Genomic DNA, 57,671 nt, shown 5'->3' on the forward strand with positions numbered 1-57,671 from the left:
CCGCGTGGCGCGTGCCGCCCAGCTCCTCGCTGTGCACCGCCACCCGCGTGATTTTGCCGTTGAGGTGCCGCGTGCCCGCCAGAAAGCGCCCGGTGGGGATGTCCAGCGTCAGCGGCTGGCCCAGCAGCGCGTGGCGGTCGGCGCGGGCGTCGGGGCCCAGCAGCGTGACGGTGAGTTCGAAGGGATGCGACAGCGCCTCGCGTCCCTCCAGCTTCCAGAAAAGCAGCCCCTCCTGCGGGAGCCGTGCGGTGATACGTTCAGACATAGGTGAGTTCCGTGCTCAGCGGGCCCGCGGATGCGGGCGGTGATAATAAGGAAATGGGTTAGCGTTAACTTTATTAACTCTGTTATAAATCAGCTCAAAGTGGTTATTAGAGCCATGATACGAATAGCTGCCGCAGCTTAAAAAGCGGCTGTGATAATTTATTAACGGTTCATCATGATCCTGACGCACGCATTTTATCTGGCTTTGAAAAAAGATGATAAAATCAGGTTTACGCTAACAGGCAACGTTGTTGAAAAAAAAGCAGGGAAGTTATTTTTTTAAGTAAAATTAAAAATCTATTGATGCAGGTTAAACTTTATCAACTGTCGATTTTAGTTGATAAATATAATCATAATAGTATTTGAATAATTAACCAAGCATTAATTATAACGCTATATCTCGCCGCTATATAACGGTCAGTCCATTAGCCATTTCTTATTAAAAAAACATTTTAAATAAAATCTATCTTTGTGCCCTTGATATTATCCGGCAACAGTGGAAAAAGTTGACGATTTATATCGTCTTAAAGCTCTTTAATCCAGAAGGTTCTCACTGCTAATCATTATTAAAATGATCACTCCTCCTCCAGCTCTATCACCTCATCCAGATAATGATCTTCCAGCTCGCGTAGCAGACGATAAACCTGAGCGACCGCTTTTAAGGTTTCGCGCGGGATCCACTCACCTTCCGCCGTGGTGCGATAAAGCGTACGCGCCAGCCAGATATAACGGATCACCGGAATTTTTGCGCGCTGCGCCTGCTCAATCAAATGGTGAGCATCATCATCGCTGGCCTTGAACAGCAGACGCGGCAGTGGGGTTTCGCCGGGGCGATAGTACAGCCCTACGGCAAAGTGGGTCGGGTTGACCAGCAGCACGTCAGCCTCCTCTACCGCAACCCGAGGCGGCGCTTTCGGTGCTTCGTTTAAGATCTCATGCGCCACCTGTCGGCGGTGCCCTTTCATATGCGGATCGCCTTCGCTCTGCTTGAATTCGTTACGGATATCTTCATGGCTCATGCGCTGCTGTTTCAGGTAAAAATACTTTTGCAGGCCGAAGTCCAGCACGCTCAGCGCCAGAAGCGCCAGCAGCACCTGGCGTGCCGCCTTAACAAACAGCATCAACACGCCATGCCAGAAGGTGTTGAGATCGGTTTGTGCCAGCCGCGCCAGATTACCGATTTCCGGTTCTAACGCCAGCCACAGCACCATGCCAATCGCCCCCGCTTTGATAATGCTGGTCAGCAACTGGGTAAACTGGCGCGCCGAGAACATATTTTTGAAGTGATTGACCGGATTCAGGCTCTCCAGCTTCGGCATCATCGCCTCCACCGCAAACAGCGGCCCGAACTGCAGCCAGCCGCCCACGATACGCAGCACAATTGCAATCGCGCCGATAATGGCGGAAAAGAGCAGCAGCACCAGCAGCGAATCGGTTACTACCTCCTCCATGGCGTGGCCAAAGGGCTGACCGATGCGCGTCAACGGCAGCATAATCATCGCTTCCATTCGCTGCATGCCGCTGTCCACCAGTGCAAAAATCGCCTCCAGGATGCCAATGGAAATCAGCAGCTTGGGAATATCCTGACTCTGGCTTACCTGCCCTTTTTTACGTGATTCCTGGAGCTTTTGCGGGGTTGCGTCTTCGGTTTTTTCACTCATGTCCCGCTCCCTTAGCCGCAAACAAATGGGGGAATATCGCGCTCAGATCGCGCAACTCAAACAGGCGCTCCCCGGCCAGATGGTTGAGCAGCGGCAGATACAAAACAAAAAACAGCAGCCCCAGCAAACATTTCAGCGGGATCGCCAGCACCGTGGCCTGAATCTGCGGGCTGTAAATACTGATAATCCCTACCGCGAAATCCAGCAGCAGCAGCAGCCCCACCAGCGGCCCGGCATACAGCACCATGGCGACAAACGTCTCTTTCAACAGATCCAGCCAGACTTGCCAGCCCTGCTCGCTCAACGGCGGCAGCCACGCCAGCGGTGGCCAGATACGATAACTGTCCCACAGCAGCTGCGTAATCGCGCCCAGCCCCGGCCCCACTATCAGCAACAGAATCATCACCTGCTTCATCAGATAGCCCAGCGGCGTGGCGTCTGGTCCCAGCTGCGGGTTAATTTGCCCGCCCATCAGCGCACCGCGCTGGTTATCGAACAGCGCGCCGACCGACTCATACATCCAGAACGGTAGCCCAAGGATCAGACCAATCAGCGCGCCGAGGATCAGCTCTTTAATGGCGATGGCCGCCAGCCCCATCAGCGACAGGGAAGCGCTAAGCATATCGCCATATAACACCGGCGCGATAAACAACGCCAGCGCGACCACAATAGCGGTGCGCAGCGTGCCTTTAATCACGGAAAAAGAGAATACAGGCGTCAGCAGCAGACAGGGAAAAATGCGCGCCATGCCCAGCAACAGCGCCAGCAGCGCGTTAAACAGCTGATCCAGCGCGTCGCTCCACAGCATCAGCTGCCTACCCGCGACATCATGGCGAAAGCGTTCTGCGTCAGTTGAATAAGCTCAACGCCTACCCAGCGCCCGGTCATCGCCAGGGTGATGCCTACCGCCACCAGTTTCAGGCAAAACGGCAGCGTCTGATCCTGTAGCTGCATCGCCGCCTGCACCAGCGAAATCACGATGCCCACCAGCACCGCCACAATCAGCGGCGGCGCAGAAAGCAGCACCACCAGCAGCATCGCCTGGCGGAAAAAAGTCAGTATCTCCATTGCCGCCTCACAGATAGCTGTAGAACAGGCCGTCCAGCAGCCGCGTCCAGCCGCTGACCAGCACAAACAGCAGGATTTTTAGCGGCAGCGAGACCGTCATCGGCGAAACCATCTGCATCCCCAGCGCCAGCAGCACGTTCGAGACAATCAGGTCCACCACCAGAAAAGGGATAAAAATCAGAAAGCCGATCTTGAAGCCGTTTTGCAGCTCCGACAGCACAAAGGCGGGGATAACCAGCAGCGGGCTTTGCGGCGTAATGCTCTGCGCCATCTCTTTGGGCCACATGCGCGCGCCGTTCTCCTGCAGATGCACCAGAATATCCGGGTCGGTATTACGCGACATGAATTTTCTTAGCGGCTCCGCGCCGTTGCCGAAGGTGTACTCCAGCCGCTCCATGCTGCTGAAATCGAGCGGCATCGCTTTGATACGCTGGCTTGAATCATTAAAGACCGGTGCCATCACAAACAGCGTGGCGGCCAGCGCGATGCCGTACAGCGCCATATTAGGCGGCACCTGCTGCACCCCCATGGCGTTACGCGTCAGCATCAACACCATGGAAATTTTCAGGAAGCAGGTACAGATAATCATCAACATCGGCACCAGCGACAGCACGCCGAGGAACAGCGCCAGCATCATCGGGTTAAGCGACTGCATCTCCATTCGCGTTTTACCCGCCGTGTCCCAGAGGATTAATACTGCCCGGCAGCATATGGGTGATCTGTAACCCCAGCCGCCCTTCCACATCCACCAGTTCGCCTTTCGCCAGCGGAAAATCGCCGTGACACAGCAGCGCCTCGCCTGGCCGCACGTTATCCACCATAACCGTGGTTCCGGCGCTCAGGTGTTGTAGCTCTCCCAGCGTCAAACGCAGCTGGCCGCAGCGCACCGTTAACGCCAGCGGCAATCCATCCAGCGCGGGCGCAGGCTCGCTCTGCCACGCCTCGTCGGGCTGCGTAGCGGGGGCCATATCATCGTTATCGTAGGGAAATGTCACAGGCGCGATCTCCAAATCAGAAAGAGTAAAAAAGGCGCGATCCGCCTGACCGGTCAGCTCTCCGGTCAGGCGCAGGCCAGCCAGCTGCAGTGAGCCTTCTCCATACGGAGAAAAAGCGGCGTGCGTCGGCAACAGCACATCTTCCGGTCGCAGCTGACGCAGCTGTCCGACGCTCAACGTGAGCGCGCCAACGGTCAGCGGAAAGCTCAGCGGCAAATCGGACGGCAGCCCCGCCGCCTCCGGCTGCCAGCCCGCCTGATCCAGCAGGCGGTTCAGCGTGGCAATGGATGCCATCAACATACTTTCTGAGTGGAGTTCACCGAGCCTGAGTTCCAGGCAAAGCGAAAATGGTGCATCTTCTGTTTTATTTACCGGCGAGAGATTGCCAAACAGCGGCTGTAATTCACTACTCAGGCTTTGATTAAACAGCGGCCAGTACCAGGGCGTGCTCTCTGCCTCGGCATACGGCAGCGCGGGGCAATCGGAGATCAGCGCCAGTACCCCTTCCGCATCGCTTAATTGCAAGACGCCGCTGTTGCAGCCCAGCGTCAGCCCGGGTGCCGCCGTTGACTGATCCTTCGGAAGAAAAAGCGCCAGCTGGCCCGCCTCGCCCGCCAGCGTATAGTGAAAGCGCAGCCCGGCACCGATACGCTGACGCAGCAGTGCCTCATCCGTCTCCCGGCGTGGCAGAGAGAGTTTCATGCGGCCCCCCGCTGTTCAAAACGCAGACGCACCCGGCTGGCCATTCGACGCCGCAGCGCCTGGCGACAGCGCTCCTGATGCGCCTCCAGCGCGTTTAACGCTGCCGGTGAAAAGCGCAGCGCAATATCCCAACCGCCGGCGGGCAGATGCTGTAAACGCGCATCCACCGCACCGAGACGCGGCAGTAGCAGCGTCATCGCGACCGGCCCGTCAGGCTGACGGTCGGTAATGCGTCCCAGCTCCGCCTCCAGCGGCTGCCAGAGCGCCATTGGCGCGGCGGCGGGCGCGCTGTGTGCGGTCTCATGAGTAAAACGCGGCTGCGTATGCAGCTCCACGCCGCAGCCATTGAAAGCGGGCGGCGTCGGGACACTATCCAGCAGCGCGCTGAACAGCAGGCCGTCCGGGCTGGCCGAAGACGGCTCGTCGCTGCGTTTCGTCGCGCTGCCTGGCGTATTGCCCTGGCTGCGTTCGTGACGCGTTTTATCCGCCCCGCGTAAGGGCGGTTTTGCCTGCGGCGCTGGCTCTGGTTGCGGTTTCAGGGGCTTCGACGTTGCGCTGGCGCGTGTCGTCTCGCGCTCCGGCGGGCGCGGTTCACGTGGCTCGCGCGGTTGCGGTTCAGGCCGCGGCTTTGCGGCGAGGGTTCGATCCGCAAAAGGGTTCATGATGGCACCTCATTTTCCTGCATCAGCATCTCCAGCTTTTCCAGCTCCCGTTGTCGCAGCTGAGTTTCTGTACGCACCGCCGCCAGCTTCTCGCTTTGCGCGGCACACTGCGCAGCGCTTTCGCAGACCGCCTGGCGCTGGCGCTGTACTGCCCCGGCGGCCCTCTCCTCCTGCTGCAGGCCACACTGCAACCGGGAAAATGGTTGATGCCCCAGATAAGCGGTATCAAACCCGGCGCGCAGCCTCTGATAATCGCTTTGCCGCTGCGTAAGCTGTTCATCTGCCCTTCTCGCCTCCGCACGCAGCTGTTCCAGCTGTTGCTCGTGTTGACGCTGCTCACGCTCGCTGCGACGCAGGCGCTGACGGCGGATCGGCAACAGCAGGGCAAACGCGTCGCGCAAACTGGCAGCGGGATCTTCCGGGGCCGGTTCTTCAATGGGGTTAATCCTCTGGCGCATGTTGGCTTACCTCTGAAAGATGATGCAGCGTCTTCTCCCAGTCGCTGGGCGCGCGCGTGGCCTGGCGCAAATAGCCGTTAATCACCGGCTGCGCCTCCACTGCCGCATCGGTCATCGCATCGTGGCCGGGCTGGTATTCGCCCAGGCGAATCAACATCTCTACCTGCTGCCACGCCGCCATCATGCGGCGCAGCTGTGCGGCATCGCGCATCTGCTCGCGGGTTACCACGTTGCTCATGGTGCGGCTCAGGCTGGTCAGCACATCGATCGCCGGATAGTGGCCGCGCTCCGCCAGACGGCGTGACAGCACGATATGGCCGTCGATCAGCGAGCGCACCTCGTCAGCCACCGGATCGTTCATGGAGTCTGCTTCGATCAGCACCGAGTAGAGCGCGGTGATCGCCCCCTTTTCGGTTTGTCCGGCGCGCTCCAGCAGCCCCGGCAACAGGGTATAGACCGACGGCGGCAGGCCACCGCGTCCGGGCGGTTCGCCCAGCGCCAGGCCGATTTCACGCTGGGCGCGGGCGAAACGGGTCAGGGAATCGAGGATCAGCAGCACGCTTTTGCCCTGCTCGCGAAAGGCTTCGGCAATGGCGGTCGCGGTAAAGGCGGCGCGGGCGCGCTCCATGCTGCTGCGATCGGAGGTAGAACAGATCAGCACCGTGCGGCTGCGCAGCTCTTCATCCAGCTCATGATCGAGAAACTCACGCAGTTCGCGGCCACGCTCGCCAATCAGTCCAAAAACAATCGCATCGCAGGGCGCATTACGCGCCAGCTCTGCCAGCAGCGTGGTTTTGCCGCAGCCCGCCCCGGCAAATACGCCAACGCGCTGGCCGACGCCAATGGTCAGCATGCCGTCAATGGCGCGTACACCGGTTGGCAGCGGTGCTGAGATACGCGGGCGGGCTGTGGGCGGCGGCGCGTCGCCCAGCACCGGGATGGTGCGTTCCGCCTCGCCCGGCAGCGCAAACGCACCGACGCCCTGGCCGTCAATCGGACGACCAAAACCATCCAGCACGCAGCCCAGCAGCGCATCGGAAACAGCGATACTGTGCGGCAGATAAAGCGGCGTCACCCTTGCCCCCTGCGCGATGCCGTCCAGCGGACCCAGCGCTGACAGCAGCGTATGCTGCGGGTTAAAGCCCACCACTTCCGCCATCACGCTCTCTTCCGCGTCGCGTTCGATACGGCAAAGATCGCCGATGCGCGCGCGCGGCAGGCTGCACTCCAGCAGAATGCCGCTGATGCCGGTAATACGGCCATACACGCTGACCGCATCGGGCTGACGCAGCCGCTGCTGCTGCTGGCTGAACCAGCTATCAAGATCGATGCGCATTACCATTTCACCGTAATAGGATCGTGACCGCTGAACTCGATCCGATCGTCGGTAATCGCTACCAGACGCAGATCGCCAATCTGATCGCCGATAAACAGCCGTTCGCCCTCGTCGGTAACAATATTGGCGCGCGATCCGGTTGCAATTTGCACGATGCGGAACGGCAGCTTTTTCTCCAGCGGACGCACTGCGCTGGTGACCGGCGCAGCAGCGCTGTAGCGCGCATAGAAGCGCGTCATCATGCGGTTAAAAACGGTGATTTGCGGTTTAGTCAGGCTACCGCTCAGCAGCAGGCGATCGCCCTGACGACTGATTTTTACGCTGTTCGCCAGGTCGCGTTCGCGCAACATGATTTGCAGCGGCGCACGCAGATCCTCCACCGTTCCCCAGGCGGGGCGTGAATTTTCACCGGCGTTGGGCTGGGCGACCGTGGGCTGTAAGATCCAGCTCACCACGGTGAAGCTGAACAGCAGCAGCAGGCCGAATATCACCCCGCGCATCCAGCGTGGCGTGCCGGTACGCGCTGCCACCTCTTCCGCTACGGCGGCAGCAGGCGCGGAAGCCAAGGCGCTGGCGGGCAGCGCGGCGGCCTCATGCCACGGCGTGCTGGCCTGCGCCACGCAGAGCCAGACGCCCGCCAGTTCAAAGGGTTCTTCCAGCGTAACCGGCTGCCGGTCGCTGGCCTCTTCCTGTTCCGTCAGCCACCAGCTCCCTTCCTGACAATGCAGCCAGCGCTCGCAGCCCGTTACGCTTTCATCGCTGAGCAGCAAATCAGCCTGCGTCGACGCGCCAATCTGCCAGCGATCGCCGCTGAGCGGCAGCGCGGCACCGCAGTGCAGCCCCGACAGTACGCGCAGTTCAAACATTATTCTCCCTCCCAGTTGGTGAGTGAATAAAAGAGAGCATCCGCCTCCAGACGTCCCAGCACATGCACCGCCAGCGTCGGCTCCAGTTCAGCAAAAGAGAGCACCGGCACCTGATGGAAGGATTCGGCGATTAGCGCGCGCAGCGGCCCACGCAGATCCTGCGCTGCCAGCAGCACCGCCTGCTGTTCGTTGCCGGTGGTGAAGGCCTGGCCTATTTGCTGATGCACCGCCTGAATCTGTTCCTGGCTCAGCGCGAAGAAAATATCGTTCTGCGTCTGACGCAGGCTGTCACGCAGCGCCTCTTCCAGCTCCGGCGACAGCAGCCAGGCATGGATGCCGTCCGCCTGGCTGTATTGATGGCAAAGATGGGTTTTCAGCGTAATGCGCACCTGCTCGGTCAGCAGAAACACATCGCGCTCATGCTGACCATGCTCGATTAACGCTTCGGCGATGGCGCGTACCGAACGCAGCGGAATACGCTCCGCCACCAGCTTTTGTAATACGCTGGAGAAGCGCGCCAGCGGCATTACCCGCTGCAGTTCCTGCGCCAGCTCCGGCTGCTCGCTCTCCAGCCAGCCCATCAGCGCACGGGTCTCCTGCAGGCCGATAAAATGCGGGCTGCTGGCGTGAATGGCATTTTCCATGCGTTTCAGCAGCAGCTCGGCGGCAGTCCAGCGCACCACCTCCTGATTTTCCAGTAGCGGATGATCGGGCGGCAGCCAGAGATAGTGCGCCTCCTGACGCGCGGCCTGGCCCAGCGCGGGTTTCGGCGCGACGATCGACGGCGCTTGCTCCCCGCCCGTTTCCGGCAGCGCAGGCTGATTGTCAGCCTGTAGCTGGCGCTGCTCTTCTTCGCTCAGGCTCTCCAGCCAGCGCGCCTCCACGGCAAGGCAGGCGGTGTTAAAGGTGCCGGCCACTTTCGGGATTTCATACACCGAGAAACGGAATTCATCCGCGCTCAGCTTGTCGCTGAATTCAATGTCAAACGCCGGTAGGGTAAAGCCGAAGTTATAGACGATACGGTTACGCAGGCGGCGGATCTCCTGCACTAAATCGAGGGTTTCCGCCTTGCCGCGACAGTCAGTGGGAAACTGGATCAGATAAGGCCGCGTCGGGTTGAACTGGCGCAGATCCTCGCGACCATTCAGCTCCGGCGGGATCACTTCGTTTTCAATTTGCGGCTGAGCGAGACGCAGCGTATGCCGGGCGCGCCACACCTGAAATCCGCCGCTGCTGAGGGTGATCAACGCCAGCAGAGTAAAAACCAACCCTGGCATTCCCGGCACCAGCGCAAAACCCAGCATGCCCATTGAGGCGAGGATCCATGCCTTCGGCTGGCTGGTAAGCTGTTCGGCGATCTCACGGCCAATATTCGGCGCTTCCACGCTGTCGTTGTCCGATGAAACGCGCGTGATGATCATCCCGGCTGTAAGCGAGATCAGCAGCGCCGGGATCTGGGCAATCAGCCCGTCGCCAATGGTAAGGATCGAGAATACATGCAGCGCCTCGCCCGCCGTCATGCCCACCTGCAGCACGCCGATGCTGATGCCGCCGATCAGGTTGATAAACAGGATCACCAGCGCGGCGATGGCGTCGCCCTTCACGAATTTCATCGCGCCATCCATTGCGCCAAATAGCTGGCTCTCTTTGGCCAGATCGCTACGCCGCGCTTTGGCCTGATGCACATCGATCAATCCGGCGCGCAGATCGCTGTCGATCGACATCTGCTTTCCAGGCATCGCGTCGAGGGTAAAGCGCGCCGCGACTTCCGCCACGCGCTCCGATCCTTTGGTAATCACCAGAAAGTTCACCACCGTCAGGATCAAAAACATCACCATCCCCACTGCCAGATTGCCGCCGACCACAAAGCTGCCAAAGGCTTCAACGATATGGCCCGCGTCCTGCTGGATCAGGATCTGGCGCGTCACCGAGATCGACAGCGCCAGACGAAACATTGTGGTCAGCAGCAGCACCGCCGGAAAGGTGGAAAAGGCCAGCGGCTTTGGCAGGTACATCGCCAGTACGATCAGCAGCGAAGAGAGGCAGATATTCAGCGCAATCAGCGTATCAATCAGCGCCAGCGGCAACGGGATAATCAGCATAAACACCAGCGCCATGGCAAAGGCGGCGCCGACAATCTCAGAGCGCTGCATGGCGCTGATGGCAATTTTATTGAGAATTAAAAATAAGCCGTTCATCTTACGTCTCTCTGGCCTTGCGCTCAGGGGTTACGCGCCTGTTTACGTTCATTCTTTAACAGCGCGGCGCTGTGTCTTGCCAGCAGCGCCAGCGCGGTTTTTCGCCCATCTTTTACTTTCCATAACGCCAGCGGCAGGCTGCGCACCAGCGGCAGGATCGCGTTAAAGAACATCGACAGCTGGCGGGCGCTGGGGTGCGCCACCACATCTTCGCCTAACTGCTGGAGATCCTGCTGCCAGGCGCCGTGGTGGCTGAGATGCAGCAGGCGGCGCGTCAGATCCACCGCGCTGACGGTATGCAGCGTCATTTTTCCCGCCATGCGCTCCAGCAGCTTCTGGCTCTCTTCCAGCGTATGACTTACCTGGCGCGCTTCCGCGAGGCCGGTCTGGATATGGCGCAGCGCGCCGGTGCTGATGGAAGAAGCCAGCGCGGCGATATCGTCTGCCAGCGCCCGCTGTAAGGTGCGCAGGCCAGAGACAAACTGCTGCGGTTCGGTATGCGCCAGCAGCAGATCGACCATCGCAATTGCCGACTGCTGATGAACAATGCTGTCGTAATAGAGGTTGCGCAGCGTCTGGCGCTGTTGCGGATGCACGGTAAATTCCGCGAAGGCGGCGGCGGTGTTCAGACCGGCGCGCAGGCGTTCGCCATGCTGGGTTTGCAGCGTCTGTAGATGGTTGTTAATGGTGTGACAAAGCTCATCATCGCCCTGATCGCGCGCTTCACGCTCCATCACGCGCAGCAGCAGATCGCAGCGAGCCGGATCGTTATCCAGCTGCGCCAGCAGCTCATCGGTATCTGCTGGCGGCTTGCGCTTCAGCGCATCGCGCAGCTGGCCGAGGTGGGTTTCCCGCCGCGCCCGATCGTCGGAGTCGAGCATGGCGTAAAGCTTATGCAGTTCAACCTTGCCTGCGTTTTGTCGGTGACGCAGGTGCTGCTGCTGCACACGGCGCTGCTCGGTCTTTTTCTGGCTTTCGGCACGCTCGGAGAACATCAGCCCCACTTCTTCTTTCATATCGTTGGCACTGACGGCAGCCGACTGTTCAGGAACCCGGCTGGCATTTTTCTCTGTGCCGCCGTCGGCGGCTTTCATCAGGGCTTTAAAAGGGTGCGGCATTAGCGGCAGCGTTGGGGTCTTCAGCATCGCCCGTTCCTCATCAGGTTGACCCCGGTTATGTGGCGCTTTTGCGGTTCGGGTTCCCTGAATTCACAAATAAAAAAATTTTATCGCTTTGAAATAATTAACCTGCGAAATTTGTGTAAAAAATGGCACAGCGAATAAAATGCTTTTTGCCAGTTTTTTCTCAGAAATATCCTGGTAAATTAAACAGCGAATAATAAAAACAAGCTGTTAGTTGTTTTATTTCTCCTGGCACAGCGCTTGCTATAGCCAATGGGAAATCACACCCGATTCCTGTGGAGAAAATAAAATGATCGACATCAATACCGACCAGCCAATAACTGTCTCTGCTGTTGCTATCGACTGGACGGACGTTTTTAAAAAAAATAATAAGAAATTACTGAATTTCATTCGCAAGCGTGTGGCGAATCATGAGGATGTGGAAGATATTGCGCAGATGACCTGCCTGGAGGTACTGCGTAACGGCCATAAATTTATCGGCGCTTCACGCCCGGAAACCTGGATGTTTGGTATCGCGATTAATCTGATTCGTAATTATTATAAATCCCAGCAGGGTCGCTTTTTATTTGATACGCTGAATGATGATATTCTCACCGATATGCATTACGACTGCGATCCGAGCGATATCACGGAAAATGAACGGGTTTTAGGCGCAACCCTGGCCTCAATCGAAACCCTGCCGGACGATCTGAAAACCATGCTATCAATTTTAGTCGGGCATGACGGCAGCTATCAGGATGTGGCGCAGCAGCTTAATATTCCGGTGGGCACCGTTCGTTCACGACTTTCCCGCGCCAGGGAAACGTTAAAAAATCGTGTTTATGCCTGAGATTATTCTGACATTACGCGAATAAGATAAATCCGGCGGGAAAGTTTATTCTGTTGGCTCGGCGCTGAAATTTCAGAGGGCTGATAAATGATGCCAGAAAATGGAGATGCGTTATTGCAGAATTATTCTCACTGCCTTAATCCTACGCTGACGCCGCCCGATAGTCTTTCTTCTATCGCGCTGGATCGCATTCATGATGCGATTTATTTAGTGGATCGTACTCTGCGGATAAAATATGTTAACGAGAAGGCGTGCAAATTAATGGGCTATTCCCCGCATGCCTTAATGCAGCTTAGTTTCGCCGTTATCGATCATGAATTGCAGGATGATGATGTTACCGCGTTATGGTGGAAACTGACCATGCGCCCGGAAGGGATCACTTTTACCTCACAGCACACGCCCAGCCGGGGAGAACTGATCTCCGTTCAGGTGAGCTCCAGCCACTATCTGCACGGCGGCGAACCGCATGCGCTGTGCGTGGTGCGCGACGTGCGCGAGGTAAAACAGAAAGAGGCGGTTCAGCAGCTGCGCGAGAAGCAGTTCCGCGCGCTGGTAGAGAACTCGCCGGATATGATCGCCCGTTTCAATCTGGCGCTGCGCTGTGTGTATGTTAACCCGCCGGTGCTGAAGTGGTTTGAAGGGCGCGAACAGGAGATCTATCACCGACAGCTGACCGAAGCGGTGCCGCACAATGAGACCGGCATGGCGCTGCTGCGGCTGGTGTCACAAAGTATGGCAAGCGGCAACGAAGCGGAAGGCGAGCTGACGCTTACCCAGGGCAGCCGCCGATGCATTTTGCACGTACGCAGCGTGCCGGAGTTCAATCTGCACGGCGAGTTAGAGAGCGTGCTGACCGTCGGACGTGATATCACCGCTATCCGCCTGGCGGAAGAGGAGCTGCGTGAAGCACATCAGCAGCTGCGCCTGCTGGCACGCAATCAGGAAACCCAGCGCGAGGCGGAGCGCAAGCATCTTGCCCATGAGATTCATGATGAGCTGGGGCAGCATTTGACCTCGCTGCGCGTTGGTCTGTCGCTGATCCGTATGCAGTCGCCAGAGGCGGGCGAAGCGCTGCATCAGCAGGTGGATCATCTGATGCAACTGGTGGACAGTACTATTCAGGTGGTGCGCGACGTCTCTACCCGCCTGCGCCCGAATATGCTGAATTTGGGTCTGGTGCCGGCGCTGGAGTGGCTGCGCGACGAGTTTAACAAGCACAATACCACCCGCTGCATTTTTATCCCGCCGCAGGGAAAAGAGCTGCGCCTGAGCGATGAATGCGTTACCGCCGCCTTTCGCGTGGTGCAGGAGTCGCTGACCAATGTGCAACGACATGCCAAAGCCAGCAGCGTGTATATCTTTGTGAAACAGGATGGCGATAAGCTGCGGATCGATGTGGTGGATAACGGCAAAGGCTTTGATATGCAGAATGTGCGCCCTAACGCCTGGGGGCTGCCGGGCATGGTGGAGCGGGCCGCGATGCTGAACGGCGAGGTCAGCATCGATAGCCGTCCCGGCGAAGGCACCCGCGTACAGCTGAGCTTTCCGCATCGCCCGCGCAGCCTTTCCCGCGCCCTGTTTAACAAGATTGATAAGTGAGCACCTCATGACGCAAGCAATACGCCTGATGATTGCTGACGATCACGCCATTATGCGTGAGGGATTAAAGCAAATTTTTCTGCTGGATGACGGCATTGATGTCGTCGGAGAAGCGGCTGACGGCGGTCAGGTGCTGGAGCGCCTGCGCGAAGGCGGTATCGATCTGCTGCTGCTGGATATTTCCATGCCTGGCATCAGCGGCGAAGATCTCATTAACCGTATTACCCTACAGTATCCAGCGCTGCGTATTCTGGTATTGAGCATGTATAACGAACCGCAGATTGCCCGTCGGGTGCTGTACTGCGGCGCGTTGGGCTATATCACCAAGGATAAAAACCCGGAGGCGCTTTTGAGCGCGATTCGGCAGGTAGCACGCGGCGCGCGCTATATCGATCATGAGCTGGCGCAGGAGATTATTTTCTCTCAGTATCAGAGCGGCGACCGACCGCCACATGAGAACCTGACGATGCGCGAGCGTCAGATCATGATTATGCTGGCGCATGGTGAATCGATAAATGCCATTGCCGATGCGCTGGTGATCAGCAATAAAACCGTGAGTACCTATAAGTCACGCCTGATGAAGAAAATGAAGTTCACCACCAACGCCGATATTGTGAAATATGCGCTTAGCCATCATCTGGTGCAGTAACACGGGGCATAGATATCAACGAGCGTACGCGCCCACCATGCTACTGATAGCTGGTGGTATACCCGTTGCAAAGAGAAAGCACCTTGCCAGCGACGGGCTAAAACTTTAGCGTTATGATAAGCGAAACTGATTAAAGACCAGCCAGGGTCAAAAAAGCATAAGGCAAGGATGAAAAGTATGAGTGCAGCAAAAGCCGGGCAATGGCTACGCTACTGGCGCAATTCACTGGCAGACGCTGAAAGCGGCAGTGGCGCAATGACCCATAAGGCACTGAGCGAATACCAAAAAGTACCGGCAGAAATCATCGGGCAAGGTTGCCTGGACAAAGAAAGTGATGTCCTGAACCTGCTGTTTAAAGACGTTCCTGATGAGACAAAATTTATCAAGCTTACGCTGCGCCCTGCGGCTTATCGGGTTAAGCAGGAACATGAGCACAGCAAAAGTAGTTCTTCCGGTTTCCCTGAGACAATAACGCCAGTCATCTGCCCAGTCTGGCTTAGCCGCGAGGGACATTTTCTGCCTGCCGGCAAGCCACAAATCCCGCGCGATCTTCTCTCTCCTCAGTATGACGATAAGTTTACTTTGGCCTCCGTTCAGGATCTTGACCGTTTTCTGGATCAGCAAACGATACAAATTTATAGCGAGCAGGAAGCCAGTGCGCTCTTCAGCAAGCAGCCCGACTTCGATAAAGAAATGTCTCCCTGGAGTCTTTATATTGCTTCGGCCCGTGAGCTGTTCAAGCTCTGCGACAGAGAACGGCTTAAAGCGCGCTATACCAACCAGAACGGTGGCTATCTTAAAAAAATCGAGGATGCTATCAGCGGAAGCTACCAGATTTTAAAACTTTACGACTGGCTGGCTGAGTGCAAAGAGTCGCTGCCGCTGGCGGAAAGCTACGCGCTTGAAAACAACACGCAGCATTCTCCTTGCGCCAATGCGCTGACGCAGCTGGTGACCCGCGCAGGGCATTCCAATTCACGTTTTCCTCTTGCCGCTGCCCAGCGCGATGCGTTGGCCCAGGTTATGACCATGCAGCCCGGCGAGATCCTGGCCGTTAACGGCCCACCCGGCACGGGTAAAACTACCTTTGTCCTCTCTGTTGTTGCCTCGCTATGGGTAGAGGCCGCATGGAAAGAAACCCAACCGCCATTGATTATCGCCGCCTCAACTAATAATCAGGCCGTAACCAATATTATCGAGGCCTTTGGCAAAGACTTTGAAGAGAATAATGATCCCTTAAGTGGCCGTTGGCTGCCGGAAATGAAAAGCTACGGGGGATATTTCCCTGCCCCCAGCCTGGAAGGCGAAGCAGCAAAGCATTATCACACTCCCTCCTTTTATAAGCTGCTGGAAAATGAAGACTACGTAGACCGCGCGGAAAGTGCCTTTTTGACCCGTGCGCAAGCGGTTTGGCAAGGCACGGACCTGACAACGGTAAAACAAGTTAAGCAAAAGATTTGGAAGGAAATTAATGCCTGCTATCAATTGATGGCCGAGCTTGAAGTGGGCTGGCAAAATTTTGATACGCTGCAACTCAAGCGTCAGCAGATGGAGCCTGAAAAGAGGCGGGCCGCTTTACAAGCTGAGCTATTAACTCATAAGCAAGATCTTATCGGCGTTGAAGATAGCCTTACTGGCTGGCTGAAATTCTGTGCAGATGAATCCCTGCTGTTGAGCTTACTGGATGTCGTCCCTGCCGTAGCGAACAAACGCAGGGCTAAGCGTAAGCAATTTATCAAAAATAACTTTTCCCCCCTGGCCTGTACGCTGGCTGATGATTACTCCGCTGAAAGACTGGAATCCAGACTGGAAGATTGGCTTAAAAAGCAACGGAAGAATATCGAATATCTGGAGCAACAGCTGGGTCAAATAGCGACTTTACAGAAGCAGTATCAGCTGGCGGAAGAGGAATGGCTACAGCTAAGCGCGCCTTTTAGAAATAAGAAAACAGCAACGGCTTCTTGGGATGAAATTGACCGCGCGCTGGATGTTTCTTTACGCTTTCGCCTGTTTCAACTGGCGGTACATTATTGGGAGGCACGCTGGCTCCTGGACTATCAAGAGCACGACCGCGAGATGCTGATTAAAAACCGCAACGGCAATGATGCGCAGGGTCTCAAGGCGGTGCGTGCCCGCTGGGCGCGTCGCATGTGCCTGACGCCCTGTATTGTTTCAACGCTTTATTCTCTGCCTGGGTATATGACCTATAAGGTCTTTGAGAGCGAAGGCGTTTTTAATAATGAATATCTGATCAATGAGATCGATCTGCTGATCATTGATGAAGCGGGACAGGTAGCGCCAGACGTTGCTGCTGCCTCTTTTGCGTTGGCCAGGCGTGCGCTGGTGATCGGTGATGTGCATCAAATTCAGCCCGTTAGCAGCCAGTCGCCGGTGATTGATATCGGCAATCTGATGCAGCATCAGCTATTAGCTAACGCCGCTGACTACAATGAGCTTTGCCAACAGGGACGTTCCGTTGTTGAAGGTTCAGTAATGCAGATTGCTCAGCAAGCCAGCCGTTATCACTATCTGCCGGAAGCAGAAGCAGGTATGTTTTTGAGAGAGCATCGACGCTGTTATGACGAACTCATCTCCTTCTGTAATGAGCTGTGCTATCACGGCTTGCTGGAGCCTAAACGTGGAAGCGTCGATGCCGCAGAAAAGCGGCCGCCTTTTCCGGCGTTAGGCTATTTGCATATAGACGGTCTGGCCGAATCTCCTCCTGCCGGCAGTCGCATTAACCGTCTTGAAGCCAATACCATTGCCGACTGGCTGGCAGATAAGCGCGCTGAGCTGGAAGCGTTTTACGGCGCTAAGCTGGAAAATATTGTCGGAGTTGTCACGCCGTTTAAAGCGCAGGAGCGACTCATCGCTGAAGCCTGTAAAAGCCGTGGTATTGATGTCGGACGCACCGAGGGGAAAATGACTGTTGGAACAGTGCATGCACTTCAAGGGGCTGAACGCAAAATCGTTCTTTTCTCTGCGGTTTATTCACGCCACAGTAATGGTAGATTTATCGATAAAGACAGTTCAATGTTAAATGTCGCCGTTTCACGCGCCAAAGATAGCTTTCTTGTTTTTGGCGATATGGAGGCTATTGATGCCTCTCCGCGCGGAACGCCCCGACATTTACTTGGCGAATATTTAGCCAGGCGCACCGACAGCGAGCTAATTTTTTCCGTAGGCGCACGTCCTGACTTGCTATTAAGCTGCCGCGAGCCGCGGGTGATTAATAATGCGGAAGCGCATGATGCATGCCTGACCGAAATCCTACAGCTGGCGCAGCAACGGGTAGTCATTGTCTCGCCTTGGGTCTCGCTTTTCAGGCTCAGGGAAAGTGGGATATTGAGCACCATGCAACAGGCCGTGGGGCGCGACATTAGCGTCGAACTCTACACGGACTATCGCTTTAATACGTTTACAAACAATCGTTTTGATGAAGAGAAAAATACCCAGTTTAGCGCTTGCTGTACGGAGCTGACAGCACATGGCATCGCCGTGCGCGTGGTTAACAAAGTGCATAGTAAGCTGCTGATGGCGGATAATAATTTTATCTGTATCGGTTCTTATAACTGGGCTAGCGCACAGCGTCAGGGAGAGTATAAAAATTTCGAAACATCAGTGCTGTATAGCGGCGAGCTGAAAGATGAGATTCATATTCAACTGGCTTCTTTACAGGAGCGTATTCGCAGCGATTTTTCTGCTGAAACGACTTAGGGAAATAAACCACGGGCTGTAGCGGTTTAATAAAGCAACCGGTAACGCCTTCCGAAGCGGGAGGCGTTACCAGGAAGGATAAAGCGCTTACTTAATCTCTACCGTTAATTCGGGTGCACCGAAGCTAACCAGCTTCGCATGAGACGTCTCGAAATAACGCTGCCAGAATGTTTCAAGCTGCTGCATCACCTTACCGGAACGGTAATTATTTTTAGCGGCGGTATCGATAAGGCCTGCGCCAGCTATATAAACCTTCGCCCCGTTAAAATCAGCAATAAGGTTCTGTTCAGACACTTTTGCCATCTCCTTTTCAGCCACTATCGAACGGATGTGGTTATTACTGTAAAAACTGACAAAATCACTGTTTTCCAGCATATCTGATACCAGCAAAACAGATTTTTCTCTGGCTGGATCGCTTTTCAAATCTTCAGCAATTCGCTTCAGGCTGCCAAAGATTTCGCTTTTAGCTACGCTGTCGCTGTCAGCGGCAAAGCTTGCGGCCATCAACTTACCGATGCCCTGGCTAAAAAAATGTTTTTGCTGAAGCAAACAGGCATCCAGCTTTTTCAAGCTCTCCATGCCCATATTGTTACGCGCCTTTTGATCGGTAAACAGCGCTTCCAGTTTGCCGTCATAAACCCGCTTCAGATAGTTATCCTGTAATAGTGCAGAGAATTGATACAGTACAACGCGATCGCCCGGCTGCACGTAGCGAAGCACGTGCTGCCAGACTGATTCTTTCAGGGGCAGCGGTACCTTAACGGTTTGATCAATAATAATAATCAGCTCACGCCCGCTATCATCCGGGCGTACGGTATCCTGTTTCAGAAAGTGATAACAGCTGGGAATATCATTACGATCGGCCGCCTGCGTTACGCATGCCATACCCAGCAAAATTAGCGCAAGCCATCCTTTCATGCCTCCCCCTTCGCCCTTGTCTTGTTGAGCAATTGTTGAACGCGCTGGCGTTTCACTAATGCTTCCAGAGAGAGCCCCTGATCTTCGGCAATTAGCGCCAGGTCTTCTTCATCCAAGCCGAGCAACTCTCCCAGCGCATCAAGACGCTCTTTTTCGCTCTGCTGCGCGGCCTGTGGCTGTGCGTTGTGATTAGTCGACGGCTCCACTCTCTGCGCCGATTCGGCAGGCGTCTGCTGAATAACCGGCTCGGGAGCCGTGCTGGATTGCGTCTGAGCGTTATCTCTGTTGCGATTTTCATTTAACGCGTGCTCAGCACGGGCCTTACTCCGCATTTTCCCGCTGATATAATCATCGAATGTCAGCAGTTCGTTAAGCTGTTGGCTCTGGCTACTTGTACGCTTCATCAGCATACGGTTTTGGAGCGCACTCAGCTTCTCTTGTGCATCGCGCTCGACTCGCTCGCGGCGAGCGCTGTGCCAGGCGGTAAACTCTTCCGATCCACTGAAGTTACCCACATATTTCGCCGCCATCTTAGATTCGATACCGGCAAAAGAGCGGTAAAGGCCGATAAGAATACCAATCAACTGAACGCCGACGAAAATCACCGAAAGAATAATAAACGTCAGCTTAGAGGCGAAAACGCGGTTGTGGTTGATCTCGTCTGCCGCCTGGCTGTCAGCTTTAGCATTATCCGCTATAGCCGCGTCAGGCAGCTCAAACGGCGAACTTTGCGTATCGCTTAGCTGACTAAAAGGCGAGCCGTTTACCACCTGCGTATCAATCGCATCAATAGTGGCTGCGCGAACAAAATAGGCGCCTACCGCAAAGAAAATAATCAGCGCCAGCGCAATGGCCGTCGCCCAGTATTGCGGTTTGGCCTCAACGTTAGTATTAACACGGTTACGCATCTGGATGTAATTAGGCTGCTCGTCATCAACATCGCTGGTTTCAAGCGAGACGTTGTTGGCTTTGGATAATCCTTTAGCATTGCCATCATGACGCGCATCGTTATACCAATAGCGTATCTTTTTCAGCAGCGTATTTTTATGCAGCTCTGCGCCCATTAAATGGGTCGCTGGCACCAGCACCACGCCGATTAAGACAGAAATCACAATGGCGGAAAATTCAGCCTGATTAGCAGAGATGTTATTGGCGATAAAGGGCGACAGTACCAACGCGAAAATAAAAGCTTCAAGCAAGACTAACGCCACGCTACAGAACCACAGCAAAGGCCCGGTCGGTTTGCGCCCCCGTTCGTCCACTTTGTTCAAATAATTGACGCACTGATGATAAAAATTGGCGCTGTGATTAAAGGACTCATAATAACGCCAGTACTTAGCACAGAGCATTTTCTCAGCAGGATACCAGGCCTTCCCATCCGACTCTGTGCGGCGAGGCTCATTGCTACGTGAAAGACGGGCAATAAGACCGATAACAGGGAAACTGCTGAGGAAATTAAGAAAGAAATAGCTAACCTGGTTCCACCAGCGAATAAAAACGACTGTTAAGATCGCCAAAGCCAGTAAAGGCCAGAAAATATAGCGATAGAGGGAGATCGCCTCGGCGATGCTTTGGAAAAGTTCCATTCTTTGTTTCCTTGATTAACTACGGGTCGGACTGTAATTCGCCACCCAGGCATTGCTGTGATTGGTATAAAAAAGCTGGCCCTGCTGCGCTTTAGTCGCATTTTTAGGCACCAGCAGATCGATACATGAAAGCGGCTGTTTTTTCTCTGACGGCAGATAAACCCGATAAAGGATACTGTCTTCGCCTTCCCATGCATTAGCAACGGCGCTTATTGGCGCATCAGCTTTACGATTACCGCTGTTTTGGTAATTGCGGGTGATATAAACTTTCGGATCGGCCACCACAGCGGCATTATCTTTAAGCACTTTAACCGGAGACAGCGTGACCAGATGGTTATTAACCAGTCCGGCCCATGCACGGCCATTCATACCGTTGAAGTATTCCCGGGTTTGATGAGCATCGATCGCTTTTCCGCTGGCCAGGTTTTTTGCTACTCCCGCGACGCGCGCGCTATCAGTCAGGCAACTTCCCATTACGCCACTGGCATTTGCCTGCGAAATCAAGGAAAACCCGCTGCTGCGCGGCTTGAGGTTCACTGCCAAAGGAAGCGTTGACGTGTTGACCGCCTGCCCGCCGAAATCTACCCAATTTTTGTTATTTTCCGTCCCGGTTGATGCAACGGTCCCTCTGCTCTGCGCGACCGGCGCAACTGAAGGTTCTTTTTTGGCACTGTGGGAGTTTACAGTACGGCGTTTTGCGGGCGCTGATGCGCGTTTAGACTGCTGAGTACTGGCGGACTGAGTGCCATAGCGTAAATAGGCCAGGTTGTTGCCTTCCTGTTCTACCCGCTGTCGAAGCAAAGCTTCGTTTGCCAGACCAACGATTTCTACCCTGCGGTTCGCCGCTCGTCCGTCGTACGTTGTGTTATCTGCCAGCGGACGAGACGATCCTGCGCCCTGGAAATAAAGCTTTTGCGGATTGATCCCTGCCTGCTGCAGTATACGACCAACGCTTTGTGCTCGCTGTTCCGACAGCTTTTGGTTCCAGCTGGCGCTTCCGGTGGCATCAGTATGGCCGACAATCAACACAACGCCATTTTGGTCATCCTGTTTCATAACGGAGGCAATCTTCCTGATCTGTCGCAGCCCGTTAGCAGAAAGCTGAGCGCTGTTCGTATCAAACATACCGCTGTCTTCTACCTGGGCCACCAGTCCCACGGTTTCTGTACTGCTTTTCTCCTTAGTTTGAAGTGGCTGGCTTTTAATAACGATATGCTCTTCAGCCGCAATTTGGGCCAGCGCTTTCTCGCGGTTTTGCCAGGCGTTGCCAGCCATACAACCGGCAATGCCGCCGACCAGACCGCCAGCGACAGCTTTAGTCGCATCCTTAGTAACGAGATAAGTTATCCCCCCGCCTAATGCCGCTCCGCCAATACAGCCAATAGCCGTACCATAATTTTGTCCAGCCTGATGCAGATTGGCGCAGCTTGAAGTCAGCATAGCGACGGCAGTCAGCGACCCCACTTTCCTTAGGTGACGGCGTTTCACTTTCTCTCCTTAATCCTTATCCATACCTGAAATAAATTTGTTAATTTCTTCAAAATCGGTCCCGATATTTTTTATATAACGTGTAAAAACCTTGGTTAATATCAGCCTATTTTTTGTACACAGACGCACAGGGCGAAACCCTAACCCAACAGCACAATAAAACAGACTGCGATACAATTATTTAAAACAAACCAAATTATCAGGATATTATTATGCTTATTAAGCGCAAGTAGACGATAAACTCTGCCAGACTGCGGGCTCTTTATTAAAAACATTCTTTCTTATCCAGCAGCTTACTTGCAAAAAACACTTATCTATTTTTAAGCGCGCCTATTATTATTGGCCACCTAATCATTGTCCAGAATTTATGCCTGTTGATTAAACAGGCCCTGCCGTTAAATATTTTCGAAGGCATTCAGATAACACAGAGAAGTATCAACATTGGCGGATTTATCATACAACTGACCATAAAAAAGGCCGCTATTGCGGCCCTCGCTAACAGGATTATTCGATCAGAAGTTCCAGCTAAAGCCCGCGTTGACGCTGTTATCCTGATGGTTTTCCGATAACAGGCCGCTGTAGCCCAGCGACAGATGCGAGTTGCTGTTTAACGCCACCTCAGCGCTGGCTTTGATCACAGCACCATCGCGCGAAGCAGAGACGCTGTTCACCACAAACGGTGCGCTACTGCCGTTGAACTTCAGCCCGGTCCCCCGATCCAGCTCGCCGTACTGATGCTGCCAGCCCAGCTCACCGCGCAGCGCGATTGATGTTCCACCGTTAACATCCCATTGCAGCTCGGAACGCAGACCCAGCGTTGAGAAGGTGGCATCCGTGTGCTGCTTGTCGCCATGCAGCGCCGCCGCGCCGCCCTGTTCGGCAATGCGGTTGTTCTGGAAGTTAACGTAAGAGAGATTGGCGAACGGTTCGAGGTTAACCAGCCCTGCCGGGATGCTGTAACCCGCTTCGGCAAAGAACTGCTCGGTGCGTGCGCTGTACTGTGCGTTGGCACGATCGTACTGGCTGCCGTAGCTCACGGAACGCGAGGTATCGAAACGATGCCAGGTGTAGCCTGCACCAGCACGCAGCGCCAGCGCGCCATACGCTTTGCCGCCATAGACGCCCAGGTGGTAGTTATCGCTATCCGCACTGGCGCCGTAGCCGCCATCCAGTGAGGTGCGGGTGTAACCCGTTGCCACGCCCATGCGCGCATCGTCCGCCCAGGCGGAATCCAGCCCCAACAGTACGCCGTAGGTGGATGCCTGATAGCCGGTGGCGTTGGCATCACCGGAGGCGTGATCCCACGCGCCCAGCAGTTTCGCCCATGCGCCGCCCTCATCCGCTTTGATTTGTGACGAATTCGCCAGGCCTTCCGCCTGACGCAGGCGATCGTTGAGCGTGTCGCGCAGATAGCGACTGTCATTGATCTGCGCCGAGGCGATATCAGCATGCACCTGACCCGAGAGCTGACGGAACGCCTGACGCGCTTCGCCAGCCGATCCGCTCAGCAGCAGACTTTCATAGACTGGGTTGCCTGCGCCCAGCGCTTCCGCCGCCTGCGCAACCGAACGCTCATTCGCCGTTTCCGCCACGCTGGCGAAGGTGGCATCGTTACGTCCGACCGCCAGCGTGAGCTGGTTCGCCTGATAGCTGAGGGAGGTGCCGAGGAAGGTAAAGGCATAGTTGGGCAGCAGGCTGTCAAACTGACCGCTGATGCCCTGCTCTGCGGTCAGGATGTTATACCGCCCCGTCAGCGTTTGTAGTTCGCTCTGGCTAAGCAGGTTGCTGCTGTTTTCCAGCGAGACCCTGACTTCACCGCCGTTAATGGCGATTGCGCCGGTGCTGGCGATGCGATCGCTGCGTCCTTCCGGCGCGACTTCTACCGCGTAGCGCGACCCCTGTTCAAAGGTAACATCACCGTTGACGGTAAGCGTGCCGATAGAGTTACCTGGCGCAACGGTACCGCCGTTGGCGACGGTTAATGCGCCAGTGCTGCCCGATCCCCCCAGCACGCCCTGTTGCTGCACCGTGACATCAGAAGTGACCGATCCGTTAATCGCCAGCAGGCCGGCGTTAATCAGCGTCGGGCCGGAGTAAGTGTTGCTGCCGGTGAGCCAGAGCGATCCTGCGCCCTCTTTGGTCAAACCGCCGTGGCCGGAGATGTCGTTAGACCAGACGTCAAAATCACACTGCGCCTCGTTACAGATGCGCTGATAAGGGGTGCCGGCATCTACCGTCGCGCCGATGCCGGGAATGTTAGCGACAAATTGCGTTGGGCCATAGGCCACGCCATCCGGATCCGGCACGCGCAGCGCTTCAGGGATATCTTCTACGGTGTAGAACATGCCCGGCCCGTTAATTGCTTTACCGAGGTCGATCATGCCCCAACCATAGAGTTCATCAATGCCCGCTTCACCCATATCAACGGCGGTGGTTTTCAGTACCTGTGCAATCTGCGCGCCGGTCATATAAGGGAAGCGTTCCATCAGTACTGCCGCACTGCCTGATACATGCGGTGAAGCCATGGAGGTGCCGCTGTAGTTGGCGTAGTCGGTGGTGAGGTTATCAATGCTGTCGCCCTCAATTATCGAGCTGTAAATACGCGAGCCAGGCGCGGAGACGCAGAAGCTGGCGGTGTAGCCGCAGCGGGAGGAGAAGCCGCTTAGGGTGTAAGGCACGCTGTTGGCGGATGCGGGATCGCGCGCGACGCTGGCGACGGTGAGCCAGGTGGGGGTAATTTCTGGTACAAAGTAAGCCAGGCCCGCGATAGCGTCGGGGTTGTTGAGGTTGTCATCGTTGCCGGCGGAGAAGATGGTGATGATGCCGCTGCGAGCAACTTCAATAGCGCCCTGATAAGCGCCGCCGGGCACGGTGCCGAGGATCTGTTTGATCTGGTCGAACTGTTTTTGCGCATCATTGACGGTGAAGTGCGGATAAGCGGGATCGCTGCCGCCCTGGGCGAATTTGTCGGTGATGCCGATGCCCCAGCTGTTGTTGATAATGCGCACGCCGCTTTCTCTGAGCGCATCCCAGCCTGCTTTATAAACTGCGCCATCGTTACCGAGAATGATGCCATCTTCCGGGCCGGGATCGCCGTTTTCCGCACTGACAATTTGCGCGCCATAAGCGACGCCGTGCATGGCCCCGCCGTCACGGCTGCCGGCGGCGATACCGGCAACGTGGGTGCCGTGCGATCCCAGTTCACCATCTGAATCAACGCTTGGCGTGCCGTCATAGCGGAAGGCATCGCCGGCTTTTACCGGAATGTAAGGGTCGGTGTAGGCGCGTATGCCTTCAGTGACAAGGTTGATGACTTTGTCGGTACCGACAAATTCGGGGTGTTTGGCATAGACCGACTGATCGAAGATGCCGACTTTGACGCCTTTGCCACTGTAGCCAGCGGCGTAGGCTTTATCAGCGTTGATCGCGCCCAGTCCCCACTCGGCGTTATATTCGCTGCTGCGCCAGCTGGCTGGATCGCCCGCTACGCCCTGTTCGATATAGTTGTTCGCTGCTGCCTGTCCTACCGCTCCCAGGCAAACCGCCACTGCCAGCGCGCTTAACCGTACGCGTTTTGCTTTTGTCTCAGGCCGTGTAACGCGCTGAGGCACAGTCAACCTTCTGCTTTTATTTGCCATTGCAGATACCGTCCGTTATTGGTTTTGAGATAAGGATTTTTAAAAGTTTCAATTTGAAAAAGATGAAGCACCGCGCTGATGGAGTGCGGTGTGAATATCAGGTTTGGCAGAAAAGTTTTATTTCTGCCAGTAACAGGAGGAAATATATAGATGTAAAAAGGTGACTTTCTTCATATTATTTTCATATATTTTACGATTGTGATTGTTGCAAAAATTCAAAATTAATAATCAAGAGTTTATTAATTGGGTTAAGGTGAGATTTCTCTTAAAGGATTGTTTTTGAGATTTGAACCGAGATTAATTACTTAACGTGCGTTATTTATTTGATGCCGACTAATTAATAACGAATTTAATGTGTGGAAATAAGTAGAGGGTAAGAAGTTGGTTATAAGCCACGTGGTTGCGTGGGCTGTGGTTTACGGGGCGTTAGCGGCGCGGGTGCGTGGGCTGACGGGGCGGAGGCGTCAGCGGCGCGGGTGCGTGGGCTGACGGGGCGGGGGCGTCAGCGGCGGGAGGCCCGTTCCGTAAAGACGCAAAAAACGTCATCCATGACAGCTCGGCCCGCGCCTTCCCTGGCGCGGGACGCTTTACTCCACGATCCGCCCGCCGCTTCCCTGACTCCTGTGTCGCCTGATGCCGCTGATTTAAATACCGCGCCGTCTGTTGCCGCTTCCCGTACTAGTGAGTCGCCTGCTCGCCGCTGATTTAACGATTGTGTCGCCTGCCGCCGCTGATTTAAATACCGCGCTGCCTGTTGCCGCTTCCCGTACTAGTAAGTCGCCTGTTCGCCGCTGATTTAACGATTGTGTCGCCTGCCGCCGCTGATTTAACTGCCGCGCTGCCTGTTGCCGCTTCCCTGACTCCTGAGTCGTCTGTTCGCCGCTGATTTAACGATTGTGTCGCCTGTTCACCGCTGATTTAACTGCCGCGCCGTCTGTTGCTGCTGTGAGCTGCCTGCTCATTACTGATTTGTGGGGTTTTCAATGGTTAAGTCCCGAAGCGCGGGCCAGAGGGTGTGGGAGGGCCGGGGCCGGGAGGCGGACCTCCCGCGGCCTAAGAAGGCGCGGGCGGAGGCCCCAGGGATGGGTGCATGCCGTGCCGCCGATGGCCCCGGCCCTCCCGCGACCGGCACAGAACCGGTCTCAGAAAACCACTCAGCCCCCTCGACCGGCACCGGATCTGTTCCACTCAGCTCCTGCGACCGGCACAGAACCGGTCTCAGAAAACCACTCAGCCCCCGCGACCGGCACCAGACCTGTTCCACTCAGCCCCCACGATCAGCACAAAATCAGCACCAAACTGACGCCTGCCAACGCGACTAATCTAAATCCGCACCGTTACTGGCTATCACTTTCTTATACCACCAGAACGACTTCTTACGCGTACGTGCCAGCGTACCCTGACCGCGATCGTCACGATCAACATACACAAAACCGTAGCGCTTACTCATCTCACCCGTAGAGGCCGACACCAAATCAATACAGCCCCAACTGGTATAACCCATAATCGGAATACCATCCTCGATCGCCTCCGCCATCGCACGAATATGCTCGCGCAAATAACTAATGCGGTAATCATCCTCAATCTCGCCCTGAGCATTAACCACATCTTTCGCGCCCAGCCCGTTCTCCACCAAAAACAATGGCTTCTGATAACGGTCATACATCATATTCATGGTAATGCGCAGACCCAGCGGATCGATGCCCCAACCCCATTCGCTGGCCTCAATAAACGGATTTTTCAAAGACTTAACAATATTCGCCGCACTGGTATTCTCGTTATTCATATCCGCCGAGGCGCAGCGCGAAGCGTAATAGCTGAAAGAAACGAAATCGACCGTATTCTTCAGAATCTCCTCGTCGCCCGGCTGAATCTCAATAGCGATCCCCTGCTCACGGAACATACGCTTTGTCCACGCCGGATAAGCGCCACGCGCCTGCACATCAATAAAAAACAGATTCTCCCGATCCTTCTCCAGCGCCGCCCAGACATCCTCTGGCTTACAGGAATAAGGATAAAAATTGCCGCCCGCCAGCATACAGCCGACCTGGTTTTGCGGATTCACCTCATGGGCAATCTTCGTTGCCAGTGCGCTGGCCAGCAGTTCATGATGCGCCGCCTGATATTTTACCTGCTGGGGATCCTCGCCCTCAGCAAATACCAGCCCAGCGCCGGAAAACGGACTGTGCAGCAAAATGTTGATCTCATTAAACGTCAGCCAATATTTCACCAGTCCGTCAAACGCTTCAAAACAGGTGCGCGCATAGCGCGTAAAAAACTCCACCATTTTACGGCTGCGCCAGGAGCCATATTCTTTTACCAGATGCATCGGTACATCAAAATGGCACAGCGTCACCAGCGGCTCGATATTATATTTTTTGCACTCGTTAAACAGATCGCGATAAAACGCGATACCCGCTTCATTTGGCGTGAGTTCGTTGCCCTGCGGATAAATACGGCTCCAGGCGATGGAGGTACGAAATACTTTAAATCCCATCTCCGCCATTAGCGCGATATCTTCTTTATAACGGTGATAAAAATCGATCGCCTCGTGGCTGGGATAAAATTCATCGTCACGCCACTCAAAGCGTGGCTGCTGACCCAGCTTCACCGCCAAACGATTGGCGCCGTGCGGGATCATATCCACCGTTGCCGCTCCTTTACCGCCTTCACGCCATGCACCCTCGGCCTGATTGGCTGCAATCGCGCCGCCCCATAAAAATCCTGCGGGAAATTTAGTTTCCATATGCATCCTCTGTTAATGCGTTTTAACGGCCTGAGAAGCGGCGGGCCAGGCGGCAGTCTGTTCAGTTGTCTGCTCGCTTTTTTCCTCCACCGGAATATCCTCAAAGCCCAAAATCAAAGTAATAAAGAAGGAAAGCACCACCGCCAGCGCCATCACCGCAAAGACCCAAACAATGCTCATGGGATTCGTTGGATCAAAGAACTGTACGCTGGTAAACAGCCCCGGTGCTGCCATCGAGTGGCTTGCCAGTCCGGCAAAACCAGCGACCGCGCCGCAGATAAAGCCGCTGATCAAGCTGGCAATTAAGGGGCGTTTCAGCCGTACCGCCACGCCATACAGCGCCGGTTCGGAGATCCCGGCGACTATCGCCGAGGCAGCAGCAGCCAGTGCAGTCTGGCGCAGCTCCGGGTTTTTGGTGCGCCAGGCGACCGCCAGCGACGATCCACCAAGTGAAAGGTTAGCGCCGATTTCAGAGGGCATTACCATTCCCTCTTTGCCGGTTTCCGCGATGGTCTGAATAATGGTTGGCGTGAAGACGCGATGCATGCCGGTCATGACCAGCAACGGCCAGAGCGCGCCCATGATGGCGACGGAGAGCCAGCCAAGGTAGTGATGAATGGTGTAAACCACTGCTGAGATGCCGCTACCGATCCAGATGCCAAGCGGTCCGATCAGCATGATGGCGATCGGCGCAGCGATCAGGACGATCAGCATCGGTTTAAGGAAGTTTTTCGTTACCGCCGGGGTGATTTTATCCACCCATTTTTCTATGTAGGAGAGGATCCAGGTCATGCAGAGCGCCGGGATTACCGTGTAGGTATATTTGACCGCCGTTACCGTTATGCCCGCAAATTCTACGTGTTGTCCCTGGGCGGCTTTCGCCATCAGGTCGACAAAGTTAGGATGCACCAGCACACCGGCAATGGCGATCGCCAGCGATATGTTGGTTTTGAATTTTATCGCGGCGGAGGCGGCGACCATGATCGGCAGGAAGAAGAACGCGCCGTCGCCGATGACGTTCAGGATCGCCAGCGTGGAGGATCCTTTGGGGAAGATGCCAGTCATGTCGAGGATCATCGCCAGCAATTTTACCATCGATCCGCCGATGATTGCCGGGATCAGCGGCGACATGGTGCCGATCAGCGCATCAAGGATCCCGGCACCGATGCGTCTGAAGGTGAGTTTGCCTTTTTGCGGATCGGGACGTTCCGCCTGTGCGCCTGCGGGCAGAAGTTTTAATACTTCAGCATAGGCCTGGGAGACGGTGTTGCCGATGATGACCTGGCACTGGTTATCGTTTTGCACCACGCCCATGACGCCAGGGATTTTTTTGAGCGTAGCCGCATCGACGCTGCGGTTGTCGTTAAGTACAAAGCGCAGGCGCGTCATGCAGTGGGTTACTGCCGCCACGTTATCACCACCACCAATCGCATCGACTATAGCGCGCGAGATTGCCGCGTAATTCTTTGACATGACTGTGAAACCTCTTGTTATGACGCACCTTTACCGTAGGGTTAACGTATTTTTTCTTTTTACTCAAAGAGTTGAGTAATCATAATAGCCAGAGCAGGCTTTATGATTTGGTCTGAAACAAAATAGGTAACCGGTTTCACATCAGATTGGTTATCGGTCAGAACAAGATCAACTGATATCGATTTTGGCGTTCAGGATTTGTGATTACGATCGTGCTGACTCCTTTCAGTTTGTTATTCAGGAATTGCGGCGGGAGGGCTGAGTGGTTGTCTGAGACCGGTTCTGTGCCGGTCGCGGGGGGCTGAGTGGAACAGATCTGGTGCCGGTCGCGGGAGGGCCGGGGCCATCGGCGGCACGGCATGCACCCATCCCTGGGGCCTCCGCCCGCGCCTTCTTAGGCCGCGGGAGGTCCGCCTCCCGGCCCCGGCCCTCCCACTCCCACTGGCCCGCGCTTCGGGACTTAACCATCGAAAACCCCACAAATCAGTAATGAGCAGGCAGCTCACAGCAGCAACAGGCAGCGCGGTATTTAAATCAGCGGCGGCAGGCGACACAATTGTTAAATCAGCGGCGAGCAGGCGACTCACTAGTACGGGAAGCGGCAACAGACAGCACGGCAGTTAAATCAGCGGCGGCAGGCGACTCAGGAGTCAGGGAAGCGGCGGGCGGATCGTGGAGTAAAGCGTCCCGCGCCAGGGAAGGCGCGGGCCGAGCTGTCATGGATGACGTTTTTTGCGTCTTTACGGAACGGGCCGCCCGCCGCTGACGCCCCCGCCCCGTCAGCCCACGCACCCGCGCCGCTGGCACCCCCACACCCCCAGCCCACGCAACCGCGCCGCTGACGCCCCCACACCCCCAGCCCACGCAACCGCGCTGCTGACACCCCCGCATCCCCAGCCCACCCCCAAACATAATCCGTAACCTTCACGCTAAAAATGTTTAGAATGAGCCGACAGGCCAGAACGGGGAAAATCGATGTCAACAATGCAGGAAGTGGCGAAAAAAGCGGGCGTCTCCAAAGCGACCGTCTCTCGCGTACTATCAGGTAAAGGATACGTTAGCGAACAAACCCGTAAACAGGTCTTCGCTGCCATTGAAGCCGCTGGTTACCGCCCTAACCTGCTGGCGCGCAACCTTGCCACCAGCAAATCCCAGTGCATCGGCATGGTCGTCACCAACACCCTCTACAGCGGCAGCTACTTCAGCGAAATCCTCTCCCAGGCGGCGAAAAAAGTCGAAGAAAGTGGTCGCCAGCTCATCCTGGTCGACGGCAAACACAGCGCGCAACAGGAGCGCGAAGCGATCGAATTCCTGCTCGACCTGCGCTGCGATGCGATTGTTCTCTATCCGCGCTTCCTCAGCATTGACGAAATGGATGACATCATTGAACAAACGCGCCAGCCCATCGTGGTGGTCAATCGTCGACTGCGTAAACATCACAGCCATTCCGTCTGCTGCGATCACAAAGGATCGGCCCTTAACGCCACCCAGGCGCTGATCGCGCGCGGCCACCAGCGGATCGCCTTCATCACCGGATCGATCGACTCCCCCACCGCCCTTGAGCGCCTCGCCGGTTACAAAGAGGCGCTGCGTCAGGCAGGCATCGCTGCCGATGCGCGACTGATCGTGGAAGGTAAATGGACGCCCGCCTGTGGAGCAAAAGCGGTAGCGCAACTGCTGGAGCAACAAACCGCCTTCAGCGCGCTGATCGCCAGCAACGACGACATGGCGGTGGGCGCGCTAAAACAGCTTGCCGTCGCCGGACTGGCAGTGCCGGAACAGGTCTCGCTGCTGGGCTTTGATGACATCCCCGTCGCACCCTTCTTGCGCCCCGCGCTCTCCAGCGTAAAAGATCCGGTTACCGACATGATCCATGAAAGCATCAATCGCCTGATCGCCATGCTCGACGGCGGCGACATGCAACTGCGCAACGACTTTGTTTCCGGCTTGATATTGCGTGAATCGGTAAGCGAAGCGCCCGTGCCGGAATAACCGCCTGCTCCTGGCTGGCCCGGCAGCCTGCTGACTCTGTTGCTATACTCTGCATCACTTAAATGGGTGGAGATGACCTTTACAGGCATCCTGTTCGGGAAAAAGGAGTCACGATGCTGGTGCTGTGGAACACCCTGATTGTGCTGGCCACCGTCGGCGCGATGGAAATCATCGCCACGCTGGCGCACAAATACATCATGCACGGCTGGGGCTGGGGCTGGCATCTCTCGCATCACGAGCCGCGTACCGGCTGGTTTGAAGTCAATGACCTTTACGCCGTGGTCTTTGCGCTGCTGGCGATTGCGCTGATTGCTATCGGTACTTCCGGCGTCTGGCCACTACAGTGGATCGGCGCGGGCATGACCCTCTACGGCGCGCTCTATTTCATGGTGCATGATGGTCTGGTGCATCAGCGCTGGCCGTTTCGCTACATTCCACGCCGTGGCTATCTGAAACGTCTCTATATGGCGCACCGCCTGCATCATGCGGTACGCGGCAAAGAGGATTGCGTCTCTTTCGGCTTCCTCTATGCGCCGCCGGTGGAAAAATTACAGGCCATCCTGCGCGAGCGAAACGTTAAAAAACCACGGGCGCAGAAAACTACAGCTTCGCGTGTCCGCTCTTCCGACGCGGGCGCTGCCACAGCTCAGGAGAACGCGGCGGCGGATTCTCAACGCGAGAGCTGAGCGCCAGCGCTGCGCCCTTAATCAGCAAACCGATCTTCTCTGTGCGGCTGGTTCCCTGCCGCGTCTCCCAGGCGCGAGCGCCCGCCGCGCTGACCTTAACGCCAATCTCACGGTAAACCCCATGCGCCGAGGCGATCGCCCAGGCGGATCGCAGCGGCAAGCCGCTCAGTCCTGCCCGCGCCGAGTCGTAATAAGGCTCTGCCTGCGCGACCAGCCGCTGCGCCAGGTGCGCCAGATCTTCGCGTCGGGCCGGATCGAGAATATCGGCAGAGCGCATCCCTTTCTCATCCAGCCACGCCTGCGGCAGATAACAGCGCCCCGCCTGCGCATCCTCAACGATATCGCGGGCAATATTGGTTAGCTGAAACGCCAGCCCTAAGTCACAGGCGCGATCCAGCACCGATTCGTCACGTACGCCCATCACCCGCGCCATCATCAGCCCCACCACGCCCGCCACGTGATAACAATAACGCAGCGTATCTGTGAAGGTCTCATAGTGCGTCTCGCGCACATCCATCGCAAAGCCTTCAAGATGATCAAAGGCCAGCTGCGGCGGGATGGTGTGACGGGTCGCCACCTCCTGAAAGGCGGCAAAGGCTGGCTCCTGCATCTCTGCACCGGCAAAGGCACGCTGCGTCTCGGTTTTCAGCATCTCCAGCCGCTGCGTTGCGCTGCCGCCGCTCGCTGCCGGATGATGAAAACCCAGCACCTGACCATCAATCACGTCATCGCAATAGCGGCACCAGGCATAAAGCATCAGCGCGCTGCGACGCGTGCGGGCATCGAACAGCTTTGAGGCGGTGGCAAAACTCTTTGAGCCTACCGCCATGGTTTCAGTGGCGTGATCCATCAGCGTACTGTTCATCAGCTCAGCGCCTCCAGCATCAGACCTGCGGTGGCTTTCGCCGAGCCGATCACGCCCGGGATCCCGGCGCCCGGATGCGTGCCCGCGCCCACCAGATAGAGATTGGGGATACGGCTGTCGCGGTTATGCGGACGGAACCAGGCGCTTTGGCGCAGAATGGGTTCAATGGAGAACGCCGACCCCTGATGGGCTCCCAACTGGTCACGGAAATCAAACGGCGTAAACATCCGGTGCGTCACCAGCTGATCGCGCAGGCCCGGCATATAATGCTGCTCCAGATAAGCAAAAATACGATCGCGCAGACGCGGCCCCTCTACCGTCCAGTCGAGATTTGCCGTGCCCAGATGCGGCACCGGCGCCAGCACGTAGTAGCTGCCGCAACCGGGCGGTGCCAGCGAAGGATCGGTAACGCAGGGCGAATGCAGATAAAGAGAAAAATCCTCTGACAGCGCGTCGTGGTTAAAAATCTCTTCAATCAGCTCTTTATAACGCGGCCCAAAGCAGACGGTGTGATGCGCCAGCTGGCTGTGATGATGATTCAGCCCAAAGTAGAGCACAAACAGCGAGTTGCTCATCCGTTTGCGTTTCAGCTTTGTGGCGCGCGCCGCGCCAACCGGATGATGACCCAGCAGCTTTTCATAGGTGTGCACCACGTCGGCATTGGAAGCCACCGCTGAGGTGGCAAAACGTCTTCCGTCCGCCAGCTCGACCGCGCTGATGCGCGCGCCTTCCGCCTCCAGCTTTGTCACCTCTGCGTTCAGCTCCAGCTGACCGCCAAGATCCTGAAACAACCGCACCATGCCCTGCACCAGCGCGCCAGTGCCGCCACGGGCGAACCAGACGCCCCACTCACGCTCCAGCGCGTGGATCAGCGTATAGATCGATGAGGTAGCGAAAGGATTGCCGCCCACCAGCAGCGAATGAAAAGAGAACGCCTGGCGCAGATGCTCATTCTCAATAAACTTCGCCACCATGCTGTAAACGCTGCGCCACGCCTGTAGCCTGGCAAGCTGCGGCCCGGCGCGCAGCATGTCGCGAAACGACAAAAACGGTACCGTGCCCAGCTTCAGGTAGCCCTCTTTAAACACCGCTTTGGAGTAATCCAGGAAGCGCCGGTAGCCCTCCACATCGCGCGGGTTAAAGCGCCGGATCTGCGCCTCCAGCCGTTCCTGATCGTTGTCATAATCAAAGCGGTCGCCCGTTTCCCAGCACAGGCGGTAAAAAGGCGTTACCGGCAGCAGATCCACATAATCCGCCATCTTTTTGCCTGCCAGGGTAAACAGCTCTTCTATGGCGCTGGGATCGGTAATCACCGTTGGCCCGGCATCAAAGGTAAAGCCCCGATCCTGATAAACATAGGCGCGACCGCCAGGCTTATCGCGCTGCTCCAGCAATAAAGTTGGGATGCCCGCTGCCTGCAGGCGGATCGCTAAGGCCAGGCCGCCAAAACCGGCGCCGATTACAATTGTTTTATTCATCACTGAAAGCTCGCAGCCGTGGAGTTTGTTTGAGTACGGCTCGCAGGGCTTCACCAACCGGAACCGGTGGCTTCCCTGTCAGGATCCGTGCCATGTCGATCAGCGTGAGTTGACCGGCGTAAAAGCGGGCGATAAGCCCCTGATTGAGTTGATAAAAGCGCTGCATGACCTGCCAGCGGCGCTCAGGACGTCCGGCCAGGAACAGCATGCGGTTAAGCAGGCGGAAAAAGCGCTGCCGCCGCCACTGCCGCTCAGCATAACCCTGTATCAGGTGAAACAGCGCGGAGGAGGTCAGGTCGCGCTGCTGCGCAATCAGATCCGCCAGCGCTGCCGCCTGCGGCAGAGAGTAACCGGTGGTGGCGTGGAACAGTCCGGCACGCAGGCCGCTGCACGGCTGGCCCGCCTTCGCCTGCCAGAACGCGCGATGATGGCCCGCCAGGGTAATCGGCAGGTTGCCCTGCTCTTCGCGCTGTAGCTGCGCCAGCTTCCAGCCCTGCTGCTGCGCATAATCGCGGATATGCTGGCGCGCGCGATCGCTGCCCAGCGTGGCCCGATCGATATAGTGGGTATCTTCGATCAGCAGTTCGGTCGTGGAGAGCGGCAGCGTATAAACAAAACGGTAGCCCGTTGCCTGATCCACCGTGGCATCCATCAGAAGCGGACGCGTCAGCCCGTGCGGCTCGCTGAGCAGCCACTGCTGCCCTAAAAATGCCTGGAAGCCTGCCGTGAGATGCGGGCTGGGCTGATAGCCGCGCCCGTCGATCACCGCCGCCGCGCGGAGCCTCTGCCCGTCAGCCAGCGTGACCGATTGTGGCGTCACGTCACTGACCGCCGTCTGCGTCAGCAGATTATCGCCCAGCGCCGGTGCGATAACCGCCGCAAAGCGTTTTGAGGTAATGCTGAGATAGTCATTATCCAGCGTGCGGCTCAGCGCCGGAAAGCGCACGTCATAGCCCTGCCAGCGGTGCGCTACCAGCGGTGCCAGCCATTGATGCTGTTCGGGCGTGATATCGTCCTGATGGAACGACCAGGTATGGTTGCCCCCCAACTGCGCGCCCGCCTCCAGCATCAGCACATGCAGATCGGGCCGCTGCTGGTGCAGCCGCCAGGCGATAAGACCGTTAGCCAGCCCGCCGCCCACTAAAATCAGATCCCAGTGCGGTTTCATCATGCTGCCCCCGCCAGGACCGGACGCCCGTCGTCCAGCGCCTGCTCGGCGATTTGTGCTGCCAGCGCCGCGCCGCCTGCCTGCTGGAGCTGCGGCTGCATTGCCATCAGCCGCTGGCGATAGCCGTTGTCGCTTAACAGTGTGGTGAGGTGGTCTGCCAGCGTGTGGCTGCTGGCAAAGCGCGAAGCCCGGCGGCCAATGCCGCAGTAGTCCACACGCGCCGCCACGCCCGGCTGATCGAAGGCCAGCGGGATCGCCAGCACCGGCGTGGCGCTGGCGATGGCATCCATCACGGTATTTAAGCCACCGTGGGTGATCACCGCCTGCGCCTGGCTCAGCACCGCAGGCTGATCGGCAAAATCGGTGACCTGCGCGCCGTATGCTGCCAGCTTCGCGGCCTGCGAGGCGTTCAGTCCGCCGCAGTGGGCAATCAGCAGCCGCACATTTATCTGCCGACAGGCCTGAGCAATGCGCTGAAATAAGCGATAGCGATGTCCCTGTAATGTCCCCAGCGAAGCGAACACCATGGGCGAACTGGTCGCCGCCTCCGATGCCAGCGGCGCGGGATGCGCATGGCGTAGCGGCCCCACCGCATGAAAACAGTCCGGCAGCCAGCGAGGAAAATCAAACGCTGGCAGCGTCTGGCTGATCTGTGCCAGCGGCGACAGGCATTCATGCAGCCCCCGCCGCTTGCCCAGCCCCAGCGCGCGCGCATGACGGGCGATCACCTCGCCCTGCGGGCGCATCAGCCAGTCATAGACGCGGGTGCTGGAGGCATAAAGCTTTTTGCTGCGCGCGTCGGTGGCGTAGTTAAACGGCATCACCGGCAGCGGGATAGTCTCATCGCGATTCACCGGCAGCGCACAGGCCACCGACACGAACGGCAGCCCCAGCGCCTCGGCAACCAGCCCGCCCGCCGCCTCCATCTGATCGACGATCACCCCGTCCACGCCCAGTTTTTTCAGCGCGGCGGGCAGATCGCGACACAGCATGTCGGTGGTCTGCGCCAGATCGTTAATCAACCTGAAGATGCCCGGCCCGGAAGGCTGTGCCGTAAGCTGTAGCGTGCGCGCCAGGCTGCCCGGCGGATGGCTGCGTTCGCCAACCGCGTAAAAGCCGATGCGCGCATCGTTAAGCAGCGTGCGCGCCTCCGCCTGTTGAATAAAGGTGATGCGATGCCCGCGCTCCAGCAGCTGTTGTGCCAGCGCTTCCAGCGCCCGCACATGACTGTAAAGCGGCGGTGCGATAATGGCGTAGTGACTCATGGATTGCGTACCAGCGTTGCCTGCCGCAGCGCGTTAAGCGTGGCGCTGCCGGTACAGAAGCAGGCTACCCGTAGCTGATCGATAACCACCTGAAAGTGTTCGGTCACTGCCGCGCTGGAGACGGTAGCGCTGCTCAGCACGCCCGCTGCCTGCCCCACCAGCATTGCGCCCAGACGCAGCGCTTTCGCCACGTCGATACCGTCGCTAACGCCGCCCGATGCGATTAACGGCATCTGCGGCAGCGCCTGATGGAGATCGCTCAGCGCCTGCGCGGTGGGGATCCCCCAGTCAGCAAAGGCCATCGCTACGGCGCGGGCATGCGGCGTGGCGGCGCGTTCGCCCTCTACCGCCGCCCAGCTGGTGCCGCCTGCGCCTGCCACATCCAGCATCGCCACGCCCGCATCCGCCAGCTGGCGCGCAACCGTAACCGAGAGACCCGCGCCCACTTCTTTTACCACCACCGGCACCGGCAGTGCGTTAACCGTTTTCCCGATAGCCGCCAGCACGCCGCGCCAGTCACGGTCGCCGCCGCTCTGCAACGCCTCCTGGAGGGGATTCAGATGGATAATCAGTGCATCCGCTTCGATCATATCCACCGCCCGGCGCGCATAGTCCAGCCCTTCCCGGCTGGCGATCTGCGCTGCGCCAAGGTTCGCCAACAATGCGATATCCGGCGCGACCTGACGCAGTTCACGGGTCAGGCCCCAGTTATCAGGGCTTTCCAGCGCCACGCGCTGCGAACCAACGCCCATTGCCAGCCCCAGCGCCTGCGCCGCCTGTGCCAGATGCAGGTTAATGGTTTTCGCCCGGCTGGCTCCGCCGGTCATGGAGCTGATCAGCAGCGGTGCATGCAGCTTTTTGCCGAACAGCGCGCTGCTTAAGTCGATCTCATCAAGGTTCAGCTCCGGCATCGCGCAGTGCTCAAAACGCCACTGCTCAAAGCCGGTCGCCTGTTTTTTCACGCTACGGGCCGCATTCAGGACAATATCCAGATGATCGTTTTTGCGTTGGGTTAGATCCTTCATTAACACTCCGGTAGCGATGAGATCCTGTTTTGGCTGAACAGCGCCATCTGTTTATCAAACCAGGCGTGCATAAAACGTCGCGTGGAGGCACCCCGATCGCAGGCGCAGGAGAGGTGCTCATCGGCGCTGCGCAGATGATCGTGCAGCCGCTGATGTACCGCTTCGGCTCCCAGCATCGCCACCAGCGTTGCTTTGCCGCTGTCTTTATTGATGTCTTTGCCGGTGCCGCTCAGGCCGTCGGCCAGGTCATCCATCAGCTGGAACGCCTGCCCCAGATCCTGAGCAAAACAGCGCAGCCGCTGACGTGCCTGCGGCGAGGCATTGGCGACGATCGCCGCCATTTGCAGCGTGGCATCGAACAGGCGGCTGGTTTTCAGTTCATTGGTAAGCAGGATGGTTTCGGCGCTGCGCGCTTCGCCGCTCTCATTAAGGTCAAGATACTGACCCTGCACCAGCCCTTGCAGGCCCACGGCGGTGGAGAGTTCGGCAACCGCCTCGGCTTTACAGGCGGGCGACAGCGATTGCGCCTCTGCCACTACGCCGAAGGCGCGGCTGAGCAGCGCCACCGCCGCCAGGATAGCGACGTTTTCACCATACTGCCGATGGATGGTCGGGCGGCCCCGACGCAGCTGAGCATTATCCATGCAGGGCATATCATCCAGCATCAGCGAAGCGGCATGCACCATTTCCACGGCGCAGGCGAGGTCAAGCAGGCCGGGCTGTTCGATGTCACAACCTAAATCGCCGGCGGCCAGCACCAGCAGTAATGGACGCACTCGCTTACCCGATGCCAGCGTCCCTTCGCGCATCGCGCTGTAGACCAGATCCTGCTGCTCACCGGCAGGCAGCAGCTGATCGAGGCGGTGTTGCAGCGCTTCACGTAGCGTCTGCAGTTCATCTTCATGATTGGCGTTCATCGTTGCTGTCCCTGGTTCCTCATCGTAACTATGTCAACAGAAGATGCTGAATGCGCATGGTGACGGCAGATGGAGAGCCGCAGCGACCTGTATGACAGTGGACCAGAGGCAAAAACAGCCGCGGTTGCACGCGCATTTCTGCCTCGCTGTGTTTGCAAAGCGTAGCGCAATATCCAGAAATTTCCTTTTACGCAGCAATGGCATTACAACCTTTACATGCAGTTAACAGCCTTATGTCAGCAGCTGTTGCAGCAGCGCGATAACCTGCTGCACTTCGCTTTGGGTGAGCGCGCCATCTTTGGCAAAGCGCACCCGGCCCTGCTTATCCAGCACTATTACCGCCGAGTCACCTTCGGTTAACTGCCAGGCGCGCCGAACCGCGCCCTGCTCATCCACCACGAACTGCGCGGTGGGCGTCTCCTGTTTGCTGCTTTCCAGGCTGCGCCGCACGAACATTGCGCTGCCGGGGATTGCGTCATCTGTATTAACGATAGTCGTTATCTGGAACTTTTCGGCGGGGAAACGGGCGTTTTCGATAGCGCCGATCACCGCCGCGTTGCGCTCTTTGGCGGAGAGGCGGCCCGCCATGTGCAGCACCACGCCCACCTTGCCGCTGAGCTGCGCGCTGTTCCAGTTCTGCCAGGCGGGCTCGCCCTGTTGCAGCACCAGCTCGCCCCGATCCGTGACGCCAACCGGCGCAACATGCTCGCCGTCAATGAAGTTATGGGCTGAGGTAAAAAATGGCAGTGCGCAGAGCAGCAGCACAGGGAGACGCGGCGTCATGGGTTTCTCCAGGGTTATAAGGGAAGCTTCATGACTATAAGCAAAGGTGCCGCGTTTCGCCTGATGAATAGCCAAATAGTGATTTGCATATTATTGAACTGGCATGGTTGATTATGGGATGCTGTTACAGGTTGAGTTAACGCTTACTGTCCCGCTATCGCAGCATAATCAGGATACCCCATGCGCTTTTATCAGGCTGACCCTACGCTGGAGAACTACTGGCGTGGCGTGATCCTTTTTGGCAACAACGTCGCTTCCTATAAGTTTGCTCTTGCCCATGCGCTGTACGATCTACATCCGCAGGGCCAGACGCTGATCACCCTGGAGGCGCTGGCCGCCCCGTTCGCCCGTCATCTGTGCGCGCATTTACAGGATGCGCCGAAGCAGACCACCTCCAGCCGCAGCCAGTTTCTGGATGCCTGCATGCGGTTTAATCAGGGTGAGCTTAGCGAAGCGCAGCTCACTGAGATCACCGTAAAACGCGGTTTTGCCAACGTGATCGATGCTTTTCACCACGTGAACCGCGCCGAGATCGGCAAGCGCTTTTTTATTGATGAGCGTAAAACCGCTAAAGGCATCCGCCTGACCGATGATTTTTATCGCCTGACCGAGAGCCAGCAGTTCATGAATTTGATCCATGAGACCGATGCGCGCTGGAGGCTGGTAGAACAGGCGTGGGCGATGGGCGTTTCACGTAATCTGGTGGCGGTTGAGTATGACAGCGAGCAGCAGATGCTGTTTAGCCGCCCGCGCGACCGACGCATTAACATTACCAGCTGTCGCAACAGCCTGAACGGTTACCAGAAGGGCCGCTGTTTCTACTGCTATCGCGATATCAGCCTGACGCCCGGTGATGAGAACCTGGCGGACGTGGACCACTTTCTGCCGTGGAGCCTGCAGGATAAGGTGAGTAATATTAACGGCGTCTGGAACCTGGTGCTGGCCTGCCAGACCTGCAACCGGGGCGAGAACGGCAAGTTTGCGCGCATCCCTTCCCTGCGGCTGCTGGAGCGCCTGCATCATCGCAACGAGTACTTTATTAACAGCCGCCTGCCGCTGCATGAGACGCTGGTTAACCAGACCGGCAGCCAGCCCGCTCAGCGACACGCTTTTTTACAGCGAGCCTGGCAGACCGGCCTGAACACGCTGATCCATCAATGGGAGCCGGAGGCAGAGGGAGACGCGATATTCTGATGAGCATTAACTATTACCAACAGCATGCGCAGCGTTTTTTTGACGAGGCGGTGCGGGTGGATATGTCAGCGTTACATGACCGCTTTCTGGCTTATCTGTCGCCCGGCGCGCGGATTCTGGATGCGGGCTGCGGCTCCGGGCGCGACGCCAGCGCTTTTCTGGCGCGCGGCTATGCGGTGGAGGCGTTTGATGCCTCATTTGAGATGGCGCAACGCGCCGCTGCCCTGACCGGCCTGCCGGTGTCGGTGATGCGTTTTGAGGATTTCAGCGCGCCTGCGCGCTATGACGGCATCTGGTGCTGTGCTTCGCTGCTGCACGTGGCCGAAGCGGATTTGCCGGCAGTGTTTGCCCGCCTGGCAAACGCGCTGAAGCCGAACGGGGTTTGGTATCTTTCATTCAAGCTGGGGCGCGGCGAACGCGAGAAGGACGGCAGGCGGTTTACCGACATGGACGAGGCGCGGCTACGGGAGCTGATGCGCGCGCTGCCCGAGCTGAAGGTTAAAGCACTGTGGCAGACGGCAGATAAGCGCGTGGGCCGGGATGAGGCATGGGTAAACGGGCTGGTGATGAAGGTGGGTTGAGCGGCGCAGGAAGCCTGCAGTATTGGGGGCAAGATTTAGTTTTTATGTTTTGTGTCACACGCCCCTCAATAAATATGTCTCGTTTGTTTCCTGGCCTGCCGGTCAATGTCAGCCTGACAATCTATATATTTATCTCTAAGTTAGTCGCTTACCCTGTTAAGGATATTGTCCAGATGCGCTGCAAGCTGGTGCTTCTGCAGATAAGCGTTGACCTCTCGCGCCCAGGCCTGGCCTTCGCCGAGAACAGCGCGGCAATGGGTTGAAGCATAAAAATAGCGTGTATCAAAAAGGTTAATCAGCGTCTGGTTGACGCCTTCAATACTGCACTGCGAATTTTTAAGCTGCTGCTGTTCCAGCGCCCGGATAATACGCGCCTGATGCTCAGGATCGGAGTGATACTCCCTTTCATTGAGTTCGCTCAGCACCAGGAACATTGGTGGAACGCCTTCTTCAATGGCAGCCTGCAACCGGTAATGTCCATCAAGGATCACGAATGATGCCAGGCCACCGATATACCAGACCAGCACCGGAGGCAACGTGCCCTCACGGCATTTTTTACGCCACCACTTCAGCCTTCCTGCATCGACGTTAATTGGATAGCGCCCGAGCAGCAGATTTCCGCCCCACCACCAGTCCACCAGCCTGACTTTTTCCGGGCTGGCTAAGTCAGGTAAATCTTCCCCATAAAGCATCCAGTCACAGTTGATATTGCCGTCGCTGGCGGGCGAGTGAAAGCGCCAGCTCTGTACGGGTCCTGGCTGCCGATAAGGATAAGGCGCGGTGGGTTTAACCGGCATCATTGGCCTGAGTAACCAACGACGAGCAGGTAGTAAAGGCGCTGGCGCATTCATTAGCTGACGAGCAAAGTAGCGACACCACTCCCCGGTCCAGCTATGTGCCTCTTTCTTTCCGATCGATTCGATATCGCCTGAGGTGACCGGAGGCAATAAGCTGCGCTGGTGAGGATGTTCGCTGTTAAACACCAACCATGCTCCGGAATGATCTTTCAGCATCGTGGCCCAGAACAGGGTCTCTTTTTGGAACTGGAGCGCCATACGTCCATGATGCCCGCTGAGCATTTCCATGGCATGTTCGGAGGCTGCCTGCTTCTGAACTGTCAGCTCCAGACCCTGCCAGGTATTGTTTCGATCAAGAAGATCTTTCCACCAGTATTGCGCCATTGGTTCTTCCCTGAGATTTGTCTGCGAAGAGTGTAAAACAGAATGGAGATACTGCCTATGCCAGATAATGGGGGCATTTTATCCGCTATAAAGGTTAAATTGCGTTTATCCCTTCTAGCGGTTAATGTGGATTTATCCTCTATAGAGGGTTTTATCTATATATCCGTTAGAAGGGATAATAATGAAAGTGACATCTCCGGCTTTATTGGCGAATGCGGTTAAAGACCAACGCAAAATTAACAAGTTGACTCAGGCAAAGACAGCTGAGCTTGTTGGGATCAAGCAGGCAACCGTCTCTGATTTTGAAAACAGACCTGAATCCACCAAATTGGAGACATTGTTCAAGATCCTGTCAGCTTTGGATCTGGAGCTACAGGTGGTGAAAAAGGGATCGACGCTGGATAAAGAAAAAATCTGGCCGAAGGAGTGGTAAAAGATGCGAAAACAAATACTGACCGTCGCAATGAATGGCGACGTGGTAGGCAACCTATACCGGGACGGCAGCGGTGCAATGTTATTTCAGTACGCCCCCGAATGGTTAGCTGAACCTGGTTCACGCGCAATCTCATTATCACTTCCTCTCCAGCACAGTAGACTCAGAGGAAAAGAGGTCTTCAACTTCTTTAGTAATCTGCTGCCAGATTCCGAGGCGATTATTACCAGAATGCAGTCGCGCTTCCATGTGGAAACGGCACACCCTTTCGATTTATTAGCCAGTGTCGGGCGTGACTGCGTAGGCGCTATTCAGCTTTATCCACCCGAAAATGAAATGCCCTCTGTAATGGAAATGCAGGCGGAACCGCTGGATTGCGCACAGATTGAAGCGCTGCTCGATAGTTATCAAATGGCGCCTTTGGGAATGGAAGAAGGTGCTGATTTTCGTATCTCATTAGCCGGAGCACAAGAAAAAACGGCTCTGCTCTGGTATCAGGGCCGCTGGCAAAGGCCGAAGGGCAGCACGCCAACCAGCCATATTTTTAAACTCCCGATTGGCAGAATAGAACAGAACAATATTGATCTGCGCGAAAGCTGTGAAAACGAATGGCTTTGTCTACGTATTGCCCGGGAATTCGGCTTTCCAGTGGCTAATGCAGAGCTGGCCATATTTGGTCAAAAAAAGGTGTTGATTGTTGAGCGTTTTGACCGCAGGTGGTCCCATGATGGCTGGCTGATGCGTCTGCCTCAGGAGGATTTTTGCCAGGCGTTAGGGATTGCTCCGGCACTAAAATATGAAGCACACGGAGGCCCAGGGATCGCGGATGCGATGAAACTGCTGTTAGGCTCACGTTCTGCTACTCAAGACCGCGCAATGTTTTTTAAATCGCAGATCCTCTTCTGGATGCTGGCCGCTATAGATGGTCACGGGAAGAATTTCAGTTTGTTCATCGAGCCAGAAACATCGTTTCGTATGACCCCCTTATATGATGTTATGTCCGCGTTCCCACTCCTTGAAACGGGTGGTATACCTCGAAAAAAAGCAAAAATGGCTATGGCATTACAAGGGAAAAATCGACAGTATCATTTCGCGATGATTCAGCCGCGTCATTTTATTAGCACCTCCGCACATGTTGGATTTTCTCAGAATCTTGCTTCCAAACTCATGCAACAGATGGCTGCGCGTACAGAGGAAGTCATTGCTAAGGTTGCGACAGAGTTACCCATAGATTTCCCTGAACATATCAGCAGCGCTATATTCAATGGTTTATCCAGCCAGGCGGCGCGGATAATCAGAGGATAAATATAGGTAGCTCTGGACTGAGAGTATGAATAAGAGAATTTATTAGTGTAGGGTGGAGACGATAGGGAACGTTGCCTCATTATTTGCTGAATTAGCTGGAGCCAGCTGAATTCGCATCAGGATAAAAATATCAAATTAAATATTGAATAACCTGACATGACTAACCGAGGTTGTATCTAATATCGGGAAGAGCAATTTCTACCGAATAAAATTAGTAGTAATTAAATAATTGTCATAGTGTGGCGTAGCGATGTCATAAGCGAGCAAATAATGCTTACCTGGATTAAATATATAATTGAAAACCGGCAGGCATCCGCCTTTAGCTGTATAAATCGGTTCATTATCAAACTGCTTGATAAATTTATCGCCTGTATCGCTGTAAATCTGTATGGCGGTAGTTTTCTCTCCAGCGTTCATTTTTGATGCGATATACACATAATTATCTTTAATTGCAGCCGTTGTGCTAACGCGTGGGGCTGCTCTGCCGCCCTGCCCCGGGCTGCCTGTGAGGAGTAATGCTGCTGTTATTACCAGGGGTTTATTCATAGTTGCCTTAGTTCCTGCCGGTAACAATTTTTTGATAAAGCGAAGCTATACCGCGCAGGTTATCTTTTCCTTTATATCTTCCTGCACGCCCGGGCTGCTGATAGTAATGCCATGTATCGATTCTGATACTCAGTTATTTAGCACCTTTGTCAACTCCACTTCCCTCGTGGTGGCGTTAAAGTACAGATAGAAAAGATCTCTATTTGACTGATCTGATTTCGACCAGATCTCCTTTTCACCCAAGCTACGTTTTTCCTTTGTGTAACCCAGCTTTTCAAGGTAATAGCGTAACGGTTCTGTCCCGGTAGCCCCTTTAAAGATAATACTGCTCGAAGGTGCGTAACCATCGCCGGGGTGCGACTCGAAATAGAAATCGTCCGTTATACGTGGGGCGTTTTCAATGTCCTTGTCCGTCAGAGTGTGGTAGTTGAAGAAATCATTCTCTTTGTAGACTGTTGTTTCACCAGTGCCAGACGCAACGAGCCAGACAAATAGCCACACGAGAATAAATACAGTGACAGCTAACAGGGCGCACCACTTCAAGACTTTTAACAGGATTGTCATTTCTTCGCTCCCACGAAAGAGAGCGATGTTCCATCATTTGTAATGACTTTAACCATCCCGGATGTAAAATCGTCCCACGGTTTAAGCCATGTCATAAAATGAGGTAGGTTCACTACGTACGGCTGGTGATGCATACAAGCATCATCAGGATCAGGAAATAGAATCGGGCGGAAGCCACGGTTTTTATAAGAGCCAATCGCCCCGTAGTAATCCCAGCGGCGGACGGCGGCATCATAGCTCACGGGTTTGAGCCGATAACCATACTGACCCGGTATGATAGCCCGATAGAATCCGAACAGGTCAGAAACCAGGTCCTCACCACTAAAGCCGCTGTCGGTATACCACGAGAATGACCGCAAGCTTTGCAGCCCTTCAAATCTGGATGCGGTGTTCATCATCATAGCCAGCATGATTCTGTTAATATCTTCGGTGCTCCGGCCACGCTTAATTTCCCAGCGAGAGAACTTTCCGACACCAAGCCGCGATGTAAACTTGATGATGCCCATATCCTGCCGATACATGACTAAATAAGATGGCTTACCGCTACGCTCCCCCTCAACGAATTGATGTCTAAGCGCAGCCACATCATTGCCACGGGCATGTCCCATATCAACCCAGCCCAGCACTTCGGTGTAAACTATCCCCCTATCGAGTACGTCAAATAACGCCCCATCCTTTATCTCTCTTCTGGTGCTCACGCTTTGATCTCCGTATCGACTCTGGCCGCCAATGTTATAGCCTGTTTTTCAGTCAGTCCAGACGGTGGACAATAAAGCCTTATTGCCTGTTGGTGGTAAAACAACGTGCGGAGCTGTCAGGCGACAACATCAGGGATATGTCAGACAGTGAAGTTTATCAGGATGTCCATGCACCCGAAGGAGCGAGGCCGACCCGCTGGCAGAGCTTGCATGTGGTCTGCAAGTAACTTGCTCCGCTGCACTTCGCAAGGAGCGTACCACCATAAACCTGTTTATTCCCTGCAACGTCATCTCGACGTGTGGCATAGGGGGAGCATCGGCAAAAAATGCGCTTCACTGTAAGCGTTTGGTATGCAGTTTAGAGACGGCGGCGCGTCTTCCGGCTTCAAAGGGGAATGCGATACAAGGTTGAGCCCGGTAACTATTTGCTACTGCGTGCTAACATACCAGAGCCATTAACAAACACAGTGGCTTTTATACGTGATAAAGAATTAACTTTTTCTACTGATCAATGAGACAGGGCTTTCAAATTAACTGATTGATTTAAAAGAAAATAAATTACTGAATGCGAAGATCGGACTCAAACAACCAATTAATTTTTTGTTTTTCGTTGAAATTATAATAAACAAATTATTAAATGCCCCCTTTTGTGCCCCTGATTTTTTTAAGCGATCGTCTGCTGCCAGATGCTCTATGCGATTGAAAAATACTCTTTTAGCAAACTTTTCGGGTTATAGGTTAGGATCCGATGAACGGAACCTAACCGAAGAATGTGCTTTCCGACAGGGAGATGTTGTCAAACTGATTAGCTGAAAAGCCAACGACCAGCTTTTGCTGATTCAATGAGCATACGAAGCGTCAGAGGCTTTGGTTCAACATTGGGGACTTTATGAGATTTAGGTCTTAAGAAGTTAGGCAGCAAGCCTTTTTCATAAGGCCAATATGCAATGAAGTCGAATTCGCTATTATCAACGTTAAAACGTTCAAAATAATCCTTCATAATTTCATCACCTGTTTCCCTGGCCCAGGGATATTTTCCTGTCGAGAGGCTGGTTTCAAGCGTTAACTCAGGCTTTTCTCTTGAGAAAAGAGGCTTAGAATTATAGTTATTGTCATACCACTCCAAAACAGCGCTTTCTGTCGTATCTTTTACCATAGTTTGTCCCCTTTCTTTGCAATCAGGTTATAGCTATGGGTCGTTTTCCATGCGATTTGAGTCACATCATTCATTATAAAACCTATCCCAAGTATAGGTATCCAGCGTCCAGCGAAAGCACCCAGATTATTAACGTAAGTAAACTTTAGCCGTTTAATGCTCTCTGTTGTGAGGATGTGTAAGTATTCCGCATAATCGTACCATTCACATTTAGAGATCTTCCGGCATACTCACTCTGCCAACGAAGGAGATCGCTATGCGTAAAGCTCGTTTTACTGAGCATCAGATCATCGCACGTTTAATGTCGTTGATGACTTTAACCGTGAGGCGTTGTCGATTGAAATCGATCTGAATCTGCCAGCCCCACGAGTGGTTTATGTACTCGACAGGATCGCAGCCAACCGGGAATATCCGGCTATGATTCGCATGGATAAGAGGCCGGAATGTATCTCTCTGGCACTGGCTGAATGGGCAGAAAAACATGCAGTAAAACTGGAATTTATCCAGCCAGGTAAGCCGACGCATAACGCTTTCATTGAGCGCTTTAACCGGACATACCGTATCGACTTTTATCTGTTCAGAACCCTGAATGAAGTGCGGGAAATCACGGAAAAATGGTTATCAGAATATAACTGTGAACGCCCGCATGAATCGCTGAACAATATGACACCGGAGGAATACCGGCAACACCATTATCTGGCCGGGACCTCAAAAAGTGCATGGAACTAAAACGGGTCTATTTACAGCCCCTGGGTGACTTGATTGCATCATTTGGTGCTAAGGCCGCACGCGATCAATACCATAACTTATTGAAAGAAAACAAAGAACAATCTCTCCCCTATTTATACCCCCATATTTTTTATGAGCGTAAGTGAAATGGAAGAGTCTTACATGCGGCTAAGCGCCAGTCTGCGCACCGTCATCAAGAAATCATAAGCTGTCGTTTCCCAAAGCTCCGGTAAGAAATCCTGGCCATATCGATTTTTAAACTCCTCATCCAAATGGTCTTTGTAGCAATCTATAAAATCATCAACTTCTTCTGTCAGCTCTTTCAACATCCATTCCGGAGCAACCTTTATGAATAATCCGGTGATACCTTCAACCGTGTCCTCATCGTCATTAATGATGTCGTAATCCTGATTAAAATATCCCTGAATCAACTGATCGAGGTGATGGAAGTTTTGCATAATTCACCTATGGGGTTGGAAAGGCAGTAAGGATATAGTAAGGCTTTCCGTTATATTCCTGAATATCAATGACGATACGGACAGCATGCATACTGATTCGCTGAGTATTTCCACGCTCGTATCCATAGCCTATTTCCCGCCCGGCAGGATAGTTAATAGTAAGACGTACACCGTGCTTACTGCCAGCCAGCGCAGATTTGATGCCATCCCGGTTAATATAAAGCGCTCGTGAAATAACGTTCTCAGCAACATCTAAATTTTTAAATGTTGACGACATTGTGAGGCGTTTATTTTGTTCAAATCGAGCCAACAGTTCACTGTCTGTTTTGCCAACATGATTTGCCAGAGTATGACCGCCTCGTCGTCATACCTATTTTTAATGCTGTATCTTCATCAGCCCCTAGCTGTCGGGCTGCACTCGATATGTAGCTGAATGCGTATCCCTTCCTGATATCATCTGCTGAGATGCGGCATGTACACTATCCAGGCTATGAGCACCGACGACCACACATCCCGCTTTAGTAAGACCTGTCGGTTCTGGCGCTATACATAGCGTTACTGCTCCGGCCATCTCAAGCCGCCAGGCAAAACGCCTAATCCACCAGGCAGTCTGTTACTTAGAGTCTCGGCTTCAGTTACTGTCTTGTCAGAAAGAACGGCCGCCAGCTGTACAGGCGACATTACAATTCTCATTCCACCATCATCCATAATGATCTTCCTCAGATTGTTAGGGTCTGAAAGTTTCTTTAAAACGAAATAAAAAGGATTTTAGCTAAAAGCCTTCACATTCTACAACGTCAATTAATACTCTTTAAAATCAATTAACTATATAGAGAACCATTAGTGAAAAATGAAGCATATCTTTCACTGCGGGTATGCATCAGTAAGTTGATGTAGATTGAATCAGGTTGACTTAGGCTGGGTGAAAAAGCGGTAAAACCTTGCGGATACTGGATTTCAGACACAAAAAAAGCCGCCCCTGGGCGACTTAGTTGCATCATTTGGTGCGAAGGCCGGACTCGAACCGGCACGTATTTCTACGGTTGATTTTGAATCAAAGCGATCAGGTAACTTAACCTACTAACAAATCAGCGTTTTACAGTGAAGCCCTTTTCAGACAACGAAAAAGGCACTGGTTATGAAAAACGCAGATGCACACAGTTTACCTACACTAATTGCCGCCATCCTTTCCACCAAAGGTGGCGTGGTGAAAACTACCGATACGGCTAACCTCAGCGGCTACCTGGCCGATCAGGGGTTGAAAGTCCTGATGATTGATGCCGATATCCGCCAGCCGACGCTCAGCAGCTATTACCCTCTTGATAACGAAGCTCCAGGTGGCATCTACGAGCTTATCGCGCAGAACGAGCTGGATCCAGCGATCATCATCTCACACACCTCCATTCCCGGACTGGATATCATCATCTCCAACGATCCGCGCGGCGAGCTGATGAGCCTGCTTCAGGCTGCGCCCGACGGCGTGATCCGCCTGCGCCATCTAGTACGCCAGATAACCGGCTATGACGTCATTCTGATCGATACCATTGGCGCACGCACTATCGCGCTGGAAATGGTGCTGCTAGCCAGCGATCTCATTATCTCCCCGGTTCTACCGGAAATGCTCTCCGCACGCGAGTTTCTGCGCGGCACGCTGCAAATGTACCGGGATCTCCAGCCCTTCACCCGCTACGGCATCCCGCTACCGCCGCTGAAGGCGGTGATCAACAAACTCGACCACACCAACGACGCCCGCGAAATCCACCACAACCTGCTTCAGGTTCTCCAGCACAAACAGAAAGAGCAGGAACTACTGGTGCCCACCGAGATACTGATGACGCCGGTTTACGCCAGTGTGGCCTATCGCCGGGCGGCATCGCTGGGAATGCCGGTACATCGGCTGGATGCCTCTCGCGCCAGAGGCCGGGCAACGCCCTGTTCCGCTGAAACTATGCGGATGCTGGCCGAAGAATTGTTCCCACAGGTTCTCGCCCTGCCCCATCAACCGGTGGAGGGCATCGCATGAAACGGAAAATCTGGCGGGCATTTTGCTCTTATTACGCCCAGTATCCCTTCGAGAAAGACGATGAAGTGATCGTGTTCTTTGAAGCCGCTGATCGTGAAGAAGCGCGGGAAACGCTGCCGGTATTAATGTCGCTGCTCTGGCATATCCCACCGGAAAAAGTGGACTGCTTCAACCTGGAGGATGAGAACGAGCTACGGGATACGTCCGGTTCACTGACGTCCCCCAGAGACTGGCCGTTATTTGAAATCGGCTGGTCCAACAATAAGCCGCTCTACTCCAGTGATTTACCGCTATTACTGCTGCCGCCGCATCAACAGACACGGCTGTGGGAGGCTTTTCTGGCCTGTCAGGAGGGTAATCGGGATGAGTAAGCGCAAACGGCCACAACCACCCCACTCCGTCGAGGCGGAACAATCGGTACTTGGTGGACTGATGCTGGATAACGATCGCTGGGATGACGTCGCCACACAGATCTCCGCGCAGGACTCCTTTATCTCGGCACACCGCACTATCTATAGCCATATGCAAACCCTGGTCGAACAGGGAAACCCCATCGACCTGATTACCCTGAGCGAATCGCTGGAACAGCAGGAGCAGCTTGAGCAGGTGGGCGGCTTCGCCTACCTGGCGGAGCTTTCCAAAAACACGCCCAGCACCGCCAATATCATTCCCTACGCGCAATACATTGCCAGCTATGGTGAGTTGCGCCAGCTTCTGTTACTGGGCAATGAACTGAGCGATATGGCAAGCCAGCCGCGAAGTAATGTAGCTGACGTACTGACCTTCGCGGAGCAAAAGCTGTTTGCCATTGCGCAGTCGCATCAGGATGGTGGCCTGACAGATATCAACACCTGCTTTGATAACGTGCTGGCAGGCATCGCTCAGCGCTATGAGGCAGAACGCGGTAGCCTCAGCGGCACACCGTCCGGACTGGAACAACTCGATGCCCTGACCTGCGGCTTCCAGCCTGCCGATCTGATTATCGCCGCTGCTCGTCCCTCCGTCGGCAAAACCGCCTTCGCCCTGACGCTATGTGTGAACGCGCTAATGCTGCGCCCTGCTCAGCAGGTGCAAATCTACAGCATGGAAATGTCATCGGAACAGCTACTGCTGCGGCTGGTTTCTCTGATTGGCCGCGTCTCGCAAACCCGGCTGCGTAGCGGCGATCTCGCTGATGACGACTGGAAACAAATTGGCGTCAGCGCCAGTATCCTGATGAACGATTGGAAAGATCGCCTGCTGCTCGACGATTCTGGGATCCTCACCACATCTATTTTACGCAGTCGGGCCAGACGATCGCTGCGCCAGTACGGGCCTCCTTCGCTGATCGTGGTTGATTATCTGCAACTGATGCGCAGCGGCGGCGCGGAGAACCGCAATCAGGAGATCTCGACGATCTCCCGCTCGCTGAAAGCGCTGGCGAAGGAATTAAATTGCCCGGTGCTGGCGCTGTCGCAGCTTAACCGGGCGCTGGAGTCACGCCTTAACAAGCGCCCCTGCAATGCTGATCTGCGCGATTCCGGCTCTATCGAGCAGGATGCGGATGTCATCTTATTCCTCTACCGCGACGAATTGTACGATCCCAACACGCTGGATCGGGGTATCGCTGAAGTCATTGTCAGCAAACAGCGCAACGGCCCGATAGGCACGGTGCAAACCCGATTTATCAGCGATCAAACCCGCTTCGAATCGCTCAGCCAGCAAGGAGTCGGGTCATGAACAACAAGCTGACTTCGACAGAACTCCAGTCCCGCCTGCTACAGGGCAATTTTGATCGTGGAAGATCGCCTGATGAGCGATTTGCCGATCCGCTGATGGAAACCTCGATGATCGTCACGCTGGAGCAGCTTCGCCCTTACGATCTCAATCCGCGACTGATGCGTAACCCCAGCTATGACGACATCAAGGAATCGATCCGTCGTCGCGGGCTGGACACGCCGCCGCCGATCACCCGTCGTCCCGATCAGGAGTGGTTCATCATCGCCAACGGTGGCAATACCCGCCTGTCGATCCTCAACGAACTGTGGCGCGAACGCATGACGAGCGGTTCTGGCGCATTCAGTGTCTGTACAAGCCGTGGGCCGGTACATCCGCTCAACCCATGCTGGGCGAACTGCGCTGCCTGATCGGCCATCTGGCGGAAAACGATATGCACGGCAAACTCAGCTTCATCGAGCGGGCACTGGGGATCAACAAGGCGCGGGAGCTGTACCAGCAGGTGGAAGGGTGTCAGCTTTCGCAACGAGAGCTAGCAGAGCATCTGAAGAACGACGGCTATCCGATCAACCAGTCACATATCAGCCGGATGGAACAGGCTCTAGAATACCTGCTGCCCTGTATCCCCGAGGTGCTGTACGCGGGGATGGGTCGCTCGCAGGTGGAAAAACTGCTGTCATTGCGGGCAGCATCATTACATCTCTGGCAGCGTCATGCCGCCGAAGACGTCGGTTCCTTTGACGATCTTTTTTCCTCTGCGCTGTCACTGTTCAACGACCAGCCTGAAGACTTCGCTATCGAGCGGGTGCAGGATGAGCTGCTGGGGCTGATGAGTCAGGAGCTGAACGTTGACTACAACCTGCTGTTGCTGGACGTCGATCCCTCTGAGCAAAAGCGTCAGGCCGTGCTCGGCCCCACGCCTGAACCACCGCCCTATATTCCACCGGAAGAACCCGAACCACGCCAGGTAACGCGCAGGCGTAAACCTGAAACAGAGGAAGAAGAAGTTGGCACGCCCGCTCCTCTGCCTGAACCAGAAGAAGCACCCTCGCTCTTATGTGAAGGGACCGAACCCGTGACGGATATCTGGCGCATCCCACAACTGTGGGATACCACGGAGTCCTTACGATCTGTTAGCGATCGCCTGGCGTGGGATTTGGCTGAGCATTACGCCATTGACGACCGGATAATTTCAGATGCCGATGTAAATGGCATTGGCTTTCATGTGATGCCATTCGCATCAGATCATCCATGTTCACCCGGCCACAGTCACGCGCCTGTTGGGCGCTGCTGGCGGCGCTCAACGAGATCCCACTAACGGAAGATCTGGCCTCTGCACTGACGCCTGGGCTCTTTTTTCAACGTGATGCAGACGGCTTCTTCTTCAGCGATGAATTTCTTATTAAAGCATTCCGGCTGATCCGTATTGTCCGCCGGATCAAAGAATTACAGCAGGAGGCACAACATGCTGCCGACGATTAATCAGGCCGTTTTGTCACAGGTGATACAAGCCCTGAAGGACGGCAATGTGCGCTATTGCGAAGCGCTGGGCTTTGACCGTGAGGAGCTGAACGAACTTAACGCCCTGACCTTTGAGGAACTGATGCACATGGGCAACACCTCAGCTCAGTTCCTGAAAATCACCATCAACCATGACGTGCTACGCAAAATGCTGGTTCAGGTGCGGCAGGAACAAAAATTTCAGCAACTGGTCGGCCAGGCGGTACAGCTTGGCGGTTCAATAGCGTTAATCAGCCACTACTTCGGGATATCGACTGCTGAAATCAGTGCCCGCCGTCGGCTGATGGGGATCCACGTTCGTCAGGGGCGCAACCAGGTTCCCGGCGAAGAAGAGGAAGCCGCGCTCTGGAACCGTTGGCAGGAGCTCAAAGTCGATAACATCGACTCCATACCGGCACTGGAAGCCATGATGCTGCTGGCGCAGGAACGTTCGCTCCCACTGACCTTGGTCTGGAATCTGATCCGGCAGTGGGAAAAAATCTGAGTGACCGAGGGGAAGATCATGACACCGTATATCCAGGCGCTTATCACTATGACCGGCGACAAACTCCAGCAACGGATGCAGAAGGATCCGGCAACCGCTTCCGATAGCCTGCTGTTTATGGGCAATCAACATGACACGGTTCCTCGTCGCCTGTTGCAGGATCCGCTGTTATCGCCCAGAGATAAATTTGCCTGGCAGGTGATACGAATGCAGGCGCAGGACAACGGCGGCGCGGTGTTCCCCTCTTACAGTGAATTGCAGGTGCAGCTCTCTAACCGCCCGCAGGATGAAAAAGCCTCGCGCAGTACCGTCAGCCGGGCATTACTGATGCTGCGCCTGACACGCTGGCTCAGTCTGTGCCATAAGGCGCGAGATCGGGTTTCCGGTCGTATCCTCGGGAATATCTATGCCCTGCACGATGAACCGCTGAGCGTACTGGATGCTGTACGCTTTGATGCCAGCTATCTTCATTTGCTGGAGCAGTGCTCGCGACATGAAAACAAGGCCATACGCGCCACTGCGCAAGGCATTTTGTACGACATTCGCCAGGACACCAGTCTGCGCTATCTATCCTCGCGTATAGAGTTGCTAGAAGAACGCGCCCGATGGCAGCAGCGCCAGTCTCCTGAGGAGACTAAGCCAGAAACATCCGGTCTCAATACGGTACCAGGCAAAATTTCCCCGAGTACCGAATCGAGACTAAGCCGGGAACCGGGGCCTGACGGCTTAGTCTCAAATCAGGACCAAGCTTTTGTACGTACTGTACCTACAGATCTGTGTAATAGTACTACCGCGCGCGCGAACGATTCACCTCCGAACTGGCCGCCGGAAATTCCGTTAACCCATCCTGAAAAACAGCTTGTTTTACAGGCCATGCAGAACCTGCCGCCCCCACTGCGCCAGGAAGTGCTCGATGATGCAGCTCAACGCGTTGCCCGTGGCGGCATACAAAACCCGCTCGCCTATCTGCTGGCAACGCTGCGCAAAGCGCAGGACGGTGAGTTTAATCAGTATCGGCGCGGCAAAGCGGCGATACCGGAATTTGTGCCGCCTGTAGTTTCAGAGCCAGACATACCGGCAAGGCCGCGTCAAAAGCGGGATATCAGTAAGTTGGTTGCGGAGATTCGGGCGCAGTGTTTGGAGAAAAAGTGATGCCAGTGGCATCACCATTTGTCCACGCTTTTGTTTTCTGGGCCTATTCACTACTGATTCAACTCCTGTAGCAACCTAGTATTGATATACAGCTTTTCACGGCCAACGCTCATTTCCTCCAACACACCAATTTCGACCAACTGCTTGAGGTATGTCGATGCCGTCTGGCGCTTGGCCACCCCATGTTCGACAAGGTTATCGATCCGACAATATGGTTGTGCAAAAAGCGCCTGGACAAGTTCATGGGTGTAGATTTTCGGTAGCTTCTCGCGTACATACTCTGTGGTTTCAGCCATTAATGCTCGCACAATCGATATCTTATCAGTAGTCCATCGGGACGTACTCTCCACAGCCTCCAGCATAAATAATATCCACGATTCCCAGTCACCCTCTTCTGTCACCCTACGAAGGAGCGTGTAGTAATCATCGCGTCTCTCCAAGATAAAGCGGGATAAATACAGGATTGGTAGCGAAAGCAATTCGCTCTGGATCAGATATAGAATATTCAAGATACGGCCCGTTCTCCCGTTCCCATCCGGGAACGGGTGAATGCACTCAAACTGATAGTGCGCAATAGCCATTTTAACCAATGGATCTAAATCATCATCACCGTGTATAAACCGCTCCCAGTTCGCCAGTAGCTCACGAATGGCGTCTTCACCCACCGGCGGCGTATATACCACGTTATTATTCTGATCACGCAATACCGTGCCCGGAGTTTTCCTGATATCAGTTTGAACTGCACGTAATTTAGTACAGATAGCTACCGCTGTGTTTGTACAGAGTGGATAGTCCTCAAGCTGGGTATAGCCATCATAGAGCGCTGTACGATAGCGCAGCGCTTCTTTAGTAGCCGGATCTGCGCCATCTGCGCGGTCAGCATACTGAAAGAGTTGATCGCTGGTAGTTACGATATTCTCTATGCGCGATGAGTCCTTCGCTTCCAGCATCGGGAGAATGTTTATCAGCAACCCTTGGTCAGGGATCAACTCACCAGCAGTTTTCAACTCAGCGATTGCTGCGCGCGCACTTATGCATGCTTTAAGTACGCTGCGTGTTTCAATGCGCTCCAGGTCAGGCGGCAGTATTGGCAAATCGTTGTAAGGGGTTTCTGCATTCCAGTTCATATGTTTATAAAAACCGTTTTAATCGACATATAGCCATAATATGTCGTTGTCATCGACATGTCACGTCATCATGTTTAAAAAGTCATGTTTTATCGACATATCACTGGAACATGTCGACGCGGTAAACACATCCAGACAACATGTTTAAAAAAGCAAATTTCATCGACACATAGCCAGAAAGTGTCGATGCCATAAGCATATCCCGGCAACATGTTTAAAAATAAGGCTTTATCGACATATGGCTGGAATGTGTCGATGCGGTAAACATATCCAGAAGACATGTTTAAAAAAGCGAATTTCATCGACACATAGTAAGAACGTGTCGATGCCATAAGCATATTCCGGCAACATGTTTAAAAAATAAGGCTTTATCGACATATGGCTGGAATGTGTCGATGCGGTAAACATATCCAGAAGACATGTTTAAAAAAGCAAATTTCATCGACATATAATAAGAACGTGTCGATGCCATAAGCATATTCCGGCAACACGTTTAAAAAAATGAATTTTATCGACATGTTCTAAGGTTTTCACCATAGACTATCACATAGACATCATCACCACTTTTCTCGTCTGGCTAGAGAATCTCTATATTTCTCAGTTAACTTATATGAATTTATGGCTGATGA

General features: G+C 54.9%; 49 protein-coding genes, 1 tRNA gene and 4 pseudogenes (1 of these 54 running past the window's edge). 17 read left to right on the forward strand and 37 right to left on the reverse strand.

Translation table 11 applies throughout. From position 1 onward, the window contains the following. The 12 genes from ACQE3Z_RS17350 to sctW form a co-directional block, all read right to left on the reverse strand. Positions 1-265: contractile injection system protein, VgrG/Pvc8 family (locus tag ACQE3Z_RS17350; protein ID WP_426974752.1), on the reverse strand; the 265-nt coding region annotated here is incomplete at its 3' end. Between the two features lie 574 nt (positions 266-839). Continuing rightward, positions 840-1,925, reverse strand: coding sequence for a type III secretion system export apparatus subunit SctU (sctU, locus tag ACQE3Z_RS17355; RefSeq protein ID WP_250651690.1), 1,086 nt, complete (start codon positions 1,923-1,925; stop codon positions 840-842). After that, complete coding sequence (gene sctT, locus ACQE3Z_RS17360) at positions 1,918-2,733, reverse strand: type III secretion system export apparatus subunit SctT (protein ID WP_426974753.1); 816 nt, start codon at positions 2,731-2,733, stop codon at positions 1,918-1,920. Before sctT ends, sctU begins: the two co-directional genes overlap by 8 nt. Beyond that, positions 2,733-2,993 (reverse strand): type III secretion system export apparatus subunit SctS, encoded by a 261-nt coding sequence (gene sctS / locus ACQE3Z_RS17365; RefSeq protein WP_085068171.1) that lies wholly within the window; start codon positions 2,991-2,993, stop codon positions 2,733-2,735. The genes sctT and sctS overlap by 1 nt, the downstream gene beginning before the upstream one ends. 7 nt (positions 2,994-3,000) lie before the next feature. Continuing rightward, positions 3,001-3,654, reverse strand: coding sequence for a type III secretion system export apparatus subunit SctR (gene sctR, locus ACQE3Z_RS17370; RefSeq protein WP_426974754.1), 654 nt, complete (start codon positions 3,652-3,654; stop codon positions 3,001-3,003). Between the two features lie 7 nt (positions 3,655-3,661). Next, the gene (locus ACQE3Z_RS17375) at positions 3,662-4,690 is read right to left on the reverse strand and encodes a FliM/FliN family flagellar motor switch protein (RefSeq protein WP_426974755.1); all 1,029 of its coding nucleotides are present in this window, start codon (positions 4,688-4,690) and stop codon (positions 3,662-3,664) included. Further along, positions 4,687-5,352, reverse strand: coding sequence for a type III secretion system HrpP C-terminal domain-containing protein (locus ACQE3Z_RS17380; protein WP_426974756.1), 666 nt, complete (start codon positions 5,350-5,352; stop codon positions 4,687-4,689). The genes ACQE3Z_RS17375 and ACQE3Z_RS17380 overlap by 4 nt, the downstream gene beginning before the upstream one ends. Next, the gene (locus ACQE3Z_RS17385; RefSeq protein WP_426974757.1) at positions 5,349-5,810 is read right to left on the reverse strand and encodes a hypothetical protein; all 462 of its coding nucleotides are present in this window, start codon (positions 5,808-5,810) and stop codon (positions 5,349-5,351) included. Before ACQE3Z_RS17385 ends, ACQE3Z_RS17380 begins: the two co-directional genes overlap by 4 nt. Continuing rightward, positions 5,794-7,152 (reverse strand): type III secretion system ATPase SctN, encoded by a 1,359-nt coding sequence (gene sctN / locus ACQE3Z_RS17390; protein WP_426974758.1) that lies wholly within the window; start codon positions 7,150-7,152, stop codon positions 5,794-5,796. Before sctN ends, ACQE3Z_RS17385 begins: the two co-directional genes overlap by 17 nt. Continuing rightward, the gene (locus tag ACQE3Z_RS17395) at positions 7,146-8,012 is read right to left on the reverse strand and encodes an FHA domain-containing protein (RefSeq protein ID WP_426974759.1); all 867 of its coding nucleotides are present in this window, start codon (positions 8,010-8,012) and stop codon (positions 7,146-7,148) included. Before ACQE3Z_RS17395 ends, sctN begins: the two co-directional genes overlap by 7 nt. Then, the gene (locus ACQE3Z_RS17400; RefSeq protein WP_426974760.1) at positions 8,012-10,210 is read right to left on the reverse strand and encodes an FHIPEP family type III secretion protein; all 2,199 of its coding nucleotides are present in this window, start codon (positions 10,208-10,210) and stop codon (positions 8,012-8,014) included. Before ACQE3Z_RS17400 ends, ACQE3Z_RS17395 begins: the two co-directional genes overlap by 1 nt. A gap of 23 nt (positions 10,211-10,233) precedes the next feature. Next, on the reverse strand, positions 10,234-11,355 hold the full coding sequence (gene sctW, locus ACQE3Z_RS17405) for a type III secretion system gatekeeper subunit SctW (protein WP_426974761.1): 1,122 nt from the start codon (positions 11,353-11,355) through the stop codon (positions 10,234-10,236). Between the two features lie 286 nt (positions 11,356-11,641). Between sctW and ACQE3Z_RS17410 the strand changes: the two genes are divergently transcribed. The 4 genes from ACQE3Z_RS17410 (at position 11,642) to ACQE3Z_RS17425 (ending at position 18,146) form a co-directional block, all read left to right on the forward strand. Next, positions 11,642-12,181, forward strand: coding sequence for an RNA polymerase sigma factor (locus ACQE3Z_RS17410; RefSeq protein WP_085068180.1), 540 nt, complete (start codon positions 11,642-11,644; stop codon positions 12,179-12,181). An 87-nt stretch (positions 12,182-12,268) separates the two neighbouring features. Further along, positions 12,269-13,780 (forward strand): PAS domain-containing sensor histidine kinase, encoded by a 1,512-nt coding sequence (locus ACQE3Z_RS17415; RefSeq protein ID WP_426974762.1) that lies wholly within the window; start codon positions 12,269-12,271, stop codon positions 13,778-13,780. A gap of 7 nt (positions 13,781-13,787) precedes the next feature. Continuing rightward, the gene (locus ACQE3Z_RS17420) at positions 13,788-14,429 is read left to right on the forward strand and encodes a response regulator (protein ID WP_426974763.1); all 642 of its coding nucleotides are present in this window, start codon (positions 13,788-13,790) and stop codon (positions 14,427-14,429) included. Between the two features lie 177 nt (positions 14,430-14,606). After that, positions 14,607-18,146 carry an AAA domain-containing protein gene (locus ACQE3Z_RS17425; RefSeq protein ID WP_426974764.1) on the forward strand — a complete coding sequence of 1,180 codons (3,540 nt, stop codon included), beginning with the start codon at positions 14,607-14,609 and terminating at the stop codon, positions 18,144-18,146. A gap of 87 nt (positions 18,147-18,233) precedes the next feature. Here ACQE3Z_RS17425 and ACQE3Z_RS17430 read toward each other — a convergent pair whose 3' ends face one another. From ACQE3Z_RS17430 to ACQE3Z_RS17460, 7 genes are all read right to left on the reverse strand, one after another. Beyond that, positions 18,234-19,064, reverse strand: coding sequence for a hypothetical protein (locus ACQE3Z_RS17430; protein WP_426974765.1), 831 nt, complete (start codon positions 19,062-19,064; stop codon positions 18,234-18,236). Then, the gene (locus ACQE3Z_RS17435; RefSeq protein WP_426974766.1) at positions 19,061-20,650 is read right to left on the reverse strand and encodes a hypothetical protein; all 1,590 of its coding nucleotides are present in this window, start codon (positions 20,648-20,650) and stop codon (positions 19,061-19,063) included. Before ACQE3Z_RS17435 ends, ACQE3Z_RS17430 begins: the two co-directional genes overlap by 4 nt. Before the next feature lie 15 nt (positions 20,651-20,665). Beyond that, positions 20,666-22,138 (reverse strand): OmpA family protein, encoded by a 1,473-nt coding sequence (locus tag ACQE3Z_RS17440; protein WP_426974767.1) that lies wholly within the window; start codon positions 22,136-22,138, stop codon positions 20,666-20,668. Between the two features lie 512 nt (positions 22,139-22,650). Continuing rightward, positions 22,651-25,686: an autotransporter outer membrane beta-barrel domain-containing protein gene (locus tag ACQE3Z_RS17445; RefSeq protein ID WP_426974883.1), complete on the reverse strand. Its 3,036-nt coding sequence runs from the start codon at positions 25,684-25,686 to the stop codon at positions 22,651-22,653. 1,408 nt (positions 25,687-27,094) lie between these two features. Next, a complete protein-coding gene (locus ACQE3Z_RS17450; RefSeq protein ID WP_426974768.1) occupies positions 27,095-28,522 on the reverse strand; it encodes a 6-phospho-beta-glucosidase in 1,428 nt (475 codons plus the stop codon). A 12-nt stretch (positions 28,523-28,534) separates the two neighbouring features. Continuing rightward, a complete protein-coding gene (ascF, locus tag ACQE3Z_RS17455; protein ID WP_426974769.1) occupies positions 28,535-29,995 on the reverse strand; it encodes a PTS cellobiose/arbutin/salicin transporter subunit IIBC in 1,461 nt (486 codons plus the stop codon). 643 nt (positions 29,996-30,638) lie between these two features. Beyond that, the gene (locus ACQE3Z_RS17460) at positions 30,639-30,878 is read right to left on the reverse strand and encodes a hypothetical protein (RefSeq protein WP_426974770.1); all 240 of its coding nucleotides are present in this window, start codon (positions 30,876-30,878) and stop codon (positions 30,639-30,641) included. A gap of 92 nt (positions 30,879-30,970) precedes the next feature. Between ACQE3Z_RS17460 and ACQE3Z_RS17465 the strand changes: the two genes are divergently transcribed. After that, positions 30,971-31,987: a LacI family DNA-binding transcriptional regulator gene (locus tag ACQE3Z_RS17465; protein WP_426974771.1), complete on the forward strand. Its 1,017-nt coding sequence runs from the start codon at positions 30,971-30,973 to the stop codon at positions 31,985-31,987. A gap of 113 nt (positions 31,988-32,100) precedes the next feature. Then, on the forward strand, positions 32,101-32,673 hold the full coding sequence (locus tag ACQE3Z_RS17470) for a sterol desaturase family protein (RefSeq protein WP_426974772.1): 573 nt from the start codon (positions 32,101-32,103) through the stop codon (positions 32,671-32,673). On the opposite strand, the gene crtB is transcribed toward ACQE3Z_RS17470, so the two are convergent. From crtB to ACQE3Z_RS17505, 7 genes are all read right to left on the reverse strand, one after another. Continuing rightward, entirely contained in the window at positions 32,588-33,538 is a 951-nt protein-coding gene (gene crtB / locus ACQE3Z_RS17475) for a 15-cis-phytoene synthase CrtB (protein WP_426974773.1), read from the reverse strand. The two genes, ACQE3Z_RS17470 and crtB, sit on opposite strands and share 86 nt — an antisense overlap. Next, entirely contained in the window at positions 33,538-35,016 is a 1,479-nt protein-coding gene (locus ACQE3Z_RS17480; protein ID WP_426974774.1) for a phytoene desaturase, read from the reverse strand. The genes crtB and ACQE3Z_RS17480 overlap by 1 nt, the downstream gene beginning before the upstream one ends. Continuing rightward, positions 35,009-36,184, reverse strand: a complete 1,176-nt coding sequence (gene crtY, locus ACQE3Z_RS17485) for a lycopene beta-cyclase CrtY (RefSeq protein ID WP_426974884.1) — start codon at positions 36,182-36,184, stop codon at positions 35,009-35,011. The genes ACQE3Z_RS17480 and crtY overlap by 8 nt, the downstream gene beginning before the upstream one ends. Continuing rightward, positions 36,184-37,449, reverse strand: coding sequence for a glycosyltransferase (locus ACQE3Z_RS17490; protein WP_426974775.1), 1,266 nt, complete (start codon positions 37,447-37,449; stop codon positions 36,184-36,186). The genes crtY and ACQE3Z_RS17490 overlap by 1 nt, the downstream gene beginning before the upstream one ends. Then, positions 37,446-38,474: a type 2 isopentenyl-diphosphate Delta-isomerase gene (gene fni, locus ACQE3Z_RS17495; RefSeq protein ID WP_426974776.1), complete on the reverse strand. Its 1,029-nt coding sequence runs from the start codon at positions 38,472-38,474 to the stop codon at positions 37,446-37,448. Before fni ends, ACQE3Z_RS17490 begins: the two co-directional genes overlap by 4 nt. Then, the gene (locus ACQE3Z_RS17500) at positions 38,474-39,391 is read right to left on the reverse strand and encodes a polyprenyl synthetase family protein (RefSeq protein WP_426974777.1); all 918 of its coding nucleotides are present in this window, start codon (positions 39,389-39,391) and stop codon (positions 38,474-38,476) included. Before ACQE3Z_RS17500 ends, fni begins: the two co-directional genes overlap by 1 nt. A gap of 231 nt (positions 39,392-39,622) precedes the next feature. After that, entirely contained in the window at positions 39,623-40,174 is a 552-nt protein-coding gene (locus tag ACQE3Z_RS17505) for a YtfJ family protein (protein WP_426974778.1), read from the reverse strand. A gap of 180 nt (positions 40,175-40,354) precedes the next feature. On the opposite strand from ACQE3Z_RS17505, the gene ACQE3Z_RS17510 reads away from it, so the two are divergent. Both ACQE3Z_RS17510 and ACQE3Z_RS17515 read left to right on the forward strand, forming a co-directional pair. Further along, entirely contained in the window at positions 40,355-41,368 is a 1,014-nt protein-coding gene (locus ACQE3Z_RS17510) for an HNH endonuclease (protein ID WP_426974779.1), read from the forward strand. Beyond that, entirely contained in the window at positions 41,368-41,949 is a 582-nt protein-coding gene (locus tag ACQE3Z_RS17515; RefSeq protein WP_426974780.1) for a class I SAM-dependent methyltransferase, read from the forward strand. The genes ACQE3Z_RS17510 and ACQE3Z_RS17515 overlap by 1 nt, the downstream gene beginning before the upstream one ends. A 140-nt stretch (positions 41,950-42,089) precedes the next feature. Here the strand turns inward: ACQE3Z_RS17515 and ACQE3Z_RS17520 are convergent, their stop codons facing one another. Further along, positions 42,090-43,130 (reverse strand): hypothetical protein, encoded by a 1,041-nt coding sequence (locus tag ACQE3Z_RS17520; RefSeq protein WP_426974781.1) that lies wholly within the window; start codon positions 43,128-43,130, stop codon positions 42,090-42,092. A 181-nt stretch (positions 43,131-43,311) separates the two neighbouring features. Here ACQE3Z_RS17520 and ACQE3Z_RS17525 point away from each other — a divergent pair, with 181 nt between their 5' ends. Both ACQE3Z_RS17525 and ACQE3Z_RS17530 read left to right on the forward strand, forming a co-directional pair. Further along, positions 43,312-43,563, forward strand: coding sequence for a helix-turn-helix domain-containing protein (locus tag ACQE3Z_RS17525; RefSeq protein WP_426974782.1), 252 nt, complete (start codon positions 43,312-43,314; stop codon positions 43,561-43,563). A gap of 3 nt (positions 43,564-43,566) precedes the next feature. After that, entirely contained in the window at positions 43,567-44,868 is a 1,302-nt protein-coding gene (locus ACQE3Z_RS17530; RefSeq protein WP_426974783.1) for a type II toxin-antitoxin system HipA family toxin, read from the forward strand. 198 nt (positions 44,869-45,066) lie between these two features. On the opposite strand, the gene ACQE3Z_RS17535 is transcribed toward ACQE3Z_RS17530, so the two are convergent. The 5 genes and pseudogenes from ACQE3Z_RS17535 to ACQE3Z_RS17555 form a co-directional block, all read right to left on the reverse strand. Then, a complete protein-coding gene (locus ACQE3Z_RS17535) occupies positions 45,067-45,414 on the reverse strand; it encodes a putative T6SS immunity periplasmic lipoprotein (RefSeq protein ID WP_426974784.1) in 348 nt (115 codons plus the stop codon). A 129-nt stretch (positions 45,415-45,543) separates the two neighbouring features. Then, positions 45,544-45,978, reverse strand: coding sequence for a hypothetical protein (locus tag ACQE3Z_RS17540; RefSeq protein WP_426974785.1), 435 nt, complete (start codon positions 45,976-45,978; stop codon positions 45,544-45,546). Next, positions 45,975-46,676: a hypothetical protein gene (locus ACQE3Z_RS17545; protein WP_426974786.1), complete on the reverse strand. Its 702-nt coding sequence runs from the start codon at positions 46,674-46,676 to the stop codon at positions 45,975-45,977. The genes ACQE3Z_RS17540 and ACQE3Z_RS17545 overlap by 4 nt, the downstream gene beginning before the upstream one ends. Positions 46,677-47,481: 805 nt before the next feature. Beyond that, entirely contained in the window at positions 47,482-47,832 is a 351-nt protein-coding gene (locus ACQE3Z_RS17550; protein ID WP_426974787.1) for a DUF1493 family protein, read from the reverse strand. Further along, positions 47,826-48,005: pseudogene (locus ACQE3Z_RS17555) on the reverse strand (STM2901 family protein); the annotation flags it as partial. The pseudogene ACQE3Z_RS17555 and the gene ACQE3Z_RS17550, both read right to left, overlap by 7 nt. Positions 48,006-48,123: 118 nt before the next feature. Between ACQE3Z_RS17555 and ACQE3Z_RS17560 the strand changes: the two are divergent. Then, positions 48,124-48,561 (forward strand): annotated as a pseudogene (locus ACQE3Z_RS17560) (integrase core domain-containing protein); the annotation flags it as partial. 158 nt (positions 48,562-48,719) lie between these two features. Here the strand turns inward: ACQE3Z_RS17560 and ACQE3Z_RS17565 are convergent. The 3 genes from ACQE3Z_RS17565 to ACQE3Z_RS17575 all read right to left on the reverse strand — a co-directional run bounded on the left by ACQE3Z_RS17565 (position 48,720) and on the right by ACQE3Z_RS17575 (position 50,112). Further along, positions 48,720-49,019, reverse strand: coding sequence for a contact-dependent growth inhibition system immunity protein (locus ACQE3Z_RS17565; protein ID WP_426974788.1), 300 nt, complete (start codon positions 49,017-49,019; stop codon positions 48,720-48,722). Between the two features lie 7 nt (positions 49,020-49,026). Continuing rightward, complete coding sequence (locus ACQE3Z_RS17570; RefSeq protein ID WP_426974789.1) at positions 49,027-49,329, reverse strand: RNase A-like domain-containing protein; 303 nt, start codon at positions 49,327-49,329, stop codon at positions 49,027-49,029. Between the two features lie 692 nt (positions 49,330-50,021). Continuing rightward, a tRNA-OTHER gene (locus ACQE3Z_RS17575) sits at positions 50,022-50,112 on the reverse strand. A gap of 45 nt (positions 50,113-50,157) precedes the next feature. Between ACQE3Z_RS17575 and ACQE3Z_RS17580 the strand changes: the two genes are divergently transcribed. The 6 genes and pseudogenes from ACQE3Z_RS17580 (at position 50,158) to ACQE3Z_RS17605 (ending at position 55,915) form a co-directional block, all read left to right on the forward strand. Then, positions 50,158-51,042: a ParA family protein gene (locus ACQE3Z_RS17580; RefSeq protein ID WP_426974790.1), complete on the forward strand. Its 885-nt coding sequence runs from the start codon at positions 50,158-50,160 to the stop codon at positions 51,040-51,042. Continuing rightward, complete coding sequence (locus ACQE3Z_RS17585) at positions 51,039-51,413, forward strand: hypothetical protein (RefSeq protein WP_426974791.1); 375 nt, start codon at positions 51,039-51,041, stop codon at positions 51,411-51,413. The genes ACQE3Z_RS17580 and ACQE3Z_RS17585 overlap by 4 nt, the downstream gene beginning before the upstream one ends. After that, positions 51,406-52,761 carry a replicative DNA helicase gene (gene dnaB / locus ACQE3Z_RS17590; RefSeq protein ID WP_426974792.1) on the forward strand — a complete coding sequence of 452 codons (1,356 nt, stop codon included), beginning with the start codon at positions 51,406-51,408 and terminating at the stop codon, positions 52,759-52,761. The genes ACQE3Z_RS17585 and dnaB overlap by 8 nt, the downstream gene beginning before the upstream one ends. Then, positions 52,758-54,240, forward strand: a pseudogene (locus ACQE3Z_RS17595) (ParB family protein). The gene dnaB and the pseudogene ACQE3Z_RS17595 overlap by 4 nt, the downstream one beginning before the upstream one ends. Further along, positions 54,224-54,763, forward strand: a complete 540-nt coding sequence (locus ACQE3Z_RS17600) for a DUF2857 domain-containing protein (RefSeq protein ID WP_426974793.1) — start codon at positions 54,224-54,226, stop codon at positions 54,761-54,763. The pseudogene ACQE3Z_RS17595 and the gene ACQE3Z_RS17600 overlap by 17 nt, the downstream one beginning before the upstream one ends. 18 nt (positions 54,764-54,781) lie before the next feature. Beyond that, positions 54,782-55,915 (forward strand): STY4528 family pathogenicity island replication protein, encoded by a 1,134-nt coding sequence (locus ACQE3Z_RS17605; RefSeq protein WP_426974794.1) that lies wholly within the window; start codon positions 54,782-54,784, stop codon positions 55,913-55,915. A 50-nt stretch (positions 55,916-55,965) separates the two neighbouring features. Here ACQE3Z_RS17605 and fic read toward each other — a convergent pair whose 3' ends face one another. Together fic and ACQE3Z_RS17615 are read right to left on the reverse strand one after the other, a co-directional pair. Next, positions 55,966-57,042, reverse strand: coding sequence for a protein adenylyltransferase Fic (fic, locus tag ACQE3Z_RS17610; protein WP_426974795.1), 1,077 nt, complete (start codon positions 57,040-57,042; stop codon positions 55,966-55,968). A gap of 557 nt (positions 57,043-57,599) precedes the next feature. Beyond that, positions 57,600-57,671 (reverse strand): annotated as a pseudogene (locus ACQE3Z_RS17615) (helix-turn-helix transcriptional regulator) (it continues 224 nt past the right edge of the window).

Origin of the sequence: Pantoea sp. FN0307 (assembly GCF_050113815.1) — a bacterium.
Classification (GTDB): Bacteria; Pseudomonadota; Gammaproteobacteria; order Enterobacterales; family Enterobacteriaceae; genus Mixta; species Mixta alhagi.

Bases quoted from the DNA above. Each gene is read 5' to 3' on its own strand.
- ACQE3Z_RS17480 (WP_426974774.1), bottom strand. From the start codon at position 35,016: ATGAATAAAACAATTGTAATCGGCGCCGGTTTTGGCGGCCTGGCCTTA.
- ACQE3Z_RS17450 (WP_426974768.1), bottom strand. From the start codon at position 28,522: ATGGAAACTAAATTTCCCGCAGGATTTTTATGGGGCGGCGCGATTGCA.
- ACQE3Z_RS17385 (WP_426974757.1), bottom strand. From the start codon at position 5,810: ATGCGCCAGAGGATTAACCCCATTGAAGAACCGGCCCCGGAAGATCCC.
- sctR (WP_426974754.1), bottom strand. From the start codon at position 3,654: ATGGAGATGCAGTCGCTTAACCCGATGATGCTGGCGCTGTTCCTCGGC.
- ACQE3Z_RS17535 (WP_426974784.1), bottom strand. From the start codon at position 45,414: ATGAATAAACCCCTGGTAATAACAGCAGCATTACTCCTCACAGGCAGC.
- ACQE3Z_RS17420 (WP_426974763.1), top strand. From the start codon at position 13,788: ATGACGCAAGCAATACGCCTGATGATTGCTGACGATCACGCCATTATG.
- ACQE3Z_RS17380 (WP_426974756.1), bottom strand. From the start codon at position 5,352: ATGAACCCTTTTGCGGATCGAACCCTCGCCGCAAAGCCGCGGCCTGAA.
- crtB (WP_426974773.1), bottom strand. From the start codon at position 33,538: ATGAACAGTACGCTGATGGATCACGCCACTGAAACCATGGCGGTAGGC.
- ACQE3Z_RS17490 (WP_426974775.1), bottom strand. From the start codon at position 37,449: ATGAGTCACTACGCCATTATCGCACCGCCGCTTTACAGTCATGTGCGG.
- crtY (WP_426974884.1), bottom strand. From the start codon at position 36,184: ATGAAACCGCACTGGGATCTGATTTTAGTGGGCGGCGGGCTGGCTAAC.
- fic (WP_426974795.1), bottom strand. From the start codon at position 57,042: ATGAACTGGAATGCAGAAACCCCTTACAACGATTTGCCAATACTGCCG.
- ACQE3Z_RS17375 (WP_426974755.1), bottom strand. From the start codon at position 4,690: ATGAAACTCTCTCTGCCACGCCGGGAGACGGATGAGGCACTGCTGCGT.
- ACQE3Z_RS17415 (WP_426974762.1), top strand. From the start codon at position 12,269: ATGATGCCAGAAAATGGAGATGCGTTATTGCAGAATTATTCTCACTGC.
- ACQE3Z_RS17520 (WP_426974781.1), bottom strand. From the start codon at position 43,130: ATGGCGCAATACTGGTGGAAAGATCTTCTTGATCGAAACAATACCTGG.
- ACQE3Z_RS17515 (WP_426974780.1), top strand. From the start codon at position 41,368: ATGAGCATTAACTATTACCAACAGCATGCGCAGCGTTTTTTTGACGAG.
- ACQE3Z_RS17410 (WP_085068180.1), top strand. From the start codon at position 11,642: ATGATCGACATCAATACCGACCAGCCAATAACTGTCTCTGCTGTTGCT.
- ACQE3Z_RS17395 (WP_426974759.1), bottom strand. From the start codon at position 8,012: ATGTTTGAACTGCGCGTACTGTCGGGGCTGCACTGCGGTGCCGCGCTG.
- ACQE3Z_RS17530 (WP_426974783.1), top strand. From the start codon at position 43,567: ATGCGAAAACAAATACTGACCGTCGCAATGAATGGCGACGTGGTAGGC.
- ACQE3Z_RS17600 (WP_426974793.1), top strand. From the start codon at position 54,224: ATGCTGCCGACGATTAATCAGGCCGTTTTGTCACAGGTGATACAAGCC.
- ACQE3Z_RS17510 (WP_426974779.1), top strand. From the start codon at position 40,355: ATGCGCTTTTATCAGGCTGACCCTACGCTGGAGAACTACTGGCGTGGC.
- ascF (WP_426974769.1), bottom strand. From the start codon at position 29,995: ATGTCAAAGAATTACGCGGCAATCTCGCGCGCTATAGTCGATGCGATT.
- ACQE3Z_RS17430 (WP_426974765.1), bottom strand. From the start codon at position 19,064: ATGAAAGGATGGCTTGCGCTAATTTTGCTGGGTATGGCATGCGTAACG.
- fni (WP_426974776.1), bottom strand. From the start codon at position 38,474: ATGAAGGATCTAACCCAACGCAAAAACGATCATCTGGATATTGTCCTG.
- ACQE3Z_RS17400 (WP_426974760.1), bottom strand. From the start codon at position 10,210: ATGAACGGCTTATTTTTAATTCTCAATAAAATTGCCATCAGCGCCATG.
- ACQE3Z_RS17470 (WP_426974772.1), top strand. From the start codon at position 32,101: ATGCTGGTGCTGTGGAACACCCTGATTGTGCTGGCCACCGTCGGCGCG.
- sctS (WP_085068171.1), bottom strand. From the start codon at position 2,993: ATGGAGATACTGACTTTTTTCCGCCAGGCGATGCTGCTGGTGGTGCTG.
- ACQE3Z_RS17500 (WP_426974777.1), bottom strand. From the start codon at position 39,391: ATGAACGCCAATCATGAAGATGAACTGCAGACGCTACGTGAAGCGCTG.
- ACQE3Z_RS17550 (WP_426974787.1), bottom strand. From the start codon at position 47,832: ATGGTAAAAGATACGACAGAAAGCGCTGTTTTGGAGTGGTATGACAAT.
- ACQE3Z_RS17580 (WP_426974790.1), top strand. From the start codon at position 50,158: ATGAAAAACGCAGATGCACACAGTTTACCTACACTAATTGCCGCCATC.
- ACQE3Z_RS17525 (WP_426974782.1), top strand. From the start codon at position 43,312: ATGAAAGTGACATCTCCGGCTTTATTGGCGAATGCGGTTAAAGACCAA.
- ACQE3Z_RS17465 (WP_426974771.1), top strand. From the start codon at position 30,971: ATGTCAACAATGCAGGAAGTGGCGAAAAAAGCGGGCGTCTCCAAAGCG.
- ACQE3Z_RS17540 (WP_426974785.1), bottom strand. From the start codon at position 45,978: ATGACAATCCTGTTAAAAGTCTTGAAGTGGTGCGCCCTGTTAGCTGTC.
- sctT (WP_426974753.1), bottom strand. From the start codon at position 2,733: ATGCTGTGGAGCGACGCGCTGGATCAGCTGTTTAACGCGCTGCTGGCG.
- ACQE3Z_RS17605 (WP_426974794.1), top strand. From the start codon at position 54,782: ATGACACCGTATATCCAGGCGCTTATCACTATGACCGGCGACAAACTC.
- ACQE3Z_RS17435 (WP_426974766.1), bottom strand. From the start codon at position 20,650: ATGGAACTTTTCCAAAGCATCGCCGAGGCGATCTCCCTCTATCGCTAT.
- sctN (WP_426974758.1), bottom strand. From the start codon at position 7,152: ATGGTAATGCGCATCGATCTTGATAGCTGGTTCAGCCAGCAGCAGCAG.
- ACQE3Z_RS17585 (WP_426974791.1), top strand. From the start codon at position 51,039: ATGAAACGGAAAATCTGGCGGGCATTTTGCTCTTATTACGCCCAGTAT.
- dnaB (WP_426974792.1), top strand. From the start codon at position 51,406: ATGAGTAAGCGCAAACGGCCACAACCACCCCACTCCGTCGAGGCGGAA.
- ACQE3Z_RS17505 (WP_426974778.1), bottom strand. From the start codon at position 40,174: ATGACGCCGCGTCTCCCTGTGCTGCTGCTCTGCGCACTGCCATTTTTT.
- sctW (WP_426974761.1), bottom strand. From the start codon at position 11,355: ATGCTGAAGACCCCAACGCTGCCGCTAATGCCGCACCCTTTTAAAGCC.
- ACQE3Z_RS17425 (WP_426974764.1), top strand. From the start codon at position 14,607: ATGAGTGCAGCAAAAGCCGGGCAATGGCTACGCTACTGGCGCAATTCA.
- sctU (WP_250651690.1), bottom strand. From the start codon at position 1,925: ATGAGTGAAAAAACCGAAGACGCAACCCCGCAAAAGCTCCAGGAATCA.
- ACQE3Z_RS17565 (WP_426974788.1), bottom strand. From the start codon at position 49,019: ATGCAAAACTTCCATCACCTCGATCAGTTGATTCAGGGATATTTTAAT.